The following is a 57,671-nucleotide window of genomic DNA, read 5'->3' as shown; positions in this document are numbered from 1 at the left end:
ATCATGTTATACAAATCTTCCGTCGTTTCTGGTGCTTTCAGACCAAGTGCATCTGCCCAGTCTTTGCGATAAATGATACCTTGGCGAGCGAGCGGACGTCCGATGTACAACGAGTACAGCTTGCCGTCTACCTTCGTATTATTAAGAATTTCTGGCTTCAGCTTGTTCAGGTTCGGGAATTCGCTGAGCAGCGGTCCGATCTCCCAGAACTGACCGTCCTTAATCGCTTCCTTCATCGACATGAACGTCGCTTGGTTTTTCAAATACGTAACTTGTGGCAGCGAGCCCGTTGCGAACGTAGCCGTGAGCTTCTCCTCATACGTATCCGCAGGGAAGAATTGATACGTCAGCTTCGTGTTCGTCAGCTTCTCAACTTCATTCTTAATGACATCCGGTGGTGTCTCGGCAATGTTCAGCGGCAGCATGATCGTAATCGGGAATGGCTCTTCCGCTTTAGGCGTGTCTGTTTGCTCAGCTTGCGTCGTTTCCGTCTTCGTCGTACCTTGCGTCTCTTCACTTTGTTTGTCATCCGATTTGCTCGAGCATGCCGTCATGAATACACTGAGTAGCAGCATCCCGCTCATGAGGATGGACAATGATTTTCTTTTCATTGCGCTTAGACCTCCGTTTTTGTTTGTGGTTGGTTGCAAGGTCTACGATATAAGAAGCTTGTCGTTACCGAAACAATCATTAGCTCATAAAGCCTATAACGGCGCGGATTGTGAGTTAATGAGCATTGGTGTAATTGATTAAATTAACGGCAAGAAACCCCGTCGTGCCACAGCACAACGGGGTTTCTTCTCACCATTATTGCATCCCTTCGTATTGCTCTCGCAGCTCGTCGATGACCTTCGTCCCGCCGCTGCGTTTCCATTTCTCAACCTCACTTCTGAATCCGTCTAGGTCAATCTGACCGAGCATATAGTTATACGTCGCCTCCGTTATGATCGTATTGAGTTCTTGCCCATGCTCATCGTTGGTCTTCGAATGGAGACTGACCGACGGATCCTTCACGAGAAATTTCTCGTTATCGGCAACCAATCGATCCGCCATCTCGGTCAACGGCTCCTTCTGCGCTGCCTTCATCACATTCGGATTGCTAAGGTCAGCGATCATGAGCGTATACAGTGCATTAACCTCACTAATCCTCAGCTCACTTGTCGATTCAGGCAAATACGCCATACCGCTTCGCTCTTCGTAATGCCGGCCTTCCAAACCGTACAGCATCATATTGGCAACATCCTTCTCCATCGAACGATCGAAGAACGCCAGCACTTCACGCAGCTCATCCTCAGTCTTGACCGCCTTCTTGGAGAACAAGTACAATCCGTTATAGTTCGGTATCGACCATATCCGATAACCTTGCGGGCCTTCAATTCGATTCACAAGCGTGAAGGTCGCATTCGGATTAACGGCTACCGCTTCCGTCGATAATCGCTGTGCATCCGACATGCTGCCGATATAGACGCCCGCTTTACCCGTGATTAACAGGTTGCGCTGAATATCTTTACTCGTCACAGCAAAATCGGAGTTGATCAGCTTCTCATCGTACAATTTGCGAACAAAATCCATCGTGTCCACGTATGCCTGCGTTTCGAAATCCGGTACGAACTGCCCATCCTTCAGATCCCAATTGTTCGGCGTTCCGAAATAGGAGCCAAGCGTCTTAAATGCACCGTATACCAAGTCGTTCCGATCGGCAAGGCCAATCGTATCCTGCACTCCATTACCATCTGGGTCATTGTAAGTGAACTGGCGTATAACCTCATACAGCTCATCGATCGTCGTTGGTGGTTTCAAATGAAGGTGTTCCAGCCAATCCTGGCGAATAATGATACCCTGACGAGATGATGGACGCTCCGTATAGAGACCATAGATGTGGCCATCAACCGATGCCTGCTTCATAATGTTATGGTCCAGATGGCGCAGGTTCTCGAATTCGTCCAAATAAGGACTGATGTCCCAGAACACACCGGACCGCATCGTATCCGCCATGAAGATATAATCGGTGTATTTCACGAAGGTCGCTTTCTTAAGCGAGCTCGTCGTAAGCGCTGCGGTCATTTTGTCCGAATAGACGCCGTCCGGCACCCAAGTGATCTCAACGTTGGTATTCGTTTGTTGTTCAATGCGATCGATAATATCATGGCTTGGCGGACTTGGAAAATGGAGCGGTGCCATGATCGATATCGTCGGACGATCTTCGGCTGCAGAGGCTGTCTTGGCGCTGCCTTGACCGATTCCACACCCCGTCGAAGCTAACAAGAGACTAGCGGAGCAGACGGTTAGTATCGCGGTTTGTCGCACTTGGTTCCAACGAATCCATCCGATTCGTCCTAATTCCCCCTTGTTGAAAAAGACAAATGCTGGCATAATTTTATTAATATGAAACTTAATTGGATAATGTTTAGACTTCTCAGATGACCAAATTTCAGACAAGGTGCTGATGAACTTGAAATCGCTTACTTTTCTAAGCAAGCTAACGATATACGGTTTTCTGTTAAGTACGTTACCGGTTTTATTCATTGGCATCTTCTCCTACTTCACTTCATCGAATGAAATCCAGTCTCATGTGAATCAAGGCAAGCAGCAGCTCATTCGTCAAATCAACTCCAATGTAGAGCAAAAGCTAATGACTGTCAACCAGACACTAAATCAGGTTATTCATTCCACGGTGTTTCAGAAGGCGATGAAGCAGAAGCTGACCGAAAACGATTTTGCGCTCTACAACGACCTTCAGAATGAGATTCGGTACATGCAGTCGTTCGACACGAAGGTCGAGGACGTCATACTGATGAACGAGCGATACAACTGGATGGTGAAAAACTCTGGCTTGTACCCATTCGAGCAGTATGCTCATTACGCTGAGCTGTCTGGACTTATCCATAGCAGCGACAATACCGATTGGATTCTAACGCCTACGACGTGGTTCTACAGCGAAGAGAATACAAATATGGCGTCCTGTGAGTACAGCATTAGTCTGATCAAAAAATGGCCTTCGGCCGGCCTGGAGCATTACGGCGCTGCGATTGCGAACATTCCCGTGTGTGACCTTCAACAATTGGTGCAGCTCGATGGCGAGTCAAACGCATCGGACAGCATTATCATCATTGACAGCAAAGGGCTTCTGCTGCTGCACCCCGACGCAAAACTGATTGGTCACCTTGCTGCTGATGCCGGCTTGGCCGATTTCGGGGATTGGAATACCGCAGATGGACAGCTGCGCATGAAGCTGAACGGCAGTAATTTTGCCATTACGTATCATCGTTCAGATTTGAACAATTGGACCTATCTATCCGCAACCTCGATTTCCAGTTTGACCAGCGAATCGAAAAAAATCGGTATGTATACGGCAACGGTCTGCTTCCTCATGCTCATTATTTCAATCGTCGTTGCCTGGCTTAGCTCACGCCGCATGTACTCGCCGATTGAACGGCTGTTGACGCAGCTTCGGCTTCGTTCGAATGTGGTGTCGTCTGGCCGCCGTGCGAATGAATTCCAAGTCATTGGCGAACAAATGCAGCATCTGTTCCAATCGAACGAGCGACTGCAGGATGAAGCGAATCGGCATCTCAAGCAGGTGAAGCTGTTTGATCTGATGCGTGCCTATCAAGGGGCAATAAAGCAGAGCGATGTGGCGGAGCGTCTCATTCGATTCGGCTATGGGCTGCAGCTATCCTATTGGAAAACGATGGTCGTCATGAATGTTCAAATCGACTCGATCGACGGGACGCGTTACAAGAAGAGCGATATGGAGCTGCTTCAATTTGCCGTTCACAATATGCTGCAAGAGCTCATCCCTGTGGATGACCGACTTGATCCGGTATTTATCGATGGGACGATCGTTACCCTTATTGGCAGTGAGACCGAGCAGTTGAAACTGTTCAAAGACAATCTGAACGACCTTGCCGTACGCGTGCAGGAGCATATTGCGACGGTTCTGAGCTTGAACATTAGCATCGGGCATAGTCTCCCCTTCCACTCGGTCTCGACGATCGCTGTCGCTTATCGCGAAGGTCTAGAGGCGCTGAAGCATCGGATTCATCTCGGCGAAGGCATTATTGTGCCCTATGAGAGCTTCAGCTCGGGCAAGCATTATCTGAACCTGACGTATCCAACGCATTTGGAGAACGAGCTTATTGATGCCATTAAGCTAACGGAGCCGGACAAGGCGAAGCCGCTGTTGAATCAGTTAATGCGTGCGATCTTCACAATTGAGCTGCCGCCGCAGGAATATCAGATCCCAATGAGCCGGCTGCTGAACAATCTGCTGATCGTCATGCAGGAGTCGGGCATTAGCCTCAAGTCGATTCATCAAGGCAATGACTCGTTATTCGAGGAAATGCTGGATCTGCACATCGTAGCAGAAATTGAGGATTGGTTCTGGACGACCGTCATCAAGCCGATCATCGGCATTCTGAATGACCGTCAGAATACGCAGTATCATAACCTGTCGGAGAAAATGATCGAGCTCGTACGCCGCTACTACGACACCGACCTGACGCTCGAGCAATGTGCAGCTACGCTGCACTACAATGCGAACTACTTGAGCGGGGTATTCCGTAAGGAGACGAACTACTCGTTCAGCGAGTATTTGGCGATGTACCGGTTGAATATGGCGAAGAAATGGCTTGCCGAGACGAGCATGCCGATTAAGGATATCGCAGCGAAGCTGCAGTATAACAATCCGCAGAACTTTATCCGGTCGTTCCGCAAAGCGGAAGGCATTACGCCGGGGCAGTATAGGGAGAAGCATGTAGCTGTATAGGCTGGGATATCGTTCCCAGACGACTTTGTGATTCACCCCCTGCCCCCTCAAGGGGGAAGTGACATCCATCCAAGTCCTCAATTGCCCACCCAAACCCTCCCTCTCAAGGGAGGGCCCCAAAGGGCAAAGCGTATGCTTCCGATGTGGTTTCCTAACGGAAACCTTTACCTCTGGACTCCCGAAAGCGATTCCTGGCTCGTCGTGCTAGGAGTCGCTTTTGTCCCTTTGGGACACGCTTTGCGGTTGGTGATGTTTAGTGAGGATTGGTGGTATGAGGTACGATTCGTATGTAGGCGTATGGCCCGCTTCTAGCTCGCTTTCGTCCCTTAGGGACACGCTATACGTTGGATGGGAATACAAACATAGTGATTGTGATTGATATTTGAGGTTCCTTGAGATTTACTGCGAATGTTGTGACAATTAAATCACAGTTGGCATGGAATCATCTGCCCCGCTTCTACCCCACTTAAGTGAAAAACAAGACTTCCAGGAGGTATTTGTGGAAACCGTTAAGATTGAGGGTTATAACGAGAATTGGCCGTTGATGTTTCAAGAGGAAAAAAGACAGGTTGAGGAGATTATGACTGATAAGGCGATTGCCATTGAGCATATTGGGAGTACGGCGGTTCCGGGGCTTTCGGCAAAGACAGTTATTGATTTCATGGTCGGGGTTAAAGATTTAGCAGAGGTTGAGGCTTTCATCGAGCCGCTGGCTCGGATTGGATACGAGCATGTTGTTCATAAGGAGTTTCCGAATCGGAGGTTCTTCAGGAAGGGGCAATGGCGGGCCGGGACGCATCATTTGCATGTTTACGTATATGGCAGCGAGGAATGGGACCATCAACTTGCGTTTAGGGACTACTTGAGAGATCATTCTGAGGCGATGATGCAATATGATCAGCTCAAGAGAGAACTTGCTGACAAGTACCCTCACGACAGAGCCGCGTATACGAATGCTAAACATCCTTTTATAACCGAGATTCTAGCAAGGGTTAAGCTTTAGCTGCCAAATAAACTTAGGAGGGAGTCATGTTACACTTACCATCTCGCTAGATGGGATAAGAATAACACTGCTCCTTCCTTTGAATTAACGGATATGTCCACCTTCGAACACCATCCGGAATGTCCTGTAGCTATACATGATATTTCTCGACTGGTGCATTAAGGACCCATTCCAAAATCTCGATTTTGCCATTGACGGCCTCTAATTCGATTGCGTTCTCTTCACTATGTAAATTCCGTTGAAGCTGCTGTAATTGAACAATCATTCGTTTAATCTGGTCTTCCGATCTCAATATTTTCTCCCTCCATCTTGTTCAAAATAATCCAAATGTTCATTAGTGTTTTTTTCTTGACGGCTGACGCAAATTTAACGTCCATCAGCCATGCATCTTCATCGGTATCGTATTTCCGTACGCCTACCAGTTCATCTATAGACATCTCATACAATTCAGAGATCTTAATTAATATTTCTAAGCTCGGCATTCTTTCGCCGCGTTCGTAGTTGCTCATCGATGAAGTGCCGATGTTCAGTTGTTTGCATACTTCAACTGCGGAGAGTCCCTTGTTTAGTCTAACTTGCTTTAATCGTTGCCCTATTTTCTCTGCAAATGAAAGATGATTATTACCCATAACCAATAACGCTATCCTCCAACACGATCCGAGTCGTATATTGTATTCGTATTAATCATATCACTTTATGTCCATTATCGTCGAGAAGTCGTCGTTTGGCATTCACTATTCACTCATTTTAAACCGTAAAAAGCGACATTCTTAAGCTGAATTGCTCAAATCCTGTCGCTGGTTCGTTTATACCATATTATTTTAACTCAAAATGCGATTTTTAGGTGCAGAAATGCTTGCTTCAATAGGCTGTGCATTCATGAACTTATGGATGCCGAAATCCGTTATGGATGAGCTAAGGATGGCGTTGCGAAGCGGATGAAGGTTAGGAGTGAAGCGAACATCGATGTTGAGTTGGAGCAGCAAGTCTAATGGATTTGTAATGGCATCCTTCTGAATCGGGGTAATGATTTCTTCTGAGATGTAGTAACCTGCGCACTCGTCAAATAGTTTAAACGATTCTGAAGGCAGCTCGTAGCGGTACAAGGTAGCATTCTTAATGCGCTCACACCAACCTGTTTCGATGGTCATGACGATATCCGAGGTTGTGGTGCTGAAAAAGCGATCAATATCTTTTTCGCACATGTCATTTGATCGCGTATAGATGATTCTCGGGCAGTCTCTCGGGACGAAGAACGTAAACTGGTGCTCCTCATCAATCGCCCAAACAACAGGTGGCATATCCTGCCGATTGCTCTTCACTCTCGGGTAGAAGATTTCGATATCGCTCTCATTACTAAAATGAAACAGCTTCATTCATGACCTCCGCACATTTATAATGGTTGGGTAAGTCCTTCCTAATCGTGGAATTGCATTCTAGCATATCCCACCTCATACTAGCAATAAGAACGTTTGCAAGCAGAATACATAACATCGGAGGTCAGCATGGTTAGAGGATGTTGGCGCCACTCGCAACTCTACAACAGATCATTGAACATCCGGATGTTATTTGATTTTTCAAGGGATGAAAGCCTTCCCGTTCAATTCCACAGTTGTAGCTATCTCAACGTACGATGAGTACATAAATAGCGATTGTCAGTTTATCCTGCTTGTCATTGATCCTTCGTATGTTGCGATGTACTGCAAGGATTCTAACAAGCTCATGGACTTGCACAATAATGCGATCAACCAGGGGTACGAGAAAGTCCGGTAGATTACAGACGAGAATGACTTCCGAACCAAGCTGTCCGTTTGGTAAAATGGATCGCGTGCGCTTTAGAGGCGGATTAACGCCTCTATTGAGACAACCCTATGCATCACGCCCCCATTAGGGGCGGTTTATCGCCTCTATCGTGACAGTCCAGCGCGCCACACTCCCTTAGGAGAGAATAATCACCTCTATTGCGATAGCCTCGTACACCGCGCCACAGTAGAGGCAGTATATCGTCTCTTTCGCACAATAAAAAGACGTGCCCATCCATAGGCACGTCTTACCTTAATTAATATTGCTTCGTCATGAACAGCGTGATTTCCTCGCGATTGTGGAACAACTGCTTCGCACGATGCACAATGAACACGGACTCCAGCTTCGCGATAACATCACGAATCGTTTGCAGCGGCTTGCGGTGCATAAGCTTGATCGTGATGATGGCCGTTGCACCATAAGTTAGCGACTCGTGGAGATCAAGCACAAGCTTCACCATCTGCATCGGACTCCAGCTCATATCGCAGACGAGCAGGTCGAACGTGTTTGGTTTGAACTTAACTTCCGAGGCATTGCGCTTCAGATAGGTTAACTTCGGATGATTGCGCAGCGACGGATGCATGGCTCCAGGATCGATTGCGGTCACCGAAACGCCTCTCTCGAGCAATAGCGATGTCCAACCGCCAGGTGCTGCACCAATATCAAGTGCTTCCCGATACTGAGTATAATCCAGTCCAAAAGCACGCTCAGCCTCTAATAACTTGAATTTTGCCCGCGAAATCTGCTCTTCTTCCCGCTGGAAGCGGATTGCGCCGCCCGGCCAGTCCGACATGAGCTCATCTGGTGTTCCGATTCCGTACAGCAGTTGATCCTTGACCGCGTAGATCGAGATGATTGTCTCTGGACTACGCTGGTCGATTGTGGCGCCAACATCACGCAGCACACCATCAAGCGATGTCTTTGTGTCAAAGACGGAGTAAGGATACGAGCACCCTTCAGCTCGACGAACGTGAACGGATATGCGCTTTCCACGAATCTGATCTTCCGTCCGGCTAATCTCTGCCGCCAGCCATGGAAGCACATCAGCCTCATTCGTTTCTGACAGGAGCAAAGTCCCATCGATAGGCTGAATATGACGGAGGAAAACCGGAGGCTGCGATTGCAGCTTCTGCAGCGTCTCCACGCGATCCAAAGGACTTTCAATGATAAATGTTTCCGCCGGAGCTAAAATGCGGACTGCTGCACCTTCAATCGTACGGCGCACTTCCTCCATAGCTAGCGGTGCATAACCTGTATTAGATGTTCCGATCCATGTCGTTACGGACATGGTTTGTGATTCACTACTCACACTGTGGCTCCCTTCTCCGAAGGCACCACTCGAATCCATGGGCGCCCATGCTGCCATTCGACTTCAATCGGCAGCTCATAAGCTTCACTAAGCGTGGAAGGCTGCAGCACTTCCTCTTTGGGACCTGCAGCTGCAATCCTTCCCCCGCTCACAAGCGCGACATGCGTAAATAATGGCATAATTTCTTCAATATGATGGGTTACATAAATAACGGTAATATCGCGCTTGCGCAGATTGTCCAGATCGACGAGCAGCTTCTCACGCTCATACAAATCCAGACCCGCACAAGGCTCGTCCATAATGAGCAGCTTCGGATCCTGCATCAGCGCGCGCGCCAGCATAGCCTTCTTCCGTTCACCTTGCGACAGCGTCGATAGCGGCTGCTCTGCCATATGCAGTAGTCCTACTTCATCAAGTAAGCTAAGCGCTTTCGCTTTTACTTCTTCCGGAATTTCTTGATAGAAGCGAAGAAACGCATATTCACCCGTTGCGACAACTTCCCACAGCGGATCGCGAAGTGTCAGCTTCTCTATGAGCGACTGCGAGATATAACCGATCTGCTTACGTACTTCACGCACGTCACATTGACCATAACGATTGCCAAGTACATCAACAGTCCCGCTCGAAGGAAATTCGTATCCGTTCATAAATTCAAGCAGCGTCGTTTTGCCTGATCCGTTCCGACCGAGAATGACCCATTGCTCGCCCTTTTGCACATGAAAGTTAACGCCATTCAATATCGTTCGTTCACCGCGAATGAACGTAATATCCTGCAAATGTATCATCATCGTTCCCCCTAAAATCAATTTGCGTAAGCAAATTGATTACTTCGTAAGCATAAGCTTAGCAATTTGCGTAAGCAAATTGATTACTTCGTAAGCATAAGCTTAGCAATTTGCGTAAGCAAATTGATTACTTCGTAAGCATACGCTCCATTCATTCAGCCTGCCGCGCCACACGATCCTTTACTTCATCCGGCATCGGACCATAGTGAAGCTCCATCGTCATCGGCGCATGCTGGGACAGCAGCCGATACATCTGCATCCGTCCATGGTTACTGGACGTATGCAGATACACTTCCTGCGGCCAAATCTGCTCACTTACCATATATTCAACGACATCGAGACCGGTAGGCTCACCGTAGCCAAGATCGAAATCGAGAGATAAAATGCCGATCGTCAGCTCTTTGAGCATCAGCTTGCATTCCTCCGCATTACGAGCGAGAATAAAGCCCGCCGGACATGCCCGATAGTCGTCCAGATATAGATGATTCACTGCTTTGTTCCCCATTCCTTCATCCGCACCAACTGACTAACATGAGAGCCCGTCCCGTCTGTCGGCGTCTCTAGAATAAACGGAATTTGTGCAAGCGCTGGCTCTGTCAGCATCCAACGAAGCCCCGCCTCTCCGATTCGTCCCTCGCCAATGACAGCATGTCGATCCCGTCGCAAACCCGAATCATACATGCTGTCGTTAAAATGAATCGCTGCAATATGCGGTAATACCCCTAACTCTGCTGCTTTCGTCAGCCACGGAGCTTCGGGCTCGCCGTTCCAACCACCACTGGCGAACAAGTGACATGTATCAAGGCAGAAGCCGATCTGCTCCGGCTGCCGGCACAGCTTCCGTATCGTGGCCAGCTCCTCGAATGTCGTTCCCATGAAAGCATGGTCGCCTGCCTGATTCTCAATCAGCAGCTTCGTATTTCCTGACCATCTGCTCGTCACTTCGTCCAGTGTCGCGATGATGTGCTTATAACCAACGAGCGGCTCTACACCTTTGTAAATGCCGAAATGGACTACAATGCCGATCGAGCCGCAGCTCTGCGCAATGTCCAGATCATTGAGCAGCGACTCCACGGTACGCGATCGCTGACTCAGATCCTCGGCTGCCAAGTTCGTCGGGTATGGCGTATGCGCAATGGACACCATTCCATGCTCTGCACAATAAGCCGCACACCGCTCCGCATCCGCACGGTCGAATGATTTTACAGACAACCCACGCGGATTTTTCGGAAAATATTGAAACGACGTCGCCCCAGCTTCTGCCGCTCGCACGGCAGCCGCCCGATAGCCTCCACGTGTGCTTACATGGCAGCCGTAGCTCATGGCTACACCTCAGGTTGGCATGTCGGGCAGTAAAATACTTTCTTAGCGGCAACCTCTGTCTGTTCGATCGCGGTTCCACATCTCAAGCAGGGCTCGCCACCGCGATCATAGACGCGGCATTGCTCGTTAAAGCCGCCCGTCAACTTATCTTCGCGCGTGAATGGCTCTTCCATATAACCGCCAAAAGAAGTTGCTTCACGAAGCACGGACTGCATCGCACGGAACAGCCGCTCCCAATCTTCATCTTGGAGTGCAGGAATACGCACACTCGGACGAATCGATGCAGCGAAGCAGATCTCGTCCGCATAGCAGTTGCCGATCCCTGCAATGGTATGCTGGTCAACAAGCGCCGGTTTCAGTGCGCCGCGCTTGCCTTTGAACCGCGCCTTGAAATTATCGACTGTCAGTCGAGCATCCAGCGGCTCTGGCCCAAGCTCTTGGAAGCGATCAATCGCTTCCTTCGCCGTCAGCAGATGCACATAACCAAGGCGCAGCCCGATGCCGAACAGCTTCTGCTCGCCAAAGGACAGTTCCACTTGAACGGTGCGATCCGGTCGGTCCTCGTCATCCCCGTAATAGAGGGAACCGCCTAGCATGAGATGAATGACGAGACGGCGTCCATCATCCAGATGCAGCAGCAGATGCTTGCCTCTGCGTTCAACGAACCAGACTACGCGCCCCACAACAGCTTCAATGAACTGTTCTGACGGCATATTAATTGTTTTGTCGCGAGTAACGACTGCGCCCGTTATCGTTTTGCCGGCAATCCGCTCCGACAGCAGATTGCGATACGTTTCCATTTCAGGCAGCTCCGGCATTCATCATCTTCCTTCCTGTCCGTACGTACGTTTGCTTCTCTTATTGCCTGATTCGTTCCAATATATACGAGCCGAGTTCATCCAGATCCGCGCACACGACATCAGCACGGCAGCCAGCCTTCTCTGCGTACATTTCCATGTTCTCGGCTGTCGTCAAACCAGTCAATACAAGTGCTGTTCCACAGCCTGCCGCTTTACCTGCACCGATATCCGTTGCTAAATTATCGCCAACAACCCATGTCTCCTCTGCGCTGGCACCTAGTCGTTTAAGCGCGTAGTTCATTAGAATAGTCGATGGCTTGCCGATTACGATCGGCGCCTGCCCGCTTGCAGCTTGAATCATTGCTCCAATCGAGCCTGCCCCTGGAATCAATCCATGCTCCGATGGGAGCAGCAGATCGGGGTTTGTCATGACGAACTTTGCGCCTTTCAGCAACTGATCTACCGCACCTGCTACCTTCGCATAGGTCAGCTCACGATCAATGCCCTGCAGTACGATATCTGCTCCGGTTTCAACTGGTTCCAGACCTGCATTCATTGCCGCTTCGCGCAAACCCTTTTCCCCAATAATGTAGACCCGTGCACCTGGATGGTTCGTTGCTACATATTCAGCTGCCGCGCTCGCGGATGTACATACATCCTCGGGCGTTGCTGGGAGCCCCATACCGCGCAGTCGAGCCGCGAAGGCATCCGGCGTAAGGGTCGAATTGTTCGTCACGTAACGGAACGGTATGTTATTGTCGATCAGCAATTGCATCAAGTGGTCCGCACCTTGAATCATCACATTGCCATGGTAGAGCGTTCCGTCGAGATCGAGCAGAACCCCTTTTATTGGTCGCAGTTGAGTTGTCATACCGAACCCTCGCCTGCCTTCGATTGCAGAATACGGTCAATCCAGCGCTCCACAATAACGCCGTCGTTCAGTGTCGGTGCAATATCGGACCAACGATCATCACCAGATAGGCGAAGAATGAAATGATGAAGAGCACCAAAATGATTATCTACGGAGAAGCCCATCGTCGACTTCTCGTCTGGAATGAGTGCCAAGGATGAAGGCTCTGGCCTTGCACCGAGACTGCCTTTCAGCAAATGAACCGCTGGAACCGCGTCGCGCTCCAGATCACAGGTGATCGAACCGCGCGTACCAACAATTTGAATATCGAATGCATCCGAGCCCAGCGCAACCCGCGATACTTCCGCCATACCATTAATGCCGGAGGAAGTCGTCAGGTGAATAATCGCCCAGTCATCTACGTTTACATCAACAAGCTCTGTACTGCCCGCGGCCGATGGCCGGCGCTTTACATGCGTATGTACGCGACCTTCTGCGTGTTCAATATCCCCGAACCAGTAACGGAACAGATCAAGCGCATGCACGCCTAGGTCGCTAATAGCGCCGCCGCCCGTCATTTTGCTATCCAGCCGCCAGCTGATTGGACGATCGGCACTCAAATAACCGGAACGACGATAAGCGATTTTACATTGTAAAATATCACCGACAACCTGCTCGCGCACCAGCTCACGAATACGCATTGCTGCAGGATGGTAGCGGAACGTAAATGCCAGCTGCTGCATAAGACCGAATTCGGTCACCGCTGCTTCCAGAGCTTCGGATTCCGAATACTTATCCGTAACAGGCTTCTCACAATAGATCGCTTTGCCACCAGCGATAGCTGCTCGCGCGTCAGCGTCATGGCGATTGTTCGGCGAGCATATATCAATAACTTGTACGAGCTCATCCGCAGCCGCTTCTGCTACCGTCGACACCACGCGTCGGAAGCCGATTGCTTCTGCCTGCGCACGGTTCTTCTCCGGATCGCGCGTAATGAGCGTATCAAGCACAGGCAATGCCGGTATTTGCTTAATGATTGGCAGCGCACGAAGCGCTGTCATATGAGTCTTCGCTATATTTCCGAAGCCGCTGAATGCGAATCGGATCGTTGTCATGATGTTTTCCCCCTACTGCAGTCACTTCAGCCGTACGACTAATCTCCTATCCCAATGAAGTTCGGCCTTCTGCCACAATACCATAGCTGATCGCCTGTTGCCAAGTTCAGCCTACCTTATTCCTCCCTGCTTGGGAGGATTCTAGGGGCTCTGCCCCTTGGACCCCGTTTCCTGGACCCCGGAAGGGGCTGGTGGCGAGACAGACGAGCGGGCAAGATACTAGCGCTGCGAATCGCGTGCCCTTGTGGGGCAAGCTTACTTGTGTGCGTGACTTGCGGGACTTGCGGGAATGCGTGATTGCGTATCAGCGATGTAAACCATATTGGGTGTACAGACAAAAATAAGCGTTGTAAGACAACACTTAGTTTTGTCTAGTCTATGAAGTGGCGAGTTTAAGTAATGCGCATCATTACTTAAATCCTCACGAGATACTGTTTTTCGTGCTGTTTGTCGCATTAGGTGCAGTTTCACATTACTTAATCATTGGTGGAGGTGCGAATGAGAGGGTTAGGTGTGGATTTACTACACTTAACTCCCGAACGAATTATCCCCGAATGGCACCGTAACGCGCTATGTTTCTGGAACTGTGTCAGTCTCCGTGTCGAGCACTAGTACTAGTGCTGCTCACGGTATACTTCAATCTCACTTCTCTGCTTTGCGCATCAGACGGTCTAGTCGGTGGCGCAGCGCGTCGATTTCCTTGCGCCGCTTGCTGTCTGCTCGGCCGCTGAGCGGCTGTTCGAGCGCTAACTCTAGTGCCGAGCGCGCGTAAGTCAGCGCTTGAGGTATATCCTTTGTTTTATGCTCGTAGTACATCGACAGTTCGATATGCGCATCCCAATCCGAGATCGCATTTCGTTCGGCGGCATGGGCGGCTTTTTGCCATAAGGAGATTGCATCTTCCCACTGTCCAAGCCGTTTATCGCGTTCTGCAAGTCGATTCCAAACTGAAGGCGATGCTTCCTGCACACGTCTGACACCAGCAAGCAGCGGTGCTGCAGAGTGCTCCTCGCCCATTCGTTCCAGCCACAGCCCTGTCCGGACAAGCTCCTCCGGCTCCGTTGGCATCGGAACGGCGGTGCCGATCCGTCCGGCTAATAGATGGCCGAATCGAATAGCTAGCGCTGCAAGCGACAGCATATCGATCTCATTATGGCGGAACACATCAAGCAGCGGCTTCGGATCACCATCCGCCAAGTAAGCGAAGTATCTCCCTGGCGCTTCCGAACCCGGAAGATCGTCCTCCCGGAATACGCCAAGCCTTTCCTCTTCCACATAGCTCAACTTACAGGACACGAGTGTATTGCGCCAGATGCTGCGCGAAGGATGTAGAAAATCAAGATGAAGCGGCTCCCATACCTTGCTGCCGAATCCATTCATGATGAAGCGGCTTTGAATGAGCGGCCAATCAAACGTTCTTCCATTATAAGTGACGAGGTAATGGTACTTCGGCAGCCGAGCCTTCAGATCTGCAAGCATCGCCCGCTCCTCCGCCGGATGTCGAATGATCGATTGACGGACAATATAATGGTCCCCCTCGAAGTACGCAATACCGAGCATGAAAGGAACGTTGCCCGTGCCAGCGCCAAGTCCTGTCGTTTCGAGATCAAGGAACAACACATTGTCCGGCCTGAGCGGAACAAACGTCGAAGGTACGGCCCCTTTGGCTGCTGCCCCCATCACCTGCTCATCTCCGTGGAAAGCGGTCAGCGCATTCACAGCGTTTCCCCACTCCGCGAATGCATGGTGTCCATGATGGTAGTCCAGCGGATACCGGATTTCCTTCGCTAGAAACTCACCCATTTCATTGCGGACGAGGCGCACATCATACGGCGCCCACTCAGGCGGCGACTCCGATTCGCTCTCATCTTGTTCGATCGGAGCATCCTCAACAGTAGTGCCTTCTTCCACCTCACACTGCTCTTCCGAACAGTTCTGAACAAACTTTTCTTGAGCCTCCACATACCCATTCTCTTCAACAACAGCTTCGCTCGCCGCATTCGTCGTCCCATTCTCTTTATCAGCTATTGAAGGCTCCGCCGCTGCTGTATTCCCTCGAAGCCGATTGAACCGATCGCGAAAAGCACTCATCGTCCAGCACCCGCTTCCTCCAACAGCTGCAGTGCCTGCGCCTTGCCGAGCAGACCAACCTCTTCGATCGGACCAACACATGCCGGGCAACCACTCAAGCAAGTGCAATTGCTAATGAGACGATGCGCTCGACCGAGCAATTCATCGTGAACCTCATACAGCCGCTCGCTCAATCCGATACCGCCTGGGTAACGATCATAGAAGTAAATCGTAGGCCGCTGCGTATGGATGGCTTTGACCTGTGGAACGACTCGAATATCGAGCGGGTCGCACATCAGATAAACCGGCGCGATGTGAACGAGCACGTTCGCGAGTCCGAGCAGCGCGCACTGCATTTCGTTCGTCCCTTTCCCCTTCGCCGCTTCCTCGCTAAAGGAGAACCAGTAACCGCTCGTATGCAGCTCTTCCTCCGGTAGATGGATGGGGCCTGAGCCGATATTTTCGTGAGTGCGCAATCGGATTTTTTTGAAAATCGTCGCCTTCGCATTAACGGTCACTTCGCCATACGTCCGTACGATCTCGCCGCTTGTCTTCTCTTTGTCCGCATGCAGCACCTTCAGTTCGACAGCCATGTTCGCATCGGTATAGTAATCAACATCTACCTCGCGCACGTACGCTTTCTTCTCATGGTAGTCGAGCTTCTCCACCTGATATTGCACACCTTCATGAATGTAGATCGCTTCGTCGTGGATGAGCGTAGGCGCACTGAAGCGGTCCACTTCGCCGAGCACACGGCTGCCTTCCGTCATATCGATGATGATAAAGTTCTCTTGTGCCGCCGATCGGAGCGAAATGCCATGAGCCGGGAACGACTGCTCCATCCAGTACCAGCGACTGCCCGTACGATGCAAGACCTTCTCGTCGACGAGAAACTCGAGCATATCCTCCAGATTCTCCGAACCGAACGTCTCTCCCAATTCGAATGGCAGTTCGTAAGCTGCGCATTTCACATGGTCGATCAGAATAAGCAGGTTATCAGGGTGAATGAGTGCACGTTCCGGCGGCCGATTGAAGAAATAGTCCGGATTTTGAATAATATATTGATCCAGCGGGTTGCTGCTTGCGACCATGAACGTAACCGAGCTCGTCTTCCGACGTCCAGCGCGGCCCGACTGCTGCCAAGTGCTCGCAACCGTACCTGGATAACCATTCAGTACGCACGCCTGCAACTGCCCGATATCAATCCCGAGCTCCAGCGCATTCGTGCTGACAACGCCGCGGATTTCACCGCTGCGGAGACCCTTCTCGATCTCGCGCCGCAGCTTCGGTAGATAGCCTCCACGATAACCGCGAATCGTTTTGTCTCCGATCTTGTCCCGCACCAGCTCCTGCAAGTACGTCAGCAGCAGCTCCACTCGCACACGGCTGCGCGCGAACACGATCGTCTGCACGCCCTGTCGGAGCAGCATGCCTGCCAGCTTGCGCGTCTCTAGCACACTGCTGCGGCGTATGCCAAGCTGCTGATTCACAACCGGCGGATTATAAAAAATAAAATGCTTCTCGCCCATCGGCGCACCATTATCGTTCACAAGAGTTACAGACTCTCCGATGAGCCGCTCCGCGTGCTCTTTCGGATTGTCGATCGTCGCCGAGGCGCAAATGAACTGCGGCGACGAGCCGTAGAAGCGGCAAATCCGCTTCAAGCGGCGAATGACATTCGCCACATGGCTGCCGAATACACCGCGGTATGCATGCAGCTCGTCGATGACGATGTAGCGAATATTCTCGAACAGCTTCACCCACTTCGTATGGTGAGGCAGGATCGCCGAATGCAGCATATCGGGATTCGTCACCACAATATGACCTGCGTTACGTATCGCTGTCCGCACCGTTGGCGGCGTATCCCCATCATACGTATGCGTCTTAATATCGACTTCCATAATGTCCGCCAGCTTCTGCAGCTCCGCCACCTGATCTTGTGCGAGCGCCTTCGTTGGGAACATATATAAAGCGCGTCCGTCACTGTTCTCAAGCAGCGACTGTAACACGGGCAGGTTGTAGCACATCGTCTTGCCTGATGCGGTTGGCGTGACGGCGACAACATGGTCGCCTGCCCGCACAGCGCCGTAGGACTTCGCCTGATGCACATACAGATCCTCAATTCCGCGAGAGCGCAGCGCTTCCTTCAGCTCAGGTGCCAAATCATTCGGCAGCGGTGAAGTACGCGCATCTCGCGGCGGAATCGTATGCCAATGCGTCACATTGTCCATCAGCTCCGGCTCTTTCTTCAGCTCCTCCAACCATTCCTCGAGATCTCTCGCCCGTCCCGTCCATTGATTCATTCTGATTCCTCCGCTCCACCGAACGCCATAGTCTATCCCATATTGTACAGAATGCATGTTCGGCTGGCAATGGAAACGATGGACAGACAGGCGAAGCAGCAATTGCCCGCCAGGCGTGAGCCTATGGCGGGCTTATCAATTCACCACTGTACTTATACTAGAAACCTCAAGTGATCAATCCTAATACGCTAACGTCACACATATGGCGGCTCCCACGTCTTTTTGTCCCAGCCCAGCTTCGTATTCTGAACCATCATATTGCGATCCAACGTAACAGCCGCGGTATAAGGCAGCTTGTCGTTGCTCCAGAACCGAAGATCACTCCACGTTACTTCGTATCCGTCCAGCTTCTCCTGCACTTGCACATGAACGTTCGTTGCGAAAGCGAGGAACGCGCGGACGCCGTCCGTCTGCATCGTTGCAAGAGCTGGCTCTGTGCCGCTTAACGAGGAAGTTTTAGCAATTGTTGATTCACGCACGATGCCTCGACTGCTGATTGTGCCCGCTTCATAGCTATCAGGCCCTTCAGCGACGAACTGCCATGCTCGGCCGGACATTAGCGGCAGCAGCGATACGCGGGACCGATTTCCTAAAGCTTTGCGCAGTTTGCGCTGCCACCGTATCCGCTCTAACAACCGCCAACCTACATATAGGATCGTCAGTCCGTATAAGATTTCGAACACGGTACCCATTATCGAATTTGCAAGACCCGAGAGCCACAACAGTCCACACAGCAGATGCGAACCGAAAATGTACGGATCGAATAAGCACAACGAGTCAAGATGCAGCCAGCGCCTCGTGAACGGACGCAAGCATTGCACACCATATCCGTTGAATAGATCAAGCGTAACGTGAAAGCAGACTGCGAGGAACGCCCACAGCATAAGCAATCCAAGGTGATCCATTGTTCCGAACAGCCACGCCATCGGCCAGCCAATAAGGAGTGCCCAGACGAATGGCGCTGGAAGCGAGTGAGTGATACCACGGTGTACCCGTAGATAAGTCGTTTGTCCTTTCAATCGAGCGACGGCATCCAGATCGGGCGCATGACTGCCCAGCATTGAAGCGGCAATGAGCGCATGTTGAAGTGTCGGATCGGCAGCGACTGCCGGGATAGCTAGTGATGCACCTGCAAGCGTAAACCCAAGGAGCAGATGACTTGCTGTATCCATAACGATCTTCCTCCCACACGAAAGTATCTGCTACACGACCTATGCTAAGGGAGAACCGTTAACGTATTGTTTGCGGATTCTATCGAAATTGTAAGGATCAAATATGCGTATAAATTGGCAAATGCTGTGCATCTTAAGCTAGGGCTCGATGATCATAAATCGCGGCACCTAATAACTCACCTATAATGGAGGCTTTATACCATGGCACCAAAACCAGATGACAGAAGCAACAACGCAGAACGCATTCGCGAAGCAATTCAGAATACGCAAGACAATCTGCGTGAGTCCGAAGACTACCTCGATGAGCATGCAGAAGAGATTGCACCTAGCGAGCTGAACGCATTGAAGCAAAAGAACCATGGCCGCCAAGCTGCAATCGCCGGCTTTGAGAGCGAATTGGAAGACGAAGAACCGTTCGAGTCCTAAACCGACACCTACCCTCATCATGACAAAAAAGGCTGTTCGTATCGCAGACGCACCGTCGCGATTATCGAACAGCCTTTCTATTCTCTAACAGATGTCTTCCTTACGTTCGCATCGCTTAGCTCAGCTCCTGCACGGTATCGCAAACACGTCTCCGTCGCTTGCCGCGTCCGACGCCGGGAATATCGTTCGTGCTTCATCGGCCAGCCGATTCGCATCAGCAAGCTCATATCGCGAGCTAAAATGCGTCATCACCAGCTTATGCGCACCTGCACGCTTCGCCGTTTCTGCAGCTTGCAGCGTTGTTGAATGCCCATAGGCTTCCGCCTTCTCTTCAAGCCCCCCGCCAAACGTTGCTTCATGCACGAGCAGATCCGCATCCTGCGCCAGCTTCACTGCTCCCTCGCAGGGCTTCGTATCGCCTAATATCGTTACGATTCGCCCGCGAATGCTCGGTCCCCTTACATCTTTCGCGCAAACGGTTCTTCCATCCGGCAGCTCAACGTCTTGACCGGCCTTGAGGCGTCCATACAACGGTCCCGCAGGCACCTCGGCTGCTTGCAGCTTCTCAACATCTAGACGACCAGCACGGTCGCACTCGATGATCCGATAGCCGAAGCATGGCACTCGATGCTCCAGCGCCGCAGCCTCCACTCGAAAATGTCCATCGTCGAACAATACACCTTCAACCGTTTCAACATAATGAATGTCATACACGATATGCGTGCCGCTCAGCTCGAACAACGTCTCGATCATCTTCTGTAAGCCTGGCGGTCCATAAATCGTTACAGCGTCCGTACCGCCATCATACGCACGTGTGCTAAGCAATCCCGGCAAGCCGAATACATGGTCACCGTGCAAGTGGCTGATGAAAATACGATCGATCCGGTTCAGCTTGATCGGCGTATCAAGAAGCTTATGCTGCGTCCCTTCCCCCGCATCGAACAGCCATACCGATGGTGATGGGGCTGGCAGCCGCAATGCCATAGATGTCACGTTGCGAAGCCGACTCGGCCTCCCGGCTCCCGTTCCTAAAAAAGTAAGCTCCAAGCGTTTCCGTTCTCCTTCCCGACGTTCAACGTTGTTATTGCTTCGTACCTATTGAAAAGTATGGCATGCGTGGCAAGCAACCATACACTTTCCGGTTATGTTCCTTCCAGCCTGAATCGATGGTTCATCTGAACCTCATATGTAGTAAAATGCCCCCGAGCCAGCCGCCTTGCAGGCGGCGCCCGGAGGCAAACGTTAATGTGATTAATTAAGCTTTGTCTACGTTAAAGTAACGCGCTTCTGGATGGGCGAATACCATCGCCGATACCGAAGCTTCCGGCTCCATCATGAATTCCTCGGTCAGCTGTACGCCGATATCCTCAGGCTTCATAAGAGCGAACAGCGGTCCTTGATCCTCGAGGTTCGGGCACGCCGGATAACCGAACGATACGCGAATACCGGTGTAGCGAGCACCATGGCGCTGTGCCATCGTCATGTCGACCGGGTCAGAGATGCCCCAGATGTCGCGCATGATATGGTGAACGCGCTCTGCAAGACCCTCTGCAAGCTCGATTGCAGTCGCTTGGATCGCATGCGAGAGCAAGTAGTCGCCATTGTCCTTGTACGCTTCTGCACGTTCACGGATGCCGTGGCCTGCCGTTACGACGAGGAAGCCGACATAGTCCATCTCGCCGCTTTCCTTCGAACGCAGGAAGTCTGCCAAGCACAGGTATGGCTCTACGTTCTGACGAGGGAACGAATAGCGGTGAAGCACCTTCGAATGATCCGCTGGGTCGTAGATGATAATATCGTTGCCTTCCGATTGAGCTGGGAAGAAGCGATACATCGCGTGCGTTTTGATCGAACCGTTCACTGCAGCATCACGAATAATGCCGTCAACCGTTTCCTTCAACTGTGCAGCCTTTGCATCTCCCGATGCAAGAAGCTTATCGTAGTTGCCTTTCAAGCCAAGGTGGTGACCCATCAGCGTCTGCATATTCACATATGGAACGACCTGAGTAACCGGAATGTTACGAAGTACGTGACGCTCCAAATCTGGCGGAACCATGACGGGCACGTCTGTTCTGACATTGGAACGAACCGCTCTGGTCAGCTCTGGCATAACCTTCGGCTCTTCTACAATGCCGAAGCCTGCTGCGCGCAGCTCCGCATGCTCGGATTCAATCCGTTCACGGTGCGTTGGATCGACGAGCTTGTTCGCAATATCCAGACCGTCCATCGCATCCTTCGCATACAGGACGAGGCCATCATATTCAGGTGCGATACGTGTCTTCGTGAACTTACGCGTCAACGCAGCTCCACCGACGAGAATCGGCGCATCGATGCCAGCGGAACGCAAGTCCTGCGCCGTCACGACCATCTGAGCAGCAGATTTAACGAGCAGACCGGACAAACCAATCGCGTCTGCCTTCTCTTTGCGGTAGGCTTCGATCAACTGCTCAGGCGGTACCTTGATGCCGAGGTTAATGATTTTGTAACCATTGTTAGACAAAATAATCTCGACAAGGTTTTTACCGATATCGTGTACGTCACCTTTAACTGTCGCGAGAATGATTTTACCCTTAACAGAGGATTCTTCCTTCTCCATGAACTGCTCGAGATGCGCAACCGATGCCTTCATGACCTCGGCGCTCTGCAGCACCTCCGCAACGATCAGCTCATTGCCATTGAACAGACGACCGACCTCTTCCATGCCCGCCATGAGTGGACCGTTAATAATCGCAAGCGGCGCATATTTGGTCAGCGCTTCATCCAGATCGGGAATGAGACCTTCCTTCGTACCCTCAATGATATAAGAAGCAAGTCGCTCCTCCAGCGTCAGGTTCGTCGCTTTCTCCTTCTTCACAACCGTCTTATCACGGAACGCCGCAACGAACGCCGCAAGCGTCTCGTCATTCGTATTGAAGATGAGATCTTCTGCGAGTTTGCGCTCAACTGGATCAATCGAAGCATAACGTTCGATTTTCTCCGAGTTTACGATCGCATAGTCGAGACCCGCTTTCGTACATTCGTACAAGTAAACCGAGTTCAGGACCTCGCGGCCAGCTGGCGGCAGACCGAATGAAATGTTCGAAAGACCAAGGATCGTCTTCGCACGCGGATACTTCGCTTTAATCATCCGAATGCCTTCGATTGTCTCGACCGAGGAACCGATATATTGCGGGTCGCCGGAGCCAACCGGGAACATGTTCGGGTCAAAAATAATATCGTCAGGCGTTACGCCATATTTGTTCACAAGCAGATCATATGCACGGTCCGCAACTTCCATCTTCGCCTCACGCGATACCGCTTGGCCGCGTTCGTCGATCAGGATACATACAACGGCAGCGCCGTACTTATGCATAAGAGGAACGATTTTCTCGAACTTCGATTCGCCGTCCTCTAAGTTAATGGAGTTGATAATTGCTTTACCTTGCGAATATTTGAGCCCAAGCTCAATAATATGATCATAGGTCGAGTCGAGCATGAGCGGCGCTTTAATCTTCTTCACAACTTGTGGAATGAACTGATGAACCGCATATTCTTCATCCACGTCCGTATCCTGCAAGTTGATGTCGATGATCTGAGCGCCATTCTTCACCTGCGAGCGTGCGATCTCAGAAGCTTCATCGAACGACCCTTCTTTAATCAGCCGTTTGAAACGAAGCGAGCCCGAGATGTTCGTCCGTTCGCCGACCATGATCGGACGGATTGCATCTTCAATATAGACCGTGTCGATACCTGTAACTGCCGGCAAGTGTTCGCCATTCTTGCTGCGCGGCGGGAACTTCGCCATTGTCTCTGCCATTGCCTTAATATGCGCTGGCGTCGTACCACAGCAGCCGCCTGCAACATTCAGCCAGCCGCTCTCTGCGAAACCTGCCATCTTAGCAGCCAGCGAGTCCGGCGTCTCATGATATTGTCCGTTCTCGTCCGGAAGACCGGCGTTCGGATAGCAGCTAATCGCTGCTGACGAAATCTCATGCAGCGTTCGAATATGGTCACGCATGAATTCTGGGCCAGTCGCGCAGTTCAGACCGATCGAGATTGGCTTCAAATGCTCAAGCGACAGGTAGAACGATTCAATCGTTTGGCCTGCAAGCGTTGTACCCATTGGCTCGATCGTACCGGAGATCATGATCGGAAGATCTATGCCACTCTCCTCAATCGCTTGACGAATACCGATACCGCCAGCTTTAACGTTCAGCGTATCTTGGCTCGTCTCGAGCAGCAGCGCGTCAACGCCAGCTTCGATCAAGGCGAGCGCTTGCTCATAGTAGCTTTCAACAAGCTCATCGAACGTTACACCGCCGGTTACCGACAGCGTCTTCGTCGTTGGTCCCATCGCACCTGCCACATAACGCGGCTTGTCAGGCGTCGAATATTTATTTGCTGCCTCTACAGCCAGCTTAGCTGCTACAAGGTTCAGCTCGCGTGCTTTTTCGGGAATATCATATTCTTGCAGTACGACGCTCGTGGAACCGAACGTATTCGTCTCCAGAATATCGGCGCCTGCCTCCAAGTATTGTTCATGTATCAATCGAATGACATCAGGACGCGTCAATACGAGAATTTCGTTACAGCCTTCAAGCTCATCGCCGCCAAAATCCTCAGCGGTCAGATCCGCTTGCTGGATCATCGTACCCATCGCGCCGTCCATAATCAAAATTCGTTCCTGCATCAATTGCTTCAAGTCGGGTTTCGTCATGCCAACATCACTTCGCTTTCGACAAAAATCATTACCTTACAGTCTAACAGAAACCTGACAATCAGAAAAGGACAATCAGTCGACAGGCACTTTATTTTGCTTTATAATCTAGAAGATTTAGGCAGTTTCCAACCACATAAGAACGAAGTCGCTACCTAATAATAGGAGGACTCTGTTCAGATTGACGATATATGCCAACCCATGCTCACAAATTTGCTTTGCTCCGCAAAGCTGTTGGTCGCTGTCTTCGTATTTGCTTGGATAGGTTTTTTCAATCCAACTTGGAAAGAGGGAATGTGTGATGGCTGAAATTCGCATCCGTAATACAAACGAACGTATCCAAGGCGACGTTAACGTTGGTGCATTCTTGAGCGGTCAAAGTGTGATTTACGAGCAATGGGATATTTCGAAGCTGCCTGCTCATCTACAGGGCAAATTCGTCCTCTCCGATGAGGAAAAGTCGGAAATCCTCTCCACCTACGACACAGAAATCAGAGATCTTGCCTTACGCCGCGGTTATCAGACTTGGGATGTCATTACGCTGTCTGAAGCAACGCCTAACCTCGATGAACTGCTCAAGAAGTTCGAGGACGTGCATACGCATACCGAGGATGAAATCCGAGCCATTATTGCAGGTCGTGGCATCTTCATCATTAAAGGTTCTGACGACGTTGGTTACTTCGATGTTGAGCTTGAACCAGGTGACATCATTTCTGTGCCAGAGAATACGCCTCACTTCTTCACGCTCATGGATAATCGCAAGATCGTTGCTGTTCGTCTGTTCGTTGAAACAAACGGCTGGGTCGCCTATCCGTTCGCAGATCCAACTTTCCAGAAAGCTTAATCGAAATCGACATCGGTCATTATAAAAAGGGCGTTCCTCCAAATCATCTTACGATGGTTGAGGAACGCCCTTCTTGTATGCTGCTAGTGCTCGAACATTCTACTCGATAATCGGCAGAAGTTGCTCCAGATGCGTGATCTCGTGTGTTGGCACGATCTCATCAGTACGCTTCATGCCATGACGGTTGATCCATACCGAGGTCATGCCAACCGTGTTCGCACCGAGGATGTCGGTCGTCAGCTTGTCGCCGACCATAACGCCCTCTTCTGCAGTGATACCAAGCTTCTCCAACGCGTGGTGGAAGATCGAAGCGTCTGGCTTACCTTTGCCGAATGCGCCCGAGATAATGATGTGATCGAAATATGGAACGAGATTCGGTACACCATCTAGCTTCTCTTGCTGCAGGTCCGGCGATCCGTTCGTCAGCAGCAGCAGCTTATATTTACCTTTCAGATGGTCAAGCAGACGGAACGTCTCCTCGTATACATAAGAACGTGCACGACGTTCAGCCGGGAACTTCTCTGCCAGCTCAGCGCCAAGCGCTGCATCTTCAACGCCAAGCGCTTTCAAGCCAAGCGTCCAAGAATCACGGCGATATCCTGGCGCGAGCGCCTGCATTGCGCGGAACGATTCCAGTTCGCCGCCAGTGAAGTTGCCCCACATACCCTCGAAAGGGTTAATACCGATCATCTTCGTGAATGGGAACGTCTCATACGATTCATACAGTGCACGAGCTTCCTTGCGTACAGACTCTTCAAGCGCTTCCGCGTCTACGCCAGTCTTCTCCGCTGCATAGCGGCAAGTAGCCTCGAACGCCTCCTTCACGCTGCGGTCATCCCACAACAACGTATCATCCAAATCGAACAAAACTGCCTTCTTAGCCATTGATCTAGTCTCTCCCTACTCACTCTTCTAATGTTGTATCGTTATCGTTCCGTTATTTCTCGTTAAACTGAACATTATGCTGCTTCGCAAACTGCTTCAAGCGCTCTGAAATCTCAATCGTTGGGTAGCGATTCATAATGCGCGAGAATACCCAGTTGCTGCCGCGAACCCGCTCAATGACGACGTAGCCCTCTTGTGCTGTGATCGACTTGATGTCCTCCGGCTTCAGTTTGCGGTCTCCGCTAAACTTGCGAGTCTGCACATAATCGGTACCGACTTTTATGTAAGGACGGCGTAGGACGAACAGCAGTGCCAAGAACAGGTAACAGCCGATCGTCACCCAGTACATCGTCGCCTGCGACTTATCCGCTTGTACGAACAAAGCATACATAGCCGTAATAAGGATGAGCAGAATCGGTCCGATGTAGCTGCGCCCCTTGAACGTATCCGAACGGTCGCCTGCCGGAACGACAGCTTGGATCCCCTGCTTCTTACGCTGTTTGTTCAGTTTATTCATATTGTTGCGAACCTTGCGTTCCCATGAACGTGACACGGATTGCACACTCCTTCGGTGATGCAGCGGACCTGCTAGTCTTTCAGTCCTCTGCTGAACTTCTTAATGAAACGTTTCGGATATTCCGATGGGAGCGCACTTGCTTCCTCAAGACTTGTCCATACGTCCGATGGCATCTCCCAGCCGATTGCACCCATATTGTCCTCGAAATGCTCGAGTGTACGAGCGCCGAATATCGGCGAAGTAATCCCATCGCGTTGGATGAGCCAGCGAAGTGCTACCTGCGATGTCGTACGTCCAAGCTCTTTTGCTGCTTTTTGTACTGCATCTCGGATTGCAAAATTACGTTCGTTGCCGCGATTGACCCACGAGCTTTCTCCACCGTTCGGGTTTGCAAGTCGTCCTTCTGTCGGATACGTTGTACCATAACGATCCGTTAAGAAGCCCCCGCCGATTGGCGCCCAAGGAATGACAGCAACATTCTCTTCTAAGCACAACTCCAAGAGCTCGCGATCCATCTCTCGACTAACGAGGCTGTACTGCTGCTGAATAGAGACAAAACGTGCATATTGCCGAGCATCGCTCACCGCGAGCGCCTTCATGAGATGCCAAGCATAGAAATTCGAACAACCTATGTAACGAACCTTGCCGGAAGCGATAAGATCATCCAGTGCGCGCAATGTTTCTTCGATTGGCGTAGCTTGGTCCCATGTATGCACCTGATACAGGTCAATATAGTCAGTTCCGAGACGGCTTAGACTCGCATCGACGGAATCCATGATGTGCTTCCGTGATAAGCCCCCGCCGTTCGGATGCGACGCTGTCGGAAACCGCACCTTCGTAGCTAAAATTAACTCTGAACGGCGTGAACGGATCGCCTTGCCGACAATCTCCTCCGAGCGCCCGCCTACATAGACGTTAGCTGTATCGAGAAAATTGCCTCCCAACTCGACGAACCGATCTACCATTCGAAGTGATTCTTGCTCATCGGTCGTGTTACCGAACGTCATTGTTCCTAAACATAGCTCCGATACTGCTAATCCACTATTCCCGAGCAGTCGATACTGCATGTCCATCCCTCCATCTTATATCCAATATAATCTAATCATACCTGATATAAGAGGAGAACGTAACTCATGAATCGACAAAACTCAATGTTTCTTCGGTGGTTCCTCTTCGCCTTCCCACTTAATCGTATCCAATTGATTGCGGAAATTGCCCTTGAAAACGTCCAAGTATTGTTTGCGAAGCCGTGCCCGTTCTTCCGTTTCTGCTTCAGTCAATCCGACTGTTTTATGTTTACGCGACAGTTCGTTAATCCGCGCGATAAGCTCTTCCATTGCTGCATCTCCTTTCTGCCTCTACTCTTGTTCGCATTTATCCTATTACTTTGACATTTTCGACAATCCATTGTCAAGGTTTATGCGCCTAAATCATGTATATGAAACGATGAAAAAAGATGGCCGATTCAGGTACATACCCGAATCGGCCATCTTCTTGTGCGTTCCTTCATTATTAGGCTGGAATGATTAATTGTTGTCCGGCCTTTAACTCATCCGAATCAAGATTATTCCGGAGCTTAATCTCGAATACACGCTCACGAATATCGCCATTGCCCGTCGCAGAAGCAATGCTCCACAGCGTGTCTCCTGGCGCTACATTAACAACCGATTCTCCTTCTGTCGGCTCAGCAGGATGATCGCTCATCGCTTCCGTCATTACCATCAAAGCACCGCTGAACAAAATAATGGCGAACATGAGTGCGAAGCCCCACTTCATTACAACAAGCAGCGCTTGTGCTTGCGCCTCGCTCAGTTTGTTACGTTTCCTTGCATTACCACGCGTCGTCCGTACATTCATTCTATTATAAGTCATGCTTGTCGAGTTCATCATTGTTATCGGCACCCCAAACATTTGTTCTATTTATTGATCATAATATATCACGAACAATTGTTCGGGTCAATACGAATTACGAACAATTGTTCTGTTTATATTACGAACGAATGTGCCCTCGAACTTATGTTTGTACGAACTCCGGTTCTGTGCTATAATTTGCTATAATCTTATTTTTGGAGTGATGATGGTGTCGAAGCTTTCCAACCGCCAGCTGGCGATTCTTGAATTTATCAAGAACGAAGTTCGGGATAAAGGATATCCGCCTTCCGTTCGTGAGATCGGTGAAGCGGTAGGACTGGCCTCCAGCTCCACCGTTCACGGACATTTGGATCGACTTGAGAAGAAAGGCTTTATCCGTCGTGACCCAACGAAACCTCGCGCGATTGAAATTCTGGATGGTGACGGTCCATCCGTTGGCGATACGTTCTCGACATCGTTCGCCAAGGTTCCTATCGTCGGTAAAGTTACTGCCGGTGTGCCGATTACGGCAACCGAGAACATTGAAGATTACTTCCCTCTCCCGACGCACATGGTTGGCGATCACGAAGTGTTCATCCTTAATGTAGTCGGTGAAAGTATGATTGATGCAGGCATTCATAACGGCGACTATGTTATCGTACGCCAGCAGCCAACAGCTACAAACGGCGATATCGTCGTTGCCATGACGGAAGAAGACGAAGCAACGGTCAAGACGTTCTACAAGGAACGTGACCACATTCGCCTCCAACCACAGAACCCTACAATGGAGCCGCTTCGATTGAAGCATGTAACCATTCTAGGCAAAGTCATCGGCCTGTTCCGCGACATTCATTAAGCGGCTACGCTAAGACAAGCTAACACCTTCATACAACAGCATGTCAGCGTTTCTTCATCAGACTTCTCATATCATGATAGATGCCATATAGAACAAACCCCTCGGACGATGTCGAATCGTCCGAGGGGTTGTTTGTTCTTAATACGATATTCAAACATAAAAACAGGGCAGCAATCCTGCCCCGTTCATGAATCCAATATTGAGGTTTTTTAGGGGCAAAGCCCCTCAACCCGCTCGAGCACCAACGAAAAGCGTGTCCCGTAGGGACGACAAGCGACTTAATCGCACTTAAGTCAGGTCGAGCACCAAATCCCCCCACTTCCACAATCAACCGTACCTAGAAACAGCCGACGTAAAGCGTGTCCCCAACGGGGACGAAAGCGCCCCACCTCCCAAAGCAGCTAATCCGCGCATTCGGGAGTCCAGAGGGCATCGCCCTTTGGGGCCCTCCCTCTCAGGAGAGGGAGGGTTTGGGAGGGTGTGGAAAAAGGAACTTAGTACAACGTTAAGTATTGATCGCGTTCCCACTGGTGAATTTGCGTACGATACATGTCCCACTCGATTTCCTTCAGCTCATAGAAGTGAGCAAGGGCATGACCGCCAAGCGCATCACAGATCACTTCACTGCGGAGCAGTTCTTGGAGCGCTTCAGCCAAGTCTACTGGAAGGCTTGGAATACCTTCTTCAATGCGCTCTTCTTCACTCATGATGTAGATGTTGCGGTCAACTGGTGCAGGCAGTGGCATTTTGTTCACGATACCATCCAGACCAGCCTTAAGCATTACAGCAAGTGCAAGATATGGATTCGCAGCAGGGTCTGGGTTACGCGCTTCGATACGCGTGCTCAGACCGCGCGATGCCGGAATACGAACCATCGGGCTGCGGTTACTTGCAGACCAAGCCACATAACATGGAGCTTCATAGCCAGGTACGAGACGCTTGTACGAGTTAACCGTAGGGTTCGTGATTGCAGCGTAAGCACGTGCGTGATGCAGAATACCTGCCATATAATAGCGTGCCGTTTGGCTCAGACCAAGCTTGTCGCTCTCATCGTAGAATGCGTTCTTCTCGCCTTGGAACAGCGATTGGTGACAGTGCATACCGGAACCGTTCACTCCGAACAGCGGTTTCGGCATGAAAGATGCGTGCAGACCGTGTTGACGAGCAATCGTCTTAACGACGAGCTTAAACGTCTGAATTTGGTCAGCGGCCTTGATAGCTTCTGCATATTTGAAGTCGATCTCATGCTGGCCCGGTGCAACCTCGTGGTGGGATGCTTCGATCTCGAAGCCCATTTCCTCGAGTGTAAGTACGATCTCGCGGCGGCAGTTTTCACCCAGATCCATCGGCGCAAGGTCGAAATATCCGCCTTGGTCGTTAAGTTCAGTCGTTGGGTTGCCCTTCTCATCTGTCTTGAACAGGAAGAATTCCGGTTCAGGACCAACATTCATGGACGTATAACCCATCTCTTCTGCTTCTTTCAGAACACGCTTCAGGATGCCGCGCGGATCGCCAGCGAATGGCGTGCCATCTGGCATATAGATGTCGCAAATCAGTCGTGCGACACGGTCTTCCGTTACCCACGGGAAGACGACCCATGTGTCGAGGTCAGGATACAAGTACATATCGGATTCTTCAATCCGTACATATCCTTCGATTGAAGAGCCGTCGAACATCATTTTGTTATCGAGTGCCTTCTCAAGCTGACTTACTGGGATTTCAACGTTCTTGATTGTACCGAGCAAGTCAGTAAATTGCAGTCGAATGAATCTGACGTTCTCTTCCTTCGCAATACGCTTGATGTCCTCTTTCGTGAAACTCACAAGATCATCTCCTTCATCGTACAGATATGGATATCGTAAAGTCCGTGGTGCAAGGCGCTTAAAGAGGTTGTTCAAAAAAATGAACACGTGCTTAATACGCGACCAAGCTCTTCAAGGTGCAATTACGAATGACAGCGCTTTAATGCTTGTTGTAGAAACGGGAAAGCTGGCCTTGAATAAGCGAAGCTTTGTTGCCTGGACGCTTCTCCAGCAATTGCTGTTTAAGCAGTCTGTGAAGTTGTGCATCAGACAGCTCGCGACGCTTCACTTCAGATTGCTCGCTCATGACGGTTGCTTCGTCGGATTCCGTGCTCAGTGGGTTCATCACCTGCTTGATGCCTGCGATGTTTACGCCTTTCTCAATGAGCGATTTGATCTCCAACAGACGTTCAACGTCGTTGAAAGAGAACAACCGTTGGTTGCCCGACGTACGTGCCGGAACAATCAACTCATGCTGCTCGTAATAGCGAATTTGACGAGCGGTTAAGTCCGTGAGCTTCATGACGATTCCGATAGGAAAAAGCGCCATATTTCTCCGTATTTCGTCACCCATGTTCGCATCAACCTTCCACTTCCGAGTTATGCCTTTATTGTAACGTTCCTGACATGAGGTGTCAAGTTGTGGAAGGTTTGATAGCAATGATTCCGCGTTCAGCCATACGGCTTAACGCAGTGAGCACACCATATTTCACATGTGCGTAAGTAAGCCCGCCCTGCATGTAGGCAATGTAAGGCTCACGTATCGGCGCATCCGCCGACAGCTCCAGGCTGCCGCCTTGAATGAACGTTCCAGCCGCCATAATGACCGGATGCTCATAACCTGGCATATCCCATGGCTCGGGTACGACATGCGCATCAACAGCAGAAGCCCGCTGGATGCCTTGAACGAATGCAATAAGGTGATCAGCGCTGCCGAATCGGATCGCTTGTATAAGGTCCGTCCGCTGCTCATGCCAAGCTGGTTTCGTCTCGAAGCCAAGCATCTCGAACAATGCCGCAGCAAACACAGAACCACGGAGTGCCTGTCCAACCGTATGCGGTGCAAAATAAAGCCCTTGATACATGCCGCGCAGCGTGCCGAGCATCGCGCCGACCTCGCCGCCAATGCCAGGCGCAGTCAGACGATAGGCTGCAGCCTCCACGTATTCCGCTTTACCTGCAATATAACCGCCGGTCGAGGCTATGCCGCCACCGGGATTTTTAATAAGCGAGCCCGCCATCAGGTCAACGCCTACTTCGGTTGGCTCCGTCAGCTCTGTGAATTCACCATAGCAGTTGTCAACGAACACGATCACATCAGGCTTGATCGCTTTTACGCGACGTACCATCTCTCCAATCTGCTCGACTGTGAACGAAGAACGCCAGTCATATCCGCGCGAGCGCTGAATGCCGATTACTTTCGTGGAATCATTGATGCGGCTGGCAACCTTGTCCCAATCTACCGATCCATCTGCCAACAAATCAACCTCACCGTATCCGATGCCCCAGTCTTGCAGCGACCCTGTTCCATCGTTTGGCTTACCGATCACTTTGTGAAGCGTGTCATACGGTCGACCTGTAATATAGAGCAGTTCATCTCCTGGGCGAAGCACGCCGAACAATGCTGTGCCGATCGTATGAGTACCCGACACAAAATGCGGTCTAACGAGCGCAGCCTCCGCACCCATGACATCCGCATATACGAGATCGAGAATCTCCCGGCCGCGATCGTTGTAGCCATAACCTGTCGAGCCATTGAAATGAAAATCACTAACCTGATGGCGCTGGAAAGCACGAATGACCTTCCATTGATTGCGTTCCGCCGTTCGATCGAGCAGCGAAAAAGAAGCGGAAACGCGCCGTTCGGCCGCTTCCGCTAGGCTTTCCAAGTGTGTCCATACGGTATCCTCTTGATGCATAACGAATATTCTCTCCCTTAACTCCAAACAATGGTTGATTGCTTACTTATCTTAAACGTTCTCGGAAGCTGCAATAAAAGGCTCTAGCGTTCGAGCATGCTTCTCGAAGTCCTGTTTATTCAGCTCGACCGTGAGCACCATCTGATCGCCATCTACGTCCTGTTCCTTCACTTCCCCGGTCCGATAGACAAGAGCGATAAGATCGCCTCGTTCTGCCGGAATGACGAACGTTCTCGTATCTCCGGCAAGACGGTCTTGAATGGTCTGACGAAGCTTATCGAGATCGGCTTCATCATATGCGCTAACAACGAGTGAGTCACCGCCATCCGGCAGCAAAATGCGCCCTTCAGGCGGGCACAGATCTTTCTTATTGTACACGACGAGCGTCGGCTTGCCAGCGGCGCCGAGCGTTCCGAGCACTTCATCGACAACGGCCATCTGCTCACTGCGCGTTGGCGAGGAACTGTCTACCACATGCAGCACTAGATCCGCCTCGCACACCTCTTCGAGCGTTGCGCGGAAAGCAGCGACCAGATCATGCGGCAAATTTTGAATAAAACCAACGGTGTCAGTCAAAATAATTTCTTTGCCGCTCGGCAGCTCCAGCGTCCGTGACGTCGGATCAAGCGTTGCGAATAGCTGGTTCTCAACATAAACGTCCGCATCCGTCATCTGGCGCAGCAGTGTCGACTTACCGGCATTGGTGTAACCCACGAGTGCAACCTGAACGGCACCTGACTTCTTACGACGCTCGCGATGCAGCTTCCGATGACGAACTACTTCTTCAAGCGCGTTTTTGAGATCCGAGATTCGGTCCCGAATGTGACGACGGTCGGTCTCAAGCTTCGACTCACCGGGGCCGCGCGTGCCGATACCGCCGCCAAGGCGAGACAGATTCTTGCCGTGTCCCGAGAGACGTGGCAGCAAGTAGCTATGCTGGGCAAGCTCGACCTGCAGAATGCCCTCACGCGTCTTTGCACGTTGTGCAAAGATGTCGAGGATGAGCTGCGTGCGGTCAATGATTTTGAGATCAAGCGATTCTTCAAGATTTCGAACCTGTGCGCCTGACAGCTCCTGATCGAATATTGCAGTCGTAGCTCCCAGCTCATCGGCTATTGCACGAAGCTCCTCGACCTTGCCTTTGCCGATAAACCACTTGTTATCGACCGACTCACGGTTCTGCGTCATCGTCGTCAGCACTTCTACGCCGGCCGTCTCTGCGAGGTTAACAAGCTCCGCAAGCGACTGCTCCGGATTCATTCCACTCCGCTTATCCTGAGGGGTTACGAGACTGACTAGTACCGCGCGATCCGCTAATCCATTATCTACTTCATGGGTTGTTGTTTTCATGTAACGTTGTTGTGCTCCTTCCATTGCTGCGATTCGAACCAAATGACTGATTCGTCATCCAAGCATCCCGTCACGTTTGCCTGCACTGCTCTGACTCTCACACCGCAGGTCCTCTGGTCGAATCGCCATTAGCTCCTGCTTGCCAGGCACACTGTTCGAATATTGCGAGAGCAGGCGCACCGCCTGATGACGAATCGATTTCTCAATCATATTGCGTACATATCGGGCATTGCTGAACGAGAACATCGACAGCTGCTTCTCTTGGATCAAGTGCTGGCGCATCTTGAAGACGGTCTGCGGCTGAAGGACGTAATCGCGATCCTTCGCCATCATCTCCGCAATCTGAATAAGCTGATCGATCGAATAATCGGGGAAATCGATCTGAATGGGAAAGCGAGACGGTAAACCCGGATTCGTCTGCAGAAAATAATCAATCTCCGCTGGATACCCGGCCAGTATGAGTACGAATTGCGTCCTCATATCTTCCATCGCTTTGACCAACGTGTCGATCGCTTCCTTGCCGAAATCCTTCTCTCCGCCACGTGCGAGACTGTACGCTTCGTCAACGAACAGAACGCCTCCGCTCGCTTTTCGTACAAGATCACGCGTTTTCTGTGCCGTATGCCCGATATATTCACCTACGAGATCTGCACGTTCAACTTCGATCAAATGTCCCTTGGTCAGCACGCCCATCTTCTGAAGCAGCTTCGCGACAATCCTTGCGATCGTCGTCTTGCCGGTACCGGGATTACCTTTGAATATCATATGGTACACATGCGCGCCGCTATTCAATCCCGCTTCACTGCGCATATGCGCAACTTGAAGCATGGCGTAAATCTCATAGATGAGCGACTTTACATTATCTAGACCAACCATCACATCCAGCTCACGCTGAATGTCGGCGTAATGATCGCCGGGTGGGAGCGGCTTGATTGCCGGCAATGGTTCATGATCCGCTATCGGCGCCGGGGCTGCTCCTGCTTCGTGACTACGAAGTACTACGTTAATTTGGCGGGATGGCCGAGTGCCGCTCTTCGCCCCTGAAGCTATGCCATTGTTCATTCGCTCGATCACCTGTCCCTTCGATCCCGTCGCTGCCGGCAGACTGCTTTCGACGCACACGGACATGCGCCGCATCGCTGCCGCTATAACAAGCATATTCGGGCGGTGGTTAGAAAAGTATAAACTTCTCCCCACCCAAACCCTCTCTGCAAGGGAGGGCCCCAAGGGCGCTGCCCTTTGGATACCCGCAGGACTGGTCTAGATACGTTCGTTGGATGGACTGGATTGATTGGCGGCGATTAGCAAGGCTCGAACGTCTGCATACGATTCGATGCATCTGTGCAGCAACGTGCCCGTACCCGCTTTCGTCCTTTCGGACACGCTGTACTTCCGGCGCTCCTGCGAATCGATCCCGTCGGGATCTGAAGACCGTCATAAGATACGGCTCCCTGCGGGATCTGGAACCTTTTATTTGTTAAAGTAGGGGATCGAGATGTCTTCCACAGTCCAACCAAAATGCATCAGAACGGCGTCCATCTTCCACTTCGTGTAGGCGAGCACTTCACGCGTCTGATTGTACATAGGCTTGAGCACGTTCGAGTGAAAAGGAATCATCGTCGCATTCTTGATGCCGACGTACTTCGCAATCTCCTTCGAGCGCGATGTGTGGTAATCATGCGTGACGATGAGGATCGATTGGAATTTCTCTCGATCGATAATCTCTTTGCTGAATACCATGTTCTCGTATGTACTTGTTGCTTTCTTCTCGAGCAGCAGCTTCTCCTTCGGAACGCCAAGCGATACCAAATAATTGCGCATACCCTCAGCTTCCGTCAGCTTCGAGCCGTTATGATCATAACCACCCGTCAGAATAAGCTTGTCCGCTTTTCCTTCTTTATACAACAAAAAAGCGCGATCAAGTCGTTCCTTCAGTCCTGGGCTAGGTTTGTCGCTCCATAAGGCGGCACCTAATACGATAGCCGCATCACTCTTCGGAATCGACTGTGGCGGAGTTGAGCTGTTAATAAGCCAAAGTAAATAGCCGCACCAAATGACGCCTAACACCCCTATAGAAACGACAATCCGCAGCAAAGTAAGCAGCGGCTTGCTCTTGCGTCTAGGGCGCGATCGGCTGCTCACTTTGTGCGGTCTGTGGATTGCCTTATTCACGATTCACTCAACTCTCCCGAGCGCTCTGACAAGCTCTTCCGATGCTTGAGACTGAGCGTAAAATAACGAAACCGCCCATTGCGAATCGCAGACAGCAGTCTTCCAGCCGTCTTGCGAGCCATCGCAGCATCTTTGGATGTGACCTCACCTTGGCGAAGCGCATCCTCCAATTCATCCTCATCCAGCAGGAACACTTCACCGGATGGCAGTACCACGATATCCAGATACAGATCGTCGAACCACGGTACCTGCTGCTCTGTCATCCCCTGCGTCTTGCACACATCGATGTACCACTGCACTACACGGCCCTTGTCATCAAACATCGTCGTTACAACAAAATGCTCCCCACGTGGAAAATGCTGCATCCACAGGTAGCCTCGATCCGCCAAGCAGAGTCGTCTGCCATTGTATTCCTTCCACAATGGTTCACGCAATTCATGAATCCGATAAAAAGTCACGAGCCCTCGGAACTCGTCTCCATCCATGGCTAGACACATATAGCTCTTACGCAAAATACGCCGCCAATTTGCTCGGTCCGAAAATTTTCGTTTCATGCGGAACGTACCTTTCCGTTAAGATGCGAAAAAAGCCGCCGTCCAAGCGTCGGCCTTTCCAAACAACTAAACTTCCAACATTTTTCCTTTAAAAAAAGCTTACCACATCTTAGGTTGCTTCACCAGCTTACGGACAAAATAAACCATGCTTCATTGTCCAACTGTCCAAGCACCACCTGCAAAAATGGCAAAGGGACTGCCCCCGTCATCTACGATGACGTCCACGGCAGCCCCCATGCTAGCTATGAAATTGCGTCTTTAAATCTCTTCAATGTCAATCGAGTTAATCGTAATCTTGTCCACTGGCTTCGAAAGCTCGCCATTCGACGACATCTCAACCGGCGACTTGGCAATCGCCATGACCGTGTCCATACCTTCGATCACTTTGCCGAAAATCGCATAATCTGGTGTTTGGTTCAGATTCAAGCTGTCCTCGCCAGTACAGATGAAGAACTGACTGCCGCCGGAGTCTGGCGCTCTCGTTCTTGCCATTGCAACCGTACCGACCTCATACTTCAGATCTGAGCCAAGCTCGTCCGGAATATGATAGCCAGGACCGCCAGAGCCGTCACCATTCGGGTCGCCCGTTTGAATCATGAACGTTTCGATGATCCGATGGAAGGTGATGCCTTCATAAAACTTCTGCTTCGCCAGGAATACGAAGTTATTAACCGTCGTTGGCGCTTCGTCAGCGAACAACTCGACTTTGAAGTCGCCTTTGCTCGTGTGGAATGTTGCCGTATACGATTTCTTCGGGTCAATCGTCATTTCTGGCATGGTGGACCACTGCTTTGCCGCAGAGCCGTTCACAGTTTCCGTCTGCTTTAGCGCTGTTTCATCATTCTTGCTCTTACTGCCGCATCCTACTGCTGCAAGTGCAAGCAGTAGGATCGACAGCATGACAATGCTGTAACGTACGAACTTCCTCTTCGTCATCCGATTGTTCCTCGCTTCTCCTCTAATTCAGCCAAATCTCACGTTTGACCGATTCGAGCCATCATCGAAGGACCGCCATCATTTACGCCGTTATGGTGCCGGGACTACGACATCAGGCACGATCGGATCAACCGTTCCATTCGAGCCATCGCTGGATGTCGGCTCAGATGTTCCATTCTCGACGCCTGCACCTGTTCCAGTACCTGCGCCTGTGGTTGGAGCAGAGCCGTCACCTGTACTCGTACTGCCTGAACCTTCAGTAGGTGGATTGCCATTCTGATTTGAAGTGCTGTTGTCTGATCCGTTTCCATTGCCATTGCCATTGCCATTGCCATTTCCGTTACCATTGCCGTTGTTGCTGCCAGGTCCATTGCCATTGTCACCATTATCAGTACCTTCATTGCCCTGATTATCTGTTCCTTCACCAGGCAGCTGATCTGATGGTGGTACAACGGGTTCTGTTGGTTCCAGCTCCTCCGGCGGTACATCCAGCGCTACTGCAGCTGATGGCGTGCCTTCAAGGTCAGCCTCAGCGTTATATGCAGCTACGTAATACTGGTAAGATAAACCAGGAGCAGCACTCAAATCTTCGACACCTCCATCTGCAAGTTCGAACAAGAGCGTGAACTCTGCCTCGCTCGATTCCTTGCGATAGACGCGGTACGTCAATCCTTCACCTGCAGCCGTATTCCAGCTAAGTGTGACAGCTTTCGCAGCTTGATCGTATTCCGCCTTCAGCCCCGTTACTTGCGCCGGTGCTTCTGTCGTTTTCTCCGGCTCTTGTTGTGGCGTCGATTGTGTAAAGCTGGAGCGCGGCACATTCTTCATAGCTGCTGTCATTACTTTACCGAACATAGCAGCTGCTTGACCACTGCTTTTATGCAGTAAATGGTTCTCGTCTGTCTTATCGTAACCCATCCAGACGGCTGCTGTCCATTCAGGCGTGTAACCAACAAACCAAACATCGCGGTTTGCACTTGAATTGAGACCTTGAATACCATGCTGTGTCGTACCTGTCTTACCCGCTACTGGACGGTCAAGACGAGCTTTCGTACCTGTTCCGCCTGTTTCAGTAACTCCTTGCATAATCTCCGTCAATCCTTCAGCAGTCGACTTCTTGATGAGCTGCTTCGCCTTCGGCGCATGGTACGTGTACACCGGATCGTCATTGCTGTTATCGATGCGCGTAACCGTATGTGGATCGACGCTCTTGCCGTCGTTTGCAAACACACTGTATGCCGTTGCCATCTGAAGCGGCGATACGCCATTCGTCAAACCACCTAGTGCAATCGCAAGGTTATTATCGTCGCTAGTAAGCTCGAAGCCCAAACGATTCGCGAACTCGACACCTTTGCTCACGCCAATCTGATTAAGCAGCCATACAGCTGGCAAGTTACGCGATTCCTTAATGGCCTGCTTCATGCTAATAGCGCCGACATACTTGACACTGTTAGAGTCGGTTGGGCAGTAATTCCCGAAGCATTGCTTATCGTCACGAAGCGTAGAGCTCGTCGTGAAGTCGCCTGATTCAAGCGCCGGTCCGTATGACGAAATTGGCTTAAATGATGAACCCGGCTGTCTTGCCTTGTTAACCCGGTTCCACGTCTTCTTCTGATAATCGCGTCCGCCTGCGATCGCTTGGATTTCGCCATTCCGATGATCCATTATAATCATCGAGCCCTGCACTTTTACATCATCAACACTTTGCTCGAAGTTATCATCATCCGCGAATTCCTTCTCCACAATCTGTTGTGCGGTCGGATTGAGCGTCGTATAAATTTTGTAACCGCCGACGCGCAGCTCATCTTCGCTAATGCCGCTTACCTCGACCGCTTCTTCAATCACGTAATCGACAAATGCAGGGTATAGCTGCGGGTTAGCTGCTTCGTTCATCATAGTAGCAGCATCATACTCTACTGCGCCCGCTTCATTCTTCTGCGCTTCGGTAATATATCCCTGATCGTACATGAGCTTCAATACAACCTGACGGCGAGCCTGCGATGCTTCCGGATCGTTAATTGGATTTAACCGAGTCGGCGCCTTCGGAATCCCGGCTAAAGTAGCCATCTGCCACAGCTTCAAGTCCTTTGGTTCGACGCCAAAGTAATATTCGGATGCCTGCTTGATGCCCGATAAGCCTTTACCGAAAGGTATACGGTTCAAGTACATCTCCAGAATTTCGTCTTTGGTCATGTTGTTCTCAAGCGCCATCGCAATGGACGCTTCCGTCGCTTTACGGAAGAACGTTTTATCCGCCGTTAAGAAAATATTTTTCGCCAGCTGCTGGGTTATCGTACTGCCGCCTTCGACTTTGCTTCTAGCGACGATATCCTTTACTACAGCACGTCCCAGCGAGAAATAATCAATACCAGAGTGCTGGTAGAACCGCTGATCCTCTGTCGCAATGAATGCGTTGCGGAGCATCTCTGGAATTTCACTCAGATCGACGTTCTCACGCGCGTCATTCGGTTTGTACAGCGATGCGATCTCATTGTTATCCTTATCGTATACAATCGAGGCCTCGGGAAGTATGAGTTTATCCTGATTCGCAGCTAGGATCCGTTCGCCGTTCAGTATAATGAATAAGTAACCGATAATGCCGCATACGACAGCCAGTGCAGCTGTAAAGAACAATATAATGATGACTTTCTTCGGCGTTAACCGCTTCTTCTTACCCTTCTTGCTTGGTGCCTTCTGTCTTGTTCGTCGTTGATCCGTCATACGGAAGAACTCCCTCCTATACAGTGAAACATTATCTCTATATCTATCTTTACCCGCAAATGAAAAGAACAACCCACTCAAATGAGCGGGTTGTCGGTTGATCATTCCGCTATTTAGTTAAACGCGTCGGGTCGGCTGAAAGTTGCTATAGTCCAAACAGTCGATTTAGTGATCGTTCGAATGATCTTGCATCAGAGAAACGTTACGCTGCGGGGTGAACGTCGAGATCGCGTGCTTATATACCATTTGTTGGCGGCCTTCGCTATCAATTATGATCGTGAAGTTATCGAATGCTTTAATAACGCCGCGAATTTGGAAGCCGTTGGTCAGGTAAACTGTAACCGGGATGCTGTCCTTACGCAGCTGGTTTAGAAAAGTATCTTGAATGTTGATGGTTTTATTCATTGGCCGTTACCCCCGTCGAAAAAGATTGATTAGAAATATATTCAAGACTGAGCAAGAACTTTCCTGCTATTATACCATGAACTGCTGCCATTTTGTTGTATAAATTTAGTTCGGCATCGACCCAGTCAATATCCTTCATGTGTCGGAACCAAGATAGCTGTCGCTTCGCGAATCGTCTTGTATCACGCTTAAGCGTCTCGACTGCTTCTTCCAAAGTACACTGTCCTGCAAAATACGGGATAAACTCCTTGTAGCCAAGCCCCTGCAACGATACGGCATCGGAAGGTATCCCCCGTGCAAGAATCCCTCTGGCTTCTTCCTCAAGCCCTTGCTCCATCATCAGGTCGATCCGCCTATTGATTCGATCATACAGGCGCTGTCGATCCATCTCGAGTCCAATTATGCAGAGCTCATAGGGTGAAGTCTTCGACTGGCGGCTCAGCTGCTCCGACATCCGTTCACCCGTCAGACGGAAAATCTCAAGCGCGCGAATGATGCGGCGCCGATCATTCGGATGCAGTCTCTCGGCAGATGCAGGATCAACCTCGACCAGCTTAGCATGAAGCGCTTCAGCTCCATGTTCATCAGCGAACTGCTCCATCGCAAGCCGAAATTCAGGATCCGAGCCATTTTCGGCAAATTCATAAGCATAACATACCGACTCGATATAAAGTCCAGTGCCGCCTACGATAAACGGAATCTTGCCGCGAGCCGTAATATCGGCGATAAGCCGACGGCACTCCTCTTGAAAATCCGCTGAGGAGTATGGCTCTTCAGGCTCTCGAATATCGATGAGGTGATGGACAATACCTTGTCGTTCCTCAAGCATGATTTTGGCAGTGCCGATATCCATGCCGCGATATACTTGCATCGAATCACCCGAAATGATCTCGCAATTGTAGGCCTTCGCTATATCCAAGCTGAGCTGTGTCTTGCCGACCGCTGTCGGTCCGATGAGAACGAGCAGCTTCGGCTTGGTTTGCTCCTTGCGGTGTAGAGAGGTACTTGGAAGAGCTTCATGTTGCTCGGTCAACTGCGATCACTCCGTACGTAATTTTCGATGTTTTCTTCGTTTTGCATCGGGTAAAGCCAAGTCGTTCAAACTCCGTGCTTCCCCTTTGCTCCTTCAGCATGACACATTTGCGCGCAACGCGCACAGCTTCTTGCACCGCGCTGTCTGACAATCGGCCGTGGTTAGCGAGGCTGCGTAGCGGCCCAATCGCACTGGATTCCTCGATTGCCTCTTCGAACATCGGATCGAAGTAGACAATGTCTACGCTGTCGTCTGGCAGGCTCGCCAAGTATTCTGTATGATTCGAACGTTCCAGCTTAATACGGCGCATCGCTTCATCCACTTCTGGCAGACCTGATTTGTAGCTGCTAAGCCCTTCGCGTACGACGGCATGCAGCACCGGCTCACTCTCCAGCGATGTCACCGAGCCTTCTGGACCAACCGCGACCGAGAAGACAAGCGAGTCTGCAGCTAGACCAGCCGTGCAATCGATAACACGATCACCTGGCATGCAGCCTGATAGTTCAATGAGCGGATCATGCTCACCGCGCAGCAGACGCTTTACTCTTACGAACGCCATGCTTGGATGATAGTAAAGCGGTTGCTCCGATGTGGAGCCTGTATAGTAGCGAACCTCGTTGTCAAGCACGACGATCAGTTGATCATCTGATCCTGCTGTCATCAGTTGACTTAACGTCCTCCCTCGGCGCAGCTGAAACTGCCCCGACAGTTCCTCGGCGAGTGATTTTGCCTTTGCCATCGTCTGTTCAGTAGGCTTCGCAGCTGTTGTTACGATCATGACATCACCCGTTTGAACATTTTTTCCAATTGATAGGTCGAAATATGCACGACGATCGGACGACCGTGCGGACATGTGTATGGCTGACGGCAAGCACCAAGACGCGCTAACAGCACTTCGCTCTCCTCGCGGGTCAGCCGTTGGTTCGCTTTGATCGATGCTTTACACGAGCACATAATCGCCGACTTCTCGCGAAGCTTCTGAATGTCGACGTTGCGCTTCTCTTGTAAGACCCACTCAATCATTTCTTCTATGATGGACTGCTCATCGCCGACTGGCAGCCATTCGGGATGCGAACGAACGAGAAACGTCTTTGCACCGAACGGCTCCAAATCTAGACCTACCTGGCGCAGCAGCTCCAGCTTGTCTTGCAATTGGACCGCGTCGCCTGCCGTCATCTCAAGCGTTATTGGGATGAGCAGCGGCTGCGACGCCTGCTGCGGGCGACCGAACTTCTCTACGTAATACTCATAGTTAATCCGTTCGTGCGCAGCATGCTGGTCAATCATATACAAGCCATCTTCGCTTTGCGCGATCAAATAAGTGCCGTGCAGCTGTCCGATCCACGATAGCTCCGGGAAAGGAGGTGTGTCAGGGTCGCGTTCGAACGGCGCTTCTGGTGCAGCATCTGTGCTGTTAGCGGCATAATCAGGCATCGCTGTACTTACCGTTTCCTGCGGCTGTAAAGCCGTGGAGGCTGCAGCCGCCTGCCGAGCGCTGGCAGCTAGCGCTTCTACAGTATCTACTCCTTCACCGGCGACCAATTCAACATTTGATGAATCTTCCGTTGCAGAAGGTTCAACTGGTGCTGGCGCGTAGAAGTCTGCATCGTCAGAAGCCGATGATTCGCGAATGGCGTCACCGGCTTTCGCTCCCGGCGCATATAACCGCTCAGTCGCATCATGAGGCACTTGTTCACGCCGTTCTGGCAAATGAGATGAGCTGTTTCTCCACCCTTCTGATGAAGCTCGACTGGTTGAAGAGAAAGCCGATCGTTGATTCGGTTGTGACGTATTCGCTAGGCCAGATGCTCCACGTATTTGATCGGATCCGGCTCCGCTTGGTCGAGCGAAAGGGCCGCTCGTTGATGGCGCCGAGAACGCCCTTCCACCGAACAACCCGCTCCCGTTGTTACTGCTTGATCCGATTCCACTGTTAGACGGACTAGCAGCAGGCGCGGTTGGAAAACCCGGCTCAGGGCGATGAAATGCTATACGCTCCTGAACATAGACGGGTTTCGATCGCTCTTCTTTATCAGCAGCAGGCTCTGGGATGTAGCGGTCACGACCAAGCACCTTGCGAACAGCCTGTTCGATCAATGCTCTGAGCTCTGGCTCCTTGCTGAACCGCACCTCCATTTTGGATGGATGAACGTTAACGTCGAGCAAGGAAGGATGCATGCCAATTTCCAACGCTACGAGCGGGTAGCGATTAATCGGCAGCAGCGTGTGATAGCCTTGCAGCAGCGCCTGATTGACCAAGAAGCTGCGAATATACCGTCCATTGACGACAATCGTTATCGCGTTCCGATTGGCACGCGTCAGGTCCGGCTTCGAAATGTAGCCATTCAGATTATAATCCGGCGTTTCAGCCGAGATCGGGAGCATCGCCTTTGCTGCACTTGTTCCATAGACAGCCGCAATGACCTGAAGGCGGTCACCAGTGCCTGGGGTACGAAGCAGCTCATTGCCATTGTGACGCAGCGTGAAGGCAATGCCAGGATGAGCCAATGCGATTCGGTTCATATAATCGCTTATATGGCCCAGCTCCGTCTGAATGGACTTCATATACTTTAAACGCGCCGGCGTGTTATAAAACAGGTCGCGTACGCTCATCTCGGTTCCCTGCTGCGAATTGACCGGACCTTGATGTTTGATCGTGCCGCCTTCTATAACAAGACGATAACCTAATCCATCCGCAGTGGGCGAAGAGATACATTCGACACGTGCTACAGCCGCGATACTCGGCAGCGCTTCGCCACGGAAGCCAAGGCTGGCTATGCGGAACAAATCCGCGCTGGACAGCAGCTTACTTGTCGCATGACGCTGGAATGCGGTCTCTACCTCATCGGGCTGAATGCCTGATCCATTGTCAATGACTCGGATCAAATTCAAGCCGCCCTCCTCAATCGTCAGATCGATCGTAGTCGCACCTGCATCAACCGCATTCTCCACTAGCTCTTTAACGACCGAGGCTGGGCGCTCAACCACTTCACCCGCTGCGATCTGGTTCGCCAGCTGTTCATCCAGCACACGTATGGTTGCCATCGCTGCAGCTCCTCTCTACTGTTGTTTGACGTTTGATTATAAGTGCGTGTTCAAAAAGTTAGGTTTTTAGCACCAAGAAGGTTAGTCCGTCAGTTTCATCTTCATCTCATTCAGCCATTGCAGCGCCTGCATCGGCGTCATATTCAGCACATCAAGCTTCCTCAGCTTGTCGGCAACTAGTTCCGCCTTCGGTGACAGCTTCTTCTTAGTCTGATCGTTTATCGCGTCCGTGGATGCAGCAGCCGGTTCCTCACCGAAAATCGACAGCTGAACGACTTCACGGGATACTGCTGTACTCGTTTCCTCGGCTTCGAATACATGGGATGCTGCTACTGCTTCATGCGACAATCGCACTGCATCATAACCAACTTGCGTCTCGGCAGCGCGATCCACAGCTTGAACAGGCTGTGGATCGGTCGTTGTAAGCGTAACTCGTTCCGCTTGAACTAACGGCTTCTTAATGACCGTCGCACCCTCTTCGTCAAGCAGCGCATAAGCTCGTCCAATAATCGTTTCCGGCAATCCGGCTAGCTGTGCACAGTAGACGCCATAGCTGGAGCTAGCGGCACCTGGTACGAGCTTCCGCAGGAACGTTACGTCATCCCCATCTTCGCGAACCGCCATACATGCGTTCGATAGAAGCGGAAGTGAATCTTCTAAGTGTGACAACTCGTGAAAATGGGTCGATACGAGCGCTTTGCAGCCAATCCGATCATGCACATATTCAATAACCGCCTGCGCGATGGCCATCCCTTCGTTCGTGGAGGTGCCTCGGCCCAGCTCGTCAATAATAACGAGGCTTCTTTCAGTCGCTTTATCGGTCATGACTTGAATATCTTTCATTTCGACCATGAACGTACTTTGTCCGCCCGCAAGGTCATCGGCTGCTCCGATACGGGTAAAGATGCGATCAACAAGCGGCAGTACAGCCGACTTCGCAGGCACGAAGCATCCGATCTGCGCCATGACGCAAAGCAATGCGACTTGCCGCATGTACGTGCTCTTACCAGCCATGTTCGGACCAGTAATAAGCAGCATCGATTGACTGTCCTTCGCCAGCTTCGTTCCGTTCGTAATGAACGGAACGCCATCCATCAGCGCTTCGACGACCGGATGACGGCCATCTTCTACGATGAGGTCGTAGTTGTCCGTCACGGTAGGACGAACGAAGCGGCGCTCCGCACTAACAGTTGCGAGCGATTGGAACGCATCGAGCGATGCGATGCGCTCGGCAAGCTTTTGCAGACGATGCAGTTGACCTGACAGATGCTCGCGCAGCTCAGCGAACCGTTCGTATTCGAGATCGACCATCTTCTCTTCTGCTTCTAGGATGAGTCGCTCCTTCTCTTTGAGCTCTGGCGTAACGAAACGTTCCGCATTCGCCAGCGTCTGCTTCCGCTCGTAACGGCCTTCAGGCAGGCCTGAAAGGTTCGCTTTCGATATTTCAAGATAGTAGCCGAACACCTTGTTGTAGCCGATCTTCAGCGATTTGATGCCTGTCGCTTCGCGTTCGGAGCGCTCTAGCTCTGCCAGCCATCGCTTGCCGTCGGTGCTCGCTTCGCGCAGACGATCTAAATATTCGTCATAGCCTGCACGAATGAGTCCGCCTTCGCGAACGGAAACCGGCGGATCATCAACAACAACCGTTTCAATCGTATCTGCCAAGTCCGCGCAGTCATCGATATCCGCAAACAGCGACTGCAGTGTTGCATCGCCAGAGTTGGCACACAGATCTGCCAGCGCAGGAACGCGACGAAGCGAAGATTTCAGGGCGTTCAGATCGCGGCCGTTCGCGCTTCCGAACGCAACGCGTCCGACGAGCCGCTCCAGGTCATAGATCTCGGATAGCTCTCGGCGCATATCGTCGCGAATGATGAGGTCACGGTGAAGCGCAGCCACTGCAGATAACCGTTCTTCAATCGCAGCGACACTGAGCAGCGGCTTGTCTACCCAGCGACGAAGCAAACGAGCGCCCATCGAGGTCATCGTCCGATCAAGCAGCCAGAGGAGCGAGCCTTTCTTGCTGCGGTCGCGCACCGTCTCCGTCAGCTCGAGATTGCGGCGTGTGAATGGATCCAGAATCATATATTGATTCGGCTCATAAGGACGAATCGTCCGTACGTGACCGAAGGAACGTTTCTGTGTATCAGCCAAATAGCCAGTGAGTGTCGCAATTGTCCGCAGACGCTCATCCGTAAGTCCTTGCAGCGACTGCTCGCCAAACTGCTCAACTACGCCAGCTTGCGACATCGGCTCACGAGGCGTTAGAACAACGGGACGCGCCCATGCAGCTTGGTGCGGTTTCAGCCGTTCCAGCAATGCTTCATCGCCTACAATCTCGGCGGGATGATACACATTGATTTCGTCGAGCAGCGCTTCTAGTCCACCTGCAGCCGCGAATGAGGTAATATAGAGCTCGCCTGTCGACAGGTCGCAGGCAGCGAAGCCAATTCGACCATCAACGGAGGCGGTGCCAACGATGAAGTTGTTCGCTTTGTCAGCAAGCGACTTCGACTCCATGACCGTACCCGGCGTAACGACGCGAACGATCTCGCGGCGCACAACGCCTTTGGCTGCGGATGGGTCTTCTACCTGCTCGCAGATGGCGACTTTGTAGCCTTTTTCGATAAGACGGGCAATGTAATTCTCTGCGGAATGATACGGCACACCACACATCGGTATCCGTTCAGGACCGCCGGCTTCGCGGCCGGTCAGCGTTATTTCGAGCTCGCGTGAAGCGAGGATTGCATCTTCGAAGAACATTTCATAGAAATCGCCAAGGCGGAACAGCAGGAAAGCATCCTTCGCCTGCTCCTTAATGGCGAGATATTGCATCATCATGGGGGTATAAGTCGGTGTCATGAATGCCCCTCCGTACGATTTGTTGGATATGAACACTATCCTTCATTATAGCACGAAACGGAAGTCGTTCGCATGGTAGAATGGTTGAGGTGTAATCGCCATCCGTTGATAGGAGCGTGATGCATGAGATGTTTAAGAGTGGATACAACTCACTTAATCGAGACAGAGGCTGTGTTTCGGGCATTTAAGAGTAGCATTACACCTCTTAATTTTCGCTCATTGGGCATATTGGGGCCGCATAGCTGCTTTAAGTATGATTTTACCACCCCTCTCAGTCGAGTAGGCTTGGTGTCTTGTGATTAAGAGCGGATTTACAATACTTAAATAAATTAAATTATTTTCAATCGCAAGGAATAGACGGTCTGTACATATTCACTACCATCCATTTATAATGGACTTATCATAATCAGTGACGCAAAGCATGCGCCTGATCATGGAATCGTTCGATCGATTCCGTGGCGGGCGCTTTTTTGTTGTCTGTGAAGGAGTGTTATGGGGATGATAGACATTTCGTTAGGGGCAGATGCGGCATTTGAGAAGGAGTATATGAAGTGGTTGGAAAAGCACCAAGAGGGTCGAACCGGGGAGCAGCTGCGTCGAATAACAAATGGGCATGGGTATGGCGAGAAGTTATTCCTCACTCAAGTGTGGTGGCCGATCGTCCACTCACTCGATTACTTGCATCCGGAATTTGTTGTCGCTGATGACGGGGACAAGGAAAGATTTATTGATTTGGCATATATTCGATCGCCCTATCGCATTGCAATTGAAATCGACGGATATGGCCCTCATCTGAAGAACATAGATCGATATCAGTTCGGCGACAATCTAATGCGGCACAATCACCTTGTGCTTGATGGCTGGAAGTTGATTCGCTTCTCGGTGACTGATATTGAGCAGCGACCGGAGCGATGTATACGTTTTGTTCGGAGCATGTTAGGACAGTGGTATGGTCAAAATCAAGAGATTGAATCGATAACGAATCGAGAACGTCAAATCATTGCTTACGCTTTGTATCGCAATACGCCGATACGTGCCATGGACATCGCGAATGAATTCAATATTAGGCGAGAAAGCGCAGGAGCCTTGTTCCGCTCGCTCCATCAGAAAGGGCTGCTGACTCCCATATCCCCTGGTCGGCGCATCCACTATTATGTTGTTAGTCTACAAGCGGCTCGTTTGTTGAAGCTATGACGATGATGCATGTTAATGGACGAGATGATGCATGTTAATGGACGATTTATAATAGTGCTGTACGGTGAGTAAGTGTGGTTAAACCGCACTTATTCGTAAAGATTGACGAGTATAGAACTTTTAAGTGTGGTGATATCACTCTTAGATCACTTCTAACGAAGCTATTTTGTAGGTTTTGTGGGATTAAGTGAAGTTTCACCGCACTTAAATGATTCGCGAGTAGGTTTTCAAGTAAATAAGTATGGTTAGACAACACTTAATCTGCTGCGATGGTCGCAAGAGACTGTAAATGTACCTTATTGATTCCCTTGCAGCGGCGAACTATGGCTCGATTCAATACGCGTATGATGGTACTGTGGCAAGCTCAACTGCAGTGGTGCCATAGGTTGAGATTGTACCTTCTGATCTCTCCCCCGTTGGCTAGCACTCTGCATCACTTCGCATACGGCCCCACCCGCCACTTGCGGCGAATGTCGGTAGTGGCGTCCCAGACGGTGCCTTGGCGGGCAGCGGCGAACAACGGCTCGATCCAATGCGCGTACGCTGCGTATGATGGAGCTGCGGCAAGCTCTGCCGCGATGCTGTCCAACTGCTTCGTTAGTGTACGACGGTCGCCCTGATAGAACGCCTCCTCTATCTTCTCCGGCAGCAGCGGCAGAGTTGGGAGCGACCATGTATCATGTGCGCATAGAAGCGTGAGGGCGAATGCCGCCTTCGCAGCGGCAGGAGATACGAGCCAGCTCGGCAGCGTCCGGTACTCGAACCCGCCATGAGCTTGCTGTCGGAAGTCGCCCATCATGCCGTAACGCGGCCGTCTACCGCTGTCGGACTCGATCATGGCAATAGGCAGCGCCACATAACGGTCCAGCTGGCGAAGCAGCCGGCTCGTTAGCGGTACACCGCTGAGATGAATATGGCCGCCTAGCGCAACACCGCCGATCGGCATCGCACCAGCGGCCCAGCGGAGCGAATGCTCACCAGCCTTTGCATCTGCACGTATCAGCTGTCGGCGTACATTTACAGCTAACTCATCCGGCGTTGATGCGGGATCCGGGCGAAGCTCACCGACGGGATATACAAGTCGCTGGCCGACAAGAAGTGCATCTGCGCCTGCACCGCCTCCAATGCCAAAATAGCGATCAGCGGATGCTAGACGGCCATTTTGTTTAAGGAGGATGAATTCAGGGTCAGCACCAATAAGAATACGTTGGCGGGAATCACAGCCCGTCATCGCCTCCCTATACATCATCTGAAATCGCTCGAACGCCGCTGACCACGGCGACGACTCATCGTCTTCGCGGAACATCGGAACTTGCTTTATAGCAAGCGCAGCCGTTCTTCCATCCCCATCGATCGCGATGATTCCAACTCCAAGATCTAGTCCAATCGAGTATAATGCTCTAACTGCAACCCGAGCGACTCGCCGAAGTGAAGGATCCGATGCCAGCTGCTTCGCCAGTTCAGGTCCCGTCAAATCACGGAATGGAGCTGTCTGATCCGCAGCTGCCACACCAGCAATCCCCTTATCAGTCGATCGACAGCGCTGTATCGCAATGACCTCGAGATGAAACACCGATACCATATACACACGCCAGCCATCTCGCAGCGCTTCATGAACGATAACATCCTTATCTGCTGCCCTCGGGCCGGATGAAGGAGCATGTCGAAGAAGCCCTGCGCGTGACCAGCGGCGCGTAATTGCGGCTTGATCCGTCAGCGCGTCACCAGCGCCTGGAGCGAGCAGCATCCAGGGTGCATTACTCACCCTTACCCCCTTCGATCTATCCCCACTTCCATCAACCATACGATGTATCCGCGGCGAGCCACTGACGGCGATAAGCGCGTCATTTGCATTCAGTCGGATTGGCGCCATTGGATGCTCACGTTCATCCCACAATCGTACACAAGCTGAACGCTGCTCCTCTGTCGTCATCGGCTGCGCCTCCTTCTTATTTGCTGCCCAAAAAACAAAAAGAGGGCTGGCGCCCTCGTAATCGCCGCAATCGGCGCATATCCTAATGTAAACTGTCCCGTGAAGACAGCTTACACTTCATCATCGAGCAAATCCGGATCAAGATCTTCGAAGTCGCCGTCATCGCCGAGCGAATACTCCAGATCTTTACCGTAATCGTCGATGCTGCCTGGGATGCAGGCTACCGTAACTTTCGTCTCGGCGATCATCTCTACGGCAAATTCGCGTTCAACCCGAATGATTACGCTCGAACCGCTCGACGAAATATTCGCCTCGATGCAGTTCGGTTCTTGCGTTGCATCTGCCGACACTTCCTCTGTCGTTGAACGATGCTTCGGGTCTACATAAGAAAGCGGGATGTTCTCAACATAGGAGACCGTTTCTTTCGCAACCTCAGTTTGCGAGTTTTTGCTGTAAGAATACCAGATGTTAATATCGTAAGTACCAATGACCTCGATACCGTCGCCCGATCGAACCGCTTCATATTGGTGGTTGATAATCCACGCGCCGAGTATGCTCGTGGGGTTATGAGGCGGAGTCACGGTATGGGATACGGTGGAAAACTTACGACCTTTGCCGCAGACAGCTTTCGTAATAATCTCTCTGTATTGAAGCTGTTTATCTGCAAGTGCCATCGATTATAACCTCCTCCATACAATCATTCACTTAAAGTGTATGCAGGACATAGGCTTTTGTTGATTAAACGAGCGTGACTTCACCCATTTAATTTCACGGCACCTGCGCCTAGCAATTACCTGCTGGCATTTAGAGATTAATTGAAATCTCGTGCCTTGCTTGGTAACACTATATGCACCGCCTTGATGGACTATGATTACGCAGGTTGTACTTCACGTTTCTTCTTCATTTGTTTCGCTGTAATCAGAAATCGATCCAGTTCACGGCACAGCTCTAGCAGCGAGGCGCGCACCTCGAACTCCTGGCGCGTCTTCGGCAGCTCCATCGCACGAAAATCCTCTCTCAGCCGTGTCAGGCGACGCTCAGCCTCTCCTACGTATACGTCACTCTTGACGTCATCCACGAGCCCTTCAAGCACTTCAGCGATATGCTCTCCTTGCGGTACCGTTTCATAGACGAAAGCAAGCAGGACAAGCATATGCTGGATCGAATCCAGCTGATCCTTACGCATACGGTAATACACTTCCCAGTACTGCTCCCCACGTCCGAACCGGTTCTCCCGTCCGACCGTAGCGCGAGTTGCTCCAATGCTGATTGCTTGATGCGCATCCAGCAGCTCCTGCCCGTCCCATAGGTGAGAAGGCTCTCGAAGCGTCTTCGCCATATTGATGAAAATACCTGCGAATGCCTGCTCCGTATCAGACCGCAATCGCAGCAGCCGCTTCTCTTCAGTCGGCATATAGATGAGATTGATCACCGTCGCCCAGCCAAGGCCAGTTATCAGGAGCATGATTTCGTTGCCGATCAGATCCGTTGTTACTTCTCCATTACCAAAAACATGAAAGACGATTACCGACGACGTAACGATACCGTCCTTCAGATGAAAACGCGACAATATGGGAAACGTCAGCATAATGAACAATGCCACTACCCAAATATGAAACCCTAGCGTCTCAAATAAGATGGAAGCCAAGAACAGGCCGAGGACTGAAGCTACGAACCGCACAAGCGGCATCTGCACGCCGCGCATGCGGGTCACTTCAACACCTAAGATCGCAAGAATGCCCGCCGATAGAGGCGGGCTGAGTCCTAAATATGCAGCTGTATAAATCGCAGCCAATGTGGCCAGCGCTGTCTTCACGACACGAATTCCCATTGCCACTCCACCCTCTATTTTCCTCCTATCCTACCGCTCTCGCCTGCCGCCCGTCAACCTGCGCTCCAGTAACGTAACAAGCTGATACATTACCGTAGCAACGATTGCGATGATCACAAGACTTGCGAGCACAAGCGTAAAGTTAAACACTTGGAAGCCGTAGATAATGAGGTAACCGAGACCTAGCTTTGCAACGAGAAACTCGCCAACCATAACGCCAACCCAAGATAAACCAACATTGACCTTGAGCGTTGAGATGATAACCGGGAAGGATGCAGGGATGATGACGTACCAGAACGTCTGCAGACGCGAAGCGCCAAACAGCCGAACGACCTTCACCAGCCCCTCCTCCACCTCTCGAAACTGGTTATATATATTAAGCGTCGTAATAATGACGGTCACCGACAGCGTCGTTACTACGATCGACGTAAATCCAGGGCCTAGCGCCACGATAAAAATCGGGCCTAGCGCGACTTTCGGCATACTATTCAATACAACAAGGTACGGATCCAGCACACGGGAGACAAAAGGAAACCACCAAAGCAGCGCAGCAATGAGCGTTCCAATCAACGTACCGAGTACAAAGCCTACTACAGTCTCCCCAACCGTCATACCAACGTGCGGCCATATGGAACCATCTCGTATCATATCGAGCAGCAAGTTGCCTATCCGTGATGGGAAACTGAACAACAGCGGATCGATCCATTTATTCCGTCCTGCTACTTCCCACAAGCCAATAAACAACACAAGGATAACCGCTCTGACAAGCATGACCGCGACTGTCCGCCGTCTTGAACGGGATTTATGTTTGACAAACAGCGCTGCCAGCCATTCCGAATTCGTCTCTTGAGACCATGCATTAGACTTTCTCGTCATGGTGACCGTTCCTTTCCTTCCGAACATCCACAGACGATGACGCCGCTTCCTCTACGTCCATCTCTTCCCACAGCTGTTCGAACAGTGGTTGAAAAGAAGGATGGCGCCGCGCTTCCATCGGCGATGTGCGCCGAAGCTCTTCCGGTACATCCAACGTAAGCCGGATTCGTCCTGGATTGCGTCCAAGAACAATAATGCGATCACTCATTGCGGCTGCTTCGGCCAAATCATGCGTCACAAGGACAGCCGTTTGGCCTCGGCGGCGAATCGTATCCCACACTAAATCTTCTAGCTGCAGCTTGATGTGCATGTCGAGCGCCGAGAACGGCTCATCGAGCAGCATGACGTCCGGCTCCGTTGCGAGTGTACGGGCAAGCGCAACCCGCTGTCTCATGCCCCCAGACAACTCATGTGGATAGCGCAACTCCGTTCCGCTCAGCTCAAGCTCTTGAAGCAGTCCGCGTACACGGCTCTTCGCATCTGGCGTAAGCTTCCCATTAATCGCGAGCCCGATCGACGCATTATCTTGGATATTGCGCCAAGGGAAGAGATAGTCCTGCTGCAGCATATAACCAACAGAAGCAGTTGGCCCCGTCACTGCTGCGCCCCCTATCGTAACTTCTCCTCGCGTTGGCCGCAGCAGACCGGCAATCAGATGCAATACCGTCGTCTTGCCGCAGCCGCTCGGACCAACCAGACTCACGAATTCTCCCTGACCGACCGTCAGGTTGAAAGAATCGACGGCGAGTGAAGCGCCGCCGTCATTCACATACACATGTGTGACGTTGTGAAGACGAAGCTTGCCATGATCCGGCATCCCCGCCGCCCCCTCGTTTCCTATTTCACCGATTTAATTGCTTCATCTGCGAACGTCGTCGTTACGAGTTTATCGTACGGCGCACGTTCCTTCAGTTCCCCAGCAGATGTCATGACATCTTGCAGATTGTTCCATTCCGCCTCATCTACGATTGGATCGGACGCATAGGAGCCCTGCTGTTTGTAACGGTCGATCGAGCTGATCGCAATCGCACGATCCGTGTTCTGGAAGTAGGGCAGCACAACATCGGCAATTTCTTCAGCAGAATGCTCCGCTACCCACAACTGCGCACGATGAATGGCGTTCGTAAACTTTTGTACAACATCTTTATGCTTGTTGATGTAGCTGGACTTCGTCATGAACACCGTGTACGGCAGGTGGCCGCTCTCGACACCAAACGAAGCAACGACGAAACCTTTACCCTGTTGCTCAACGATCGATGCTTGCGGCTCGAACAGCTGTACATATTCGCCTGTACCCGACAGGAATGCTGCTGGGATGTTAGCGAAATCGACGTTCTGAATCAGGTTCAGATCTTTTTGTGGATCAATGCCATGCTTCTTAAGCGTGAATTCGCCTGCCATTTGCGGCATGCCGCCTTTTCTTTGACCAAGGAAGTCTACACCTTTGAGCGATTGCCAGTCGAAGTTGTCGATCTGCTTACGTGCGACGAGGAAAGTACCGTCTGTCTGCGTCAGCTGTGCGAAGTTAATGACCGGATCATCCGAGCCTTGCTGATACACATAAATGGATGTTTCCGATCCGACGAGTGCGACATCAATCGTACCGGACAGCAGCGCAGTCATCGTTTTGTCGCCGCCAGGCGTCGTCGTCAGTTCAATGTCGATGCCTTCATCTTCAAAATAACCGTTAGCAATCGCTACATACTCCGGTGCATAGAACAACGAACGCGTGACTTCGCCGATCGTTACCTTCGTCAGCTTGCTATCCGACTTGCCGCATGCTGCGAGCAGCGCCACTGCCATGACGACGGCAAGCGCAGCGGACAGCCAGCTTCTCCTAAATTTCACCTTCATCCCAAATCCCTCCGCCAATTCGTTGCAATAGAATGTACTCCAACCTATGCATGGGCAGATGCGGAGGTGCATCGGGCGGGTGATCACTTCATCATCACAAAAGTCACTGTAATTCGAATAGCTGACATCAGAATACAAACTGAACGTTCTTAGCCCCTAATAACGCTGAACGGGATAGCGGACAATTCTCGCGTGGATGCTAGAAAATTGAAGCGGCTGGTAATTCGAGGATCCTAGCTATAATTTACAAGTGACGATCTCTATGTTATTATGTAAATACGTAATTACGTATTACAATAAAATGAGGTGTTCAAAAATGAGTCAACCACGCAATATCGAGCAGGAGCTAGACCAGCTGCACAATGAGCTTCGCGAGCTCAAACAACTTGTGTTAAGCCTGCACGATTCACGCAGCATGCCCCAGATAGAGAACAGATCAGCTCCACACACGTATACAGTCGAGCAATTATCCCATTCTCAACAGCAACACAACAGCCAAGAAAGCGAACTTCACTACGCCGGCCGTTACGCATCAACCGAAGGAACGACTGTGTGGACGCCTCAGCGCCGCAGCATCGGTCAGCTGCTTGATCTTGATTCCGACAAATCTGCCAAAATCATCGGGGCACTTGGTCATAAGCAGCGGCTCGACATTATGAAAGCTGTGCTGGCTAAGCCAATGAGCGGACCTGAGCTCGTCGAGCTTCTCCAAATGGGTACGACCGGGCAGCTGTATCATCACACCAAAGCATTAACCGGCGCTGATCTGCTCCAGCAGGATGAACGCGGCGGCGCTTATTTCGTCCCTGCACACCGCAAGCTTCCACTGCTGCTGCTGCTCGCTGCAGCATCTGATCTTCTGGATACGAGCGACTACCTTGCGATGACGGAGCTTCGCTCAGAAGCATCACAATATTTCAATAAATCAGAAGAAAACTACGACCCGCATCAATTGCTATATGCGGTCATGGAAAACGCAGTAATGGAGCATAAAGCCGGTTATTGTTCCAGAATCGACGTCTTCCTTCAAAAGGATGGCACTGTCACGGTGTCCGACAATGGACGCGGGATTCCCGTTCGCGAGTATGCCTCTTCTGGCAAATCGATCGCGCAGACGGTTATGACGGATATGAGCGCAGATCGGCTTCGACCAAGCGCTTCTCACACCGCACCAGGAGCGGAATCAGGCATCGACATTCCAAGCGTTAATGCGTTCTCCGAATTGTTGTCGCTTGAAATTCGCAGAGAAAATCGTGTGTACCGTCAAGACTATCGATACGGGATTCCGCAGACAGGACTGCTAACGATCGGTACGACCGATGAAACCGGAACAAGTCTCACCTTCCGCCCTATCGCCGAGCTGTTCCGCTCGACATTCGATCCGGCCGTTGTTTCGCAACATGCTGCTGCATTGCAGGCTGCGAATCCTACGCTGACGATTCAAGTCAATGTAGGTCAATAGCAGAGGCTTCTCTGTTTCTCTTTCCACAAACGAAACGGGGCTGTCCCAAAAGTCATTAGACTTTGGGACGGCCCCTTGTGTTTCAATGAACTGCAAGAGCAGCTGCGCAGAGCGAATGTTCTTACGATCGCTGTTGTCACCGGATTGCTCTGAATGGGTAAGATCGTGACTAGGCAGCAATCCGTTGACAAAGGCGACCGCTGACGCTTCTTCAGAATCATTCGTCTGCTCCGCTGCTAGCAGTATTTTGGTTTTAGACAAACAAAAAGAAACAGCCTTTTGGTAAAATGGAAGTACCACCAACCATTCCAAAGGAGCTGTTTCTTTTGTACATCCAATATACCAT

General features: G+C 51.1%; 50 protein-coding genes (1 of these 50 running past the window's edge). 8 read left to right on the top strand and 42 right to left on the bottom strand.

Annotation, left to right across the window (positions count from 1 at the left end; translation table 11 throughout):
- Positions 1-611: the beginning of an extracellular solute-binding protein gene (locus tag DFQ01_RS16115; RefSeq protein ID WP_110044921.1), read on the bottom strand. The gene continues 946 nt to the left of window position 1, outside the view; only the first 611 of its 1,557 coding nucleotides appear in the window; it begins with the start codon at positions 609-611; its stop codon lies beyond the left edge, outside the window.
- A 196-nt stretch (positions 612-807) separates the two neighbouring features.
- Positions 808-2,526: an extracellular solute-binding protein gene (locus DFQ01_RS16110; RefSeq protein WP_245946735.1), complete on the bottom strand. Its 1,719-nt coding sequence runs from the start codon at positions 2,524-2,526 to the stop codon at positions 808-810.
- Between DFQ01_RS16110 and DFQ01_RS16105 the strand changes: the two genes are divergently transcribed.
- Positions 2,453-4,768, top strand: coding sequence for a helix-turn-helix domain-containing protein (locus tag DFQ01_RS16105; RefSeq protein ID WP_110044920.1), 2,316 nt, complete (start codon positions 2,453-2,455; stop codon positions 4,766-4,768). The genes DFQ01_RS16110 and DFQ01_RS16105 overlap by 74 nt on opposite strands.
- Before the next feature lie 499 nt (positions 4,769-5,267).
- The gene (locus tag DFQ01_RS16100; RefSeq protein WP_281272014.1) at positions 5,268-5,771 is read left to right on the top strand and encodes a GrpB family protein; all 504 of its coding nucleotides are present in this window, start codon (positions 5,268-5,270) and stop codon (positions 5,769-5,771) included.
- Between the two features lie 130 nt (positions 5,772-5,901).
- On the opposite strand, the gene DFQ01_RS31145 is transcribed toward DFQ01_RS16100, so the two are convergent.
- The 3 genes from DFQ01_RS31145 to DFQ01_RS16090 all read right to left on the bottom strand — a co-directional run bounded on the left by DFQ01_RS31145 (position 5,902) and on the right by DFQ01_RS16090 (position 7,147).
- Complete coding sequence (locus DFQ01_RS31145; RefSeq protein WP_174812655.1) at positions 5,902-6,063, bottom strand: hypothetical protein; 162 nt, start codon at positions 6,061-6,063, stop codon at positions 5,902-5,904.
- On the bottom strand, positions 6,041-6,400 hold the full coding sequence (locus DFQ01_RS16095; protein WP_245946747.1) for a helix-turn-helix domain-containing protein: 360 nt from the start codon (positions 6,398-6,400) through the stop codon (positions 6,041-6,043). The genes DFQ01_RS31145 and DFQ01_RS16095 overlap by 23 nt, the downstream gene beginning before the upstream one ends.
- A 192-nt stretch (positions 6,401-6,592) precedes the next feature.
- Positions 6,593-7,147: a DUF6886 family protein gene (locus DFQ01_RS16090; protein ID WP_110044917.1), complete on the bottom strand. Its 555-nt coding sequence runs from the start codon at positions 7,145-7,147 to the stop codon at positions 6,593-6,595.
- 193 nt (positions 7,148-7,340) lie between these two features.
- Between DFQ01_RS16090 and DFQ01_RS32200 the strand changes: the two genes are divergently transcribed.
- Entirely contained in the window at positions 7,341-7,544 is a 204-nt protein-coding gene (locus DFQ01_RS32200; RefSeq protein WP_110044916.1) for a DUF2691 family protein, read from the top strand.
- Between the two features lie 286 nt (positions 7,545-7,830).
- On the opposite strand, the gene DFQ01_RS16080 is transcribed toward DFQ01_RS32200, so the two are convergent.
- The 10 genes from DFQ01_RS16080 to DFQ01_RS16035 all read right to left on the bottom strand — a co-directional run bounded on the left by DFQ01_RS16080 (position 7,831) and on the right by DFQ01_RS16035 (position 19,301).
- Positions 7,831-8,883 carry an SAM-dependent methyltransferase gene (locus tag DFQ01_RS16080; RefSeq protein ID WP_245946734.1) on the bottom strand — a complete coding sequence of 351 codons (1,053 nt, stop codon included), beginning with the start codon at positions 8,881-8,883 and terminating at the stop codon, positions 7,831-7,833.
- A complete protein-coding gene (locus DFQ01_RS16075) occupies positions 8,880-9,668 on the bottom strand; it encodes an ABC transporter ATP-binding protein (protein ID WP_110044914.1) in 789 nt (262 codons plus the stop codon). The genes DFQ01_RS16080 and DFQ01_RS16075 overlap by 4 nt, the downstream gene beginning before the upstream one ends.
- A 151-nt stretch (positions 9,669-9,819) precedes the next feature.
- Positions 9,820-10,158: a cyclic-phosphate processing receiver domain-containing protein gene (locus DFQ01_RS16070; RefSeq protein WP_110045023.1), complete on the bottom strand. Its 339-nt coding sequence runs from the start codon at positions 10,156-10,158 to the stop codon at positions 9,820-9,822.
- Positions 10,155-10,991, bottom strand: coding sequence for a deoxyribonuclease IV (locus tag DFQ01_RS16065; RefSeq protein ID WP_110044913.1), 837 nt, complete (start codon positions 10,989-10,991; stop codon positions 10,155-10,157). The genes DFQ01_RS16070 and DFQ01_RS16065 overlap by 4 nt, the downstream gene beginning before the upstream one ends.
- A 2-nt stretch (positions 10,992-10,993) precedes the next feature.
- Positions 10,994-11,809 carry an Fpg/Nei family DNA glycosylase gene (locus DFQ01_RS16060; protein WP_110044912.1) on the bottom strand — a complete coding sequence of 272 codons (816 nt, stop codon included), beginning with the start codon at positions 11,807-11,809 and terminating at the stop codon, positions 10,994-10,996.
- Positions 11,810-11,849: 40 nt separating this feature from the next.
- The gene (locus DFQ01_RS16055; protein WP_174812654.1) at positions 11,850-12,662 is read right to left on the bottom strand and encodes an HAD-IIA family hydrolase; all 813 of its coding nucleotides are present in this window, start codon (positions 12,660-12,662) and stop codon (positions 11,850-11,852) included.
- A complete protein-coding gene (locus tag DFQ01_RS16050; protein ID WP_110044911.1) occupies positions 12,659-13,756 on the bottom strand; it encodes a Gfo/Idh/MocA family protein in 1,098 nt (365 codons plus the stop codon). The genes DFQ01_RS16055 and DFQ01_RS16050 overlap by 4 nt, the downstream gene beginning before the upstream one ends.
- A 642-nt stretch (positions 13,757-14,398) precedes the next feature.
- Positions 14,399-15,847, bottom strand: coding sequence for a ribonuclease H-like domain-containing protein (locus DFQ01_RS16045; RefSeq protein ID WP_110044910.1), 1,449 nt, complete (start codon positions 15,845-15,847; stop codon positions 14,399-14,401).
- Entirely contained in the window at positions 15,844-18,129 is a 2,286-nt protein-coding gene (locus DFQ01_RS16040; RefSeq protein ID WP_110044909.1) for a DEAD/DEAH box helicase, read from the bottom strand. Before DFQ01_RS16040 ends, DFQ01_RS16045 begins: the two co-directional genes overlap by 4 nt.
- A 194-nt stretch (positions 18,130-18,323) precedes the next feature.
- Complete coding sequence (locus DFQ01_RS16035) at positions 18,324-19,301, bottom strand: metal-dependent hydrolase (protein ID WP_110044908.1); 978 nt, start codon at positions 19,299-19,301, stop codon at positions 18,324-18,326.
- Between the two features lie 201 nt (positions 19,302-19,502).
- Here DFQ01_RS16035 and tlp point away from each other — a divergent pair, with 201 nt between their 5' ends.
- Entirely contained in the window at positions 19,503-19,727 is a 225-nt protein-coding gene (gene tlp / locus DFQ01_RS16030) for a small acid-soluble spore protein Tlp (protein WP_110044907.1), read from the top strand.
- A 120-nt stretch (positions 19,728-19,847) separates the two neighbouring features.
- Here the strand turns inward: tlp and rnz are convergent, their stop codons facing one another.
- Together rnz and metH are read right to left on the bottom strand one after the other, a co-directional pair.
- On the bottom strand, positions 19,848-20,774 hold the full coding sequence (gene rnz, locus DFQ01_RS16025) for a ribonuclease Z (protein ID WP_110044906.1): 927 nt from the start codon (positions 20,772-20,774) through the stop codon (positions 19,848-19,850).
- 208 nt (positions 20,775-20,982) lie between these two features.
- A complete protein-coding gene (metH, locus tag DFQ01_RS16020) occupies positions 20,983-24,423 on the bottom strand; it encodes a methionine synthase (RefSeq protein ID WP_110044905.1) in 3,441 nt (1,146 codons plus the stop codon).
- Positions 24,424-24,724: 301 nt separating this feature from the next.
- Here metH and DFQ01_RS16015 point away from each other — a divergent pair, with 301 nt between their 5' ends.
- Positions 24,725-25,267 (top strand): 1,2-dihydroxy-3-keto-5-methylthiopentene dioxygenase, encoded by a 543-nt coding sequence (locus DFQ01_RS16015; RefSeq protein WP_110044904.1) that lies wholly within the window; start codon positions 24,725-24,727, stop codon positions 25,265-25,267.
- Between the two features lie 99 nt (positions 25,268-25,366).
- Here the strand turns inward: DFQ01_RS16015 and DFQ01_RS16010 are convergent, their stop codons facing one another.
- The 5 genes from DFQ01_RS16010 to DFQ01_RS15990 all read right to left on the bottom strand — a co-directional run bounded on the left by DFQ01_RS16010 (position 25,367) and on the right by DFQ01_RS15990 (position 28,559).
- The gene (locus DFQ01_RS16010) at positions 25,367-26,152 is read right to left on the bottom strand and encodes an HAD family hydrolase (protein ID WP_110044903.1); all 786 of its coding nucleotides are present in this window, start codon (positions 26,150-26,152) and stop codon (positions 25,367-25,369) included.
- A gap of 52 nt (positions 26,153-26,204) precedes the next feature.
- Entirely contained in the window at positions 26,205-26,705 is a 501-nt protein-coding gene (locus DFQ01_RS16005) for a hypothetical protein (RefSeq protein WP_110044902.1), read from the bottom strand.
- Between the two features lie 35 nt (positions 26,706-26,740).
- A complete protein-coding gene (locus tag DFQ01_RS16000) occupies positions 26,741-27,736 on the bottom strand; it encodes an aldo/keto reductase (protein WP_110044901.1) in 996 nt (331 codons plus the stop codon).
- Between the two features lie 81 nt (positions 27,737-27,817).
- A complete protein-coding gene (locus DFQ01_RS15995; protein WP_110044900.1) occupies positions 27,818-28,006 on the bottom strand; it encodes a DUF896 domain-containing protein in 189 nt (62 codons plus the stop codon).
- 175 nt (positions 28,007-28,181) lie between these two features.
- Positions 28,182-28,559 carry a LysM peptidoglycan-binding domain-containing protein gene (locus DFQ01_RS15990; RefSeq protein ID WP_174812653.1) on the bottom strand — a complete coding sequence of 126 codons (378 nt, stop codon included), beginning with the start codon at positions 28,557-28,559 and terminating at the stop codon, positions 28,182-28,184.
- Between the two features lie 190 nt (positions 28,560-28,749).
- On the opposite strand from DFQ01_RS15990, the gene lexA reads away from it, so the two are divergent.
- Positions 28,750-29,376, top strand: coding sequence for a transcriptional repressor LexA (lexA, locus tag DFQ01_RS15985; RefSeq protein WP_110045021.1), 627 nt, complete (start codon positions 28,750-28,752; stop codon positions 29,374-29,376).
- 494 nt (positions 29,377-29,870) lie between these two features.
- On the opposite strand, the gene glnA is transcribed toward lexA, so the two are convergent.
- The 14 genes from glnA to mutS form a co-directional block, all read right to left on the bottom strand.
- Positions 29,871-31,199, bottom strand: a complete 1,329-nt coding sequence (gene glnA / locus DFQ01_RS15980; RefSeq protein WP_110044898.1) for a type I glutamate--ammonia ligase — start codon at positions 31,197-31,199, stop codon at positions 29,871-29,873.
- A 139-nt stretch (positions 31,200-31,338) separates the two neighbouring features.
- Positions 31,339-31,752 (bottom strand): MerR family transcriptional regulator, encoded by a 414-nt coding sequence (locus tag DFQ01_RS15975; protein WP_110044897.1) that lies wholly within the window; start codon positions 31,750-31,752, stop codon positions 31,339-31,341.
- A 61-nt stretch (positions 31,753-31,813) separates the two neighbouring features.
- Positions 31,814-33,097, bottom strand: a complete 1,284-nt coding sequence (locus tag DFQ01_RS15970) for a methionine gamma-lyase family protein (RefSeq protein ID WP_110044896.1) — start codon at positions 33,095-33,097, stop codon at positions 31,814-31,816.
- Between the two features lie 51 nt (positions 33,098-33,148).
- The gene (gene hflX / locus DFQ01_RS15965) at positions 33,149-34,447 is read right to left on the bottom strand and encodes a GTPase HflX (RefSeq protein ID WP_110044895.1); all 1,299 of its coding nucleotides are present in this window, start codon (positions 34,445-34,447) and stop codon (positions 33,149-33,151) included.
- Between the two features lie 54 nt (positions 34,448-34,501).
- Positions 34,502-35,509: an AAA family ATPase gene (locus tag DFQ01_RS15960; RefSeq protein ID WP_110045020.1), complete on the bottom strand. Its 1,008-nt coding sequence runs from the start codon at positions 35,507-35,509 to the stop codon at positions 34,502-34,504.
- Between the two features lie 408 nt (positions 35,510-35,917).
- Positions 35,918-36,619, bottom strand: a complete 702-nt coding sequence (locus DFQ01_RS15955; protein WP_245946733.1) for a YdcF family protein — start codon at positions 36,617-36,619, stop codon at positions 35,918-35,920.
- Entirely contained in the window at positions 36,616-37,173 is a 558-nt protein-coding gene (locus tag DFQ01_RS15950) for a ribonuclease FAU-1 family protein (RefSeq protein ID WP_110044894.1), read from the bottom strand. The genes DFQ01_RS15955 and DFQ01_RS15950 overlap by 4 nt, the downstream gene beginning before the upstream one ends.
- 258 nt (positions 37,174-37,431) lie before the next feature.
- Positions 37,432-38,109 (bottom strand): peptidylprolyl isomerase, encoded by a 678-nt coding sequence (locus DFQ01_RS15945; RefSeq protein ID WP_110044893.1) that lies wholly within the window; start codon positions 38,107-38,109, stop codon positions 37,432-37,434.
- Positions 38,110-38,199: 90 nt separating this feature from the next.
- Positions 38,200-40,830 (bottom strand): transglycosylase domain-containing protein, encoded by a 2,631-nt coding sequence (locus tag DFQ01_RS15940; protein WP_110044892.1) that lies wholly within the window; start codon positions 40,828-40,830, stop codon positions 38,200-38,202.
- Between the two features lie 165 nt (positions 40,831-40,995).
- Positions 40,996-41,235, bottom strand: a complete 240-nt coding sequence (gene hfq, locus DFQ01_RS15935) for an RNA chaperone Hfq (protein ID WP_110044891.1) — start codon at positions 41,233-41,235, stop codon at positions 40,996-40,998.
- Entirely contained in the window at positions 41,228-42,268 is a 1,041-nt protein-coding gene (gene miaA, locus DFQ01_RS15930; protein ID WP_110044890.1) for a tRNA (adenosine(37)-N6)-dimethylallyltransferase MiaA, read from the bottom strand. The genes hfq and miaA overlap by 8 nt, the downstream gene beginning before the upstream one ends.
- The gene (locus DFQ01_RS15925) at positions 42,252-43,046 is read right to left on the bottom strand and encodes a class I SAM-dependent methyltransferase (protein ID WP_110044889.1); all 795 of its coding nucleotides are present in this window, start codon (positions 43,044-43,046) and stop codon (positions 42,252-42,254) included. Before DFQ01_RS15925 ends, miaA begins: the two co-directional genes overlap by 17 nt.
- Positions 43,043-45,313 (bottom strand): DNA mismatch repair endonuclease MutL, encoded by a 2,271-nt coding sequence (gene mutL / locus DFQ01_RS15920; protein WP_110044888.1) that lies wholly within the window; start codon positions 45,311-45,313, stop codon positions 43,043-43,045. Before mutL ends, DFQ01_RS15925 begins: the two co-directional genes overlap by 4 nt.
- Before the next feature lie 81 nt (positions 45,314-45,394).
- Positions 45,395-48,175 carry a DNA mismatch repair protein MutS gene (gene mutS, locus DFQ01_RS15915; protein ID WP_110044887.1) on the bottom strand — a complete coding sequence of 927 codons (2,781 nt, stop codon included), beginning with the start codon at positions 48,173-48,175 and terminating at the stop codon, positions 45,395-45,397.
- Between the two features lie 498 nt (positions 48,176-48,673).
- Between mutS and DFQ01_RS15910 the strand changes: the two genes are divergently transcribed.
- A complete protein-coding gene (locus DFQ01_RS15910) occupies positions 48,674-49,369 on the top strand; it encodes a PDDEXK family nuclease (protein WP_110044886.1) in 696 nt (231 codons plus the stop codon).
- Between the two features lie 433 nt (positions 49,370-49,802).
- Here DFQ01_RS15910 and DFQ01_RS15905 read toward each other — a convergent pair whose 3' ends face one another.
- The 6 genes from DFQ01_RS15905 to DFQ01_RS15880 form a co-directional block, all read right to left on the bottom strand.
- A complete protein-coding gene (locus DFQ01_RS15905; protein WP_110044885.1) occupies positions 49,803-51,302 on the bottom strand; it encodes a putative amidoligase domain-containing protein in 1,500 nt (499 codons plus the stop codon).
- A gap of 110 nt (positions 51,303-51,412) precedes the next feature.
- Positions 51,413-51,976, bottom strand: coding sequence for an outer spore coat protein CotE (locus tag DFQ01_RS15900; protein ID WP_110044884.1), 564 nt, complete (start codon positions 51,974-51,976; stop codon positions 51,413-51,415).
- A gap of 197 nt (positions 51,977-52,173) precedes the next feature.
- Positions 52,174-53,133: an aromatic acid exporter family protein gene (locus tag DFQ01_RS15895; RefSeq protein WP_110044883.1), complete on the bottom strand. Its 960-nt coding sequence runs from the start codon at positions 53,131-53,133 to the stop codon at positions 52,174-52,176.
- Positions 53,134-53,163: 30 nt separating this feature from the next.
- Positions 53,164-54,009 carry an ABC transporter permease gene (locus DFQ01_RS15890; RefSeq protein WP_110044882.1) on the bottom strand — a complete coding sequence of 282 codons (846 nt, stop codon included), beginning with the start codon at positions 54,007-54,009 and terminating at the stop codon, positions 53,164-53,166.
- Positions 53,993-54,826, bottom strand: a complete 834-nt coding sequence (locus tag DFQ01_RS15885; RefSeq protein WP_110044881.1) for an ABC transporter ATP-binding protein — start codon at positions 54,824-54,826, stop codon at positions 53,993-53,995. The genes DFQ01_RS15890 and DFQ01_RS15885 overlap by 17 nt, the downstream gene beginning before the upstream one ends.
- 20 nt (positions 54,827-54,846) lie before the next feature.
- The gene (locus DFQ01_RS15880) at positions 54,847-55,863 is read right to left on the bottom strand and encodes an ABC transporter substrate-binding protein (RefSeq protein ID WP_110044880.1); all 1,017 of its coding nucleotides are present in this window, start codon (positions 55,861-55,863) and stop codon (positions 54,847-54,849) included.
- A 316-nt stretch (positions 55,864-56,179) separates the two neighbouring features.
- Here DFQ01_RS15880 and DFQ01_RS15875 point away from each other — a divergent pair, with 316 nt between their 5' ends.
- Positions 56,180-57,325, top strand: coding sequence for an ATP-binding protein (locus tag DFQ01_RS15875; protein ID WP_110044879.1), 1,146 nt, complete (start codon positions 56,180-56,182; stop codon positions 57,323-57,325).
- Positions 57,326-57,671: the final 346 nt, after the last annotated feature.

Origin of the sequence: Paenibacillus cellulosilyticus (genome assembly GCF_003182255.1) — a bacterium.
Taxonomy (GTDB): domain Bacteria; phylum Bacillota; class Bacilli; order Paenibacillales; family Paenibacillaceae; genus Paenibacillus_T; species Paenibacillus_T cellulosilyticus.
This window is presented reverse-complemented; position numbering and strand designations above follow the sequence as displayed.

Coding starts and splice junctions, on each gene's coding strand:
- tlp (WP_110044907.1), top strand. CDS start 19,503: ATGGCACCAAAACCAGATGACAGAAGCAACAACGCAGAACGCATTCGC.
- DFQ01_RS16095 (WP_245946747.1), bottom strand. CDS start 6,400: ATGGGTAATAATCATCTTTCATTTGCAGAGAAAATAGGGCAACGATTA.
- DFQ01_RS15875 (WP_110044879.1), top strand. CDS start 56,180: ATGAGTCAACCACGCAATATCGAGCAGGAGCTAGACCAGCTGCACAAT.
- hflX (WP_110044895.1), bottom strand. CDS start 34,447: ATGAAAACAACAACCCATGAAGTAGATAATGGATTAGCGGATCGCGCG.
- DFQ01_RS16090 (WP_110044917.1), bottom strand. CDS start 7,147: ATGAAGCTGTTTCATTTTAGTAATGAGAGCGATATCGAAATCTTCTAC.
- DFQ01_RS15945 (WP_110044893.1), bottom strand. CDS start 38,109: ATGACGAAGAGGAAGTTCGTACGTTACAGCATTGTCATGCTGTCGATC.
- hfq (WP_110044891.1), bottom strand. CDS start 41,235: ATGAATAAAACCATCAACATTCAAGATACTTTTCTAAACCAGCTGCGT.
- DFQ01_RS15995 (WP_110044900.1), bottom strand. CDS start 28,006: ATGGAAGAGCTTATCGCGCGGATTAACGAACTGTCGCGTAAACATAAA.
- mutS (WP_110044887.1), bottom strand. CDS start 48,175: ATGACACCGACTTATACCCCCATGATGATGCAATATCTCGCCATTAAG.
- DFQ01_RS16010 (WP_110044903.1), bottom strand. CDS start 26,152: ATGGCTAAGAAGGCAGTTTTGTTCGATTTGGATGATACGTTGTTGTGG.
- DFQ01_RS15940 (WP_110044892.1), bottom strand. CDS start 40,830: ATGACGGATCAACGACGAACAAGACAGAAGGCACCAAGCAAGAAGGGT.
- DFQ01_RS15990 (WP_174812653.1), bottom strand. CDS start 28,559: ATGATGAACTCGACAAGCATGACTTATAATAGAATGAATGTACGGACG.
- DFQ01_RS16075 (WP_110044914.1), bottom strand. CDS start 9,668: ATGATACATTTGCAGGATATTACGTTCATTCGCGGTGAACGAACGATA.
- DFQ01_RS16045 (WP_110044910.1), bottom strand. CDS start 15,847: ATGAGTGCTTTTCGCGATCGGTTCAATCGGCTTCGAGGGAATACAGCA.
- DFQ01_RS16065 (WP_110044913.1), bottom strand. CDS start 10,991: ATGAGCTACGGCTGCCATGTAAGCACACGTGGAGGCTATCGGGCGGCT.
- DFQ01_RS15970 (WP_110044896.1), bottom strand. CDS start 33,097: ATGCATCAAGAGGATACCGTATGGACACACTTGGAAAGCCTAGCGGAA.
- DFQ01_RS15885 (WP_110044881.1), bottom strand. CDS start 54,826: ATGCCGGATCATGGCAAGCTTCGTCTTCACAACGTCACACATGTGTAT.
- mutL (WP_110044888.1), bottom strand. CDS start 45,313: ATGGCAACCATACGTGTGCTGGATGAACAGCTGGCGAACCAGATCGCA.
- DFQ01_RS16035 (WP_110044908.1), bottom strand. CDS start 19,301: ATGGATACAGCAAGTCATCTGCTCCTTGGGTTTACGCTTGCAGGTGCA.
- DFQ01_RS15910 (WP_110044886.1), top strand. CDS start 48,674: ATGATAGACATTTCGTTAGGGGCAGATGCGGCATTTGAGAAGGAGTAT.
- DFQ01_RS16050 (WP_110044911.1), bottom strand. CDS start 13,756: ATGACAACGATCCGATTCGCATTCAGCGGCTTCGGAAATATAGCGAAG.
- DFQ01_RS15905 (WP_110044885.1), bottom strand. CDS start 51,302: ATGACGACAGAGGAGCAGCGTTCAGCTTGTGTACGATTGTGGGATGAA.
- DFQ01_RS15975 (WP_110044897.1), bottom strand. CDS start 31,752: ATGGGTGACGAAATACGGAGAAATATGGCGCTTTTTCCTATCGGAATC.
- DFQ01_RS15900 (WP_110044884.1), bottom strand. CDS start 51,976: ATGGCACTTGCAGATAAACAGCTTCAATACAGAGAGATTATTACGAAA.
- DFQ01_RS16015 (WP_110044904.1), top strand. CDS start 24,725: ATGGCTGAAATTCGCATCCGTAATACAAACGAACGTATCCAAGGCGAC.
- DFQ01_RS16055 (WP_174812654.1), bottom strand. CDS start 12,662: ATGACAACTCAACTGCGACCAATAAAAGGGGTTCTGCTCGATCTCGAC.
- DFQ01_RS16040 (WP_110044909.1), bottom strand. CDS start 18,129: ATGAATCAATGGACGGGACGGGCGAGAGATCTCGAGGAATGGTTGGAG.
- DFQ01_RS16000 (WP_110044901.1), bottom strand. CDS start 27,736: ATGCAGTATCGACTGCTCGGGAATAGTGGATTAGCAGTATCGGAGCTA.
- DFQ01_RS15950 (WP_110044894.1), bottom strand. CDS start 37,173: ATGAAACGAAAATTTTCGGACCGAGCAAATTGGCGGCGTATTTTGCGT.
- DFQ01_RS16110 (WP_245946735.1), bottom strand. CDS start 2,526: ATGAATAAAACCGGTAACGTACTTAACAGAAAACCGTATATCGTTAGC.
- DFQ01_RS15960 (WP_110045020.1), bottom strand. CDS start 35,509: ATGAACAATGGCATAGCTTCAGGGGCGAAGAGCGGCACTCGGCCATCC.
- DFQ01_RS15880 (WP_110044880.1), bottom strand. CDS start 55,863: ATGAAGGTGAAATTTAGGAGAAGCTGGCTGTCCGCTGCGCTTGCCGTC.
- DFQ01_RS15925 (WP_110044889.1), bottom strand. CDS start 43,046: ATGATCGTAACAACAGCTGCGAAGCCTACTGAACAGACGATGGCAAAG.
- DFQ01_RS15890 (WP_110044882.1), bottom strand. CDS start 54,009: ATGACGAGAAAGTCTAATGCATGGTCTCAAGAGACGAATTCGGAATGG.
- DFQ01_RS15895 (WP_110044883.1), bottom strand. CDS start 53,133: ATGGGAATTCGTGTCGTGAAGACAGCGCTGGCCACATTGGCTGCGATT.
- DFQ01_RS16060 (WP_110044912.1), bottom strand. CDS start 11,809: ATGCCGGAGCTGCCTGAAATGGAAACGTATCGCAATCTGCTGTCGGAG.
- metH (WP_110044905.1), bottom strand. CDS start 24,423: ATGACGAAACCCGACTTGAAGCAATTGATGCAGGAACGAATTTTGATT.